The organism is Actinoplanes sp. CA-252034 (assembly GCF_050956125.1).
Lineage (GTDB): Bacteria > Actinomycetota > Actinomycetes > Mycobacteriales > Micromonosporaceae > Actinoplanes.
The window spans coordinates 7,862,926-7,920,440 of sequence record NZ_CP191846.1; the positions used below are offsets into that span (position 1 = coordinate 7,862,926).

Below are 57,515 nucleotides of genomic sequence, written 5' to 3' on the forward strand. Positions count from 1 at the left end.
GTAGAGGCCGATCATCCAGATCAGGCCGTAGACGCCGGCGAAGAGCAGGACGTTCGCGACCGGCTCCCAGGGGATCATCAGCTCCAGGATCGGGATCTCGATCGCGGAGACGACGATGAACGCGATGAGGATCATCTTGACCGCGCCGATGTACCCGAATCGCCGGGTGCCCGGCTCGACCGGGATCGGCCGCCGCAGGATCCAGCGGAACAGCGCCGCCCAGAGCCGCAGCTCGTAGACGACCACGAAACGCGCGAGACCCCATACCTTCGTCACGGCCACCACGGTAGGTCACGATGCACTTGTATTGCAATAGCACTGCCGGCCGGTGCGGGGCACCGGCCGGCAGCTAACTGCGGGTTCGCTCAGAGAGCGGGGTACGCGTTCGCCATCAGCTGCGCGAACTGGGCGGAGAACCAGGCGCCCGAGATCGGGGCGTCGGGCAGCGCGCCGGAGAGGCTGTTGCCGTTACGGGCGTTACCGGTGTAGGCCGGGTCGCACATCTGGTCGAAGCCCTTGCCCTCGTTGTTCGGGATGAGCTTGCTGGAGCCGTCCGACTCACCCGGCGGCTTCACCCAGACGTAGGCGTCGATACCGGCGGCCGGGGCCGCGGTGGGACGCTCGCCCAGACCGGCGCCGGACTGGTTGCACCAGTTGCCGGCGTGGATCCGGCGGTCGATGCGCGAGTCGTTGACGAAGGTGTCGACGTTGGTGCTGCTGCTCGGTCCGGTGGGCCGGGCCGACCCGCCCCAGCCGTTGCGGGAGGTGTCGATCAGCATGCCGATGCCGGAGTCGAAGCCGATCGAGACCAGCTTGGCCCGGAAGGCCTGCGCGAAGGTCAGCTCGTCGACGTACTGGTTCCAGTCCACCCACTTCGACTGGCGCACCGAGGTGCCGCCGACCGTGGTGCCGATCGTGAAGTTGGTCTCCCGCAGGGCCGAGTAGTTGGCCGTGTTGGTGATGAAGCCGTGCACGTTCTTCACGTTGCCGGAGGCCTGGGCCGCCTGCAGCATGATGTCGGCGGTCGGGCCGAAGTTCGAGTCCCAGCCGATCCAGCCGTGGTGGGCGGCGTCCACGTAGTTGTACGTGTTGGCGAGCCCGCCGAGCTTGCTCAGGGCGTAACCGATGCCCTGCACATACCCGCCGTTGGCCTTCATCGTGTCGCAGGTCGCCGTGGCACCCGCGGCGCTACCGACGTTGGTGACCAGGTTCGGCAGCGAGTCGATCTCGACGATGTTGATGATCCGCAGGTTCCGGTACTTCGCGTCGGCCTGGATCGCGGCGATCGGGTCGATGTAGTCGGTCTTGTACTTCGGCAGGTCGTTCGGGCCGAGCTCACCGTTGGAGGCGAGCGCCGCGCAGTCCCGGCCGGGCAGGTTGTAGATGACGAACTGGATGTAGCCGGCACCCTGCGCCAGAGCCGCGTCCAGGTGGGCACGCACGCCCATCGCCCCGTTCGAGCTGCTGTCCGTGCTGCCGTTGATCGCGGCGATCCGGTCGATCCACACCGCGGTCGGGTTGTTCGACACCCGGCTGCCGCCGGACACCGACTCGGCCTTGGCCTTCCACTCGGGGTTCACATAGCCCTTGGCCCCGGCGTACGGGTTGTCGACCTTGACACCGGGCGTCACCGAGGTCGACGGCGAGGGGGATGTCGACGTGGACGGCGAGGTGGAGGTGGACGGGGACGTCGAGTTCGACGGCGACGGCGAGGTGGTTCCGCCGTTGCAGACCACGCCGTTGAGCGAGAACGACGCCGGGGCGGTGTTCGTACCCGAGTAGTTGGCGTTGAAGCCGAAGTTCGCCGTGCCGTTGGTGGCCAGCGCCGCCGACCAGCTCGGGTTGGCGGCCGTGACGGCCGTCCCGGACTGGGTGATGTTGGCGCTCCAGCCCTGGGTGATCTGCTGGTTGCCGGCCCAGTTCCAGGTGAGGCGCCAGCCCCCGGAGATGGCGTCACCAAGGTTGGTGACGGTGACGTTGCCGGTGAAGCCGGTGCTCCACGAGTTGGCCGAGTAGGTGACGCTACAACCGGCAGCGGCACTGGCGCTGGTCGCGACAGTGATGGCGCCGCCAGCGGCGACGACGCCCACGGCAGCGGCTGCTGCCAGGGCCCGTGCGCGGGTGGGGATGGGTCTCATGAGGGCTCCTCGAGACGGGGACGACGTGGGAGCACGCCGGGGAACGGTCGGCAACACATCGGTGGGGATCGTTGGCCGATATGGACAGCATTCCATGGGAGCGCTCCCAGCGCAATCATTCCGAAACAGCAGGGCAATCGGGAGTTCACGGCGCAACATCCTGGCCGGTCACGGCCATGGTGGGTGGTGACGATCAGCCCGACACCCCCGGCCGGACGGCGATTTCACCGCCACTCCCGCACCGTGTACAACCACGCCTTCCGGCTCACCGGCTCGTGGTCGGTCGCCGAGGACGTGACGTCGGCGACGTTCCCGACCGGCCGCGCACTCCCCCGCACCGAACGCGAAGCCGTCGCCCTCTGCCTGTGGTCCGGAGTCTTTTACGCTGAGGCGGCCGCGTTTCTCGGCGTCACCGAATCCTCCGTCCGCAGCCGGGCCGGCCGGGCCCGCGCACGGCTGAACCCACCAGCTCACCGCACCCGACGAACCGAAGAGCCCGGCCTGCCGCACCAGGGAAACCGTGAAGCGGCACGAGCGCTGCCCGGGGTGGGCGGCGCGACAGCGCTCGGCCACAGCCGGTTCAGCCTCCAGTCACGGCCGATCCAGCCTCCAGTCACGGCCGCATCAGCCTCCGGCCACGGCCGGATCAGCCTCCGGTCGCGGCCGATTCAGCCTCCGGTCGCGGCCGGATCAGCCTCCGGCCACGGCCGATTCAGCCTCCGGGCGGCTGGTTCGATCTGAACGGGAGCTTCTAGCGGTCGGGCTCGAGGCGGGCGAGCAGGTCGACGAGGGTGGAATCAAGGGCGGACGGGAGCAGGAGGGCCGCCTGCACAAAACGGGCGTTGTGGGCGTACAAATGGGGAATTGCGACACACCGCAACCCGGCGGCCACCGCGGCCGAAACGCCGTGCGGGGTGTCCTCGAAGGCCACCGCCGCCTCGGGCGGCAGGCCGAGGCGGTCCAGGGCCAGCCGGTAGACCGCCGGGTCCGGTTTGGGCGCGGCGACCTCATCGCCGCAGGCCAGGACCTCGAAGCGGTCCAGATCGCCGGTCCGCGCGAGATGCCCGGCCACCCATTCGCGCGCCGAGCTGCTCGCGACCGCGAGCCGCAACCCGAGGCCTTCAGCCTCCGCCAGCCAGTCGTCCAGGCCGGCGATCAGGCCCATCGTGCGATGTCTTTCCTCACGGTACGCCGTACGCCGCGCCTGGCTGGCGGCTCGATCGAAACCCGGCCCGACCGCAGCCGCGAGCAGCGCATACTGCTCGTCGGTGGTGTCGCCTCCGTGATCGGCGAAGAACACCGCCTCGTTCAGTTCGTGCCCGTGGCGGCGCCATTCGGCTCGCCAACTCTCCAGCAGAGTGGTCTCGGTGTCCATCAGCAGACCGTCGAAGTCGAAGATCAAGGCCTTGATCGTCATTCGAGGATTATGAACGGCACCCGAGCGCACCCGATTTGCGACCGCTCAGTGGCCGTTCGCGGCTCAAGCCGGACCCCGTGGTGCCGACCCTAGGGCCATGAGCGTGGGCAGCGAGATGCACACAGCCGGTCCCGGGTTGGAAGGGGTCGGCGAGGACATGACGCCGGACCGGCAGGGGCTGATTCTGGCCGAGCTGGTGGCGTTCATGACGAAGGACACCCCGTCGGTGCAGCATGTGCTGGACCTGACGGCGCCGCACCTGACGGAGATCGCCGGGCTGACCGCGGCCACCGTCTTCGAGCTCGACTCGGAGACCGGCATGATGACCGTCAGCGCGAGGGTGGGCGAGCCCGGCCGGCGTGACCAGCTGGTCGCCGGCAAGGTCTTCCGCGCCCCGGCGGGTGGCAAGCCGGTCGTCAACGGTGAGCAGATGGCGGTCCGCCTGCGCATCGGCGGGCAGACCGTCGGTGTCCTCCTGCTGACCGGCACCCGTCTCGACGAGCTCCAACTGGACACCATCTCGACGATGGCTCTGCACTTCGCGACCACCCTGCAGGGCCTGGCCGCCGAGAAGCAGCGGCAGTTCGTGGCGCACAGCAGCGCCACCATCCGGGAGCTGTTCGAGCAGGGCATGTCGGCCGGCAACGTGGAGACCGCCGCCGAGCTGCTGGCCCGCTCGTGCGCCACGGCGTTCCGCACCGAGCACGCCGCGATGCACCTGATCGACAGCGAAGGGCGGATCCGGTACGTGCACGGCGTCGGCTTCTCCGACGAGATCCACCGGTCGCTCACCGACAACCTGCTCGGCAAGGCGGCCGCGGAGTCACCGGTCTGGCGCAACAGCGCCGAGAAGGGCGAGCCGATGCTCGTCGCCGACGCCAGCACCGCGAAGGTACGGGTCGGCGGGCTCACCCAGACGATCGGGCTGCAGTCGTTCATCGCGATGCCGCTGCTCTCCGCGCAGGGACCGGTCGGCATGGTGATGTGCGGCGACTCCAGCGGCCCCCGCGACTGGACCGCCCAGGACCGGATCCTGGCCCAGCAGCTGGCCGTCGAGGGCACGCTGATCATGGACAGCGCCCGGATGCGGCAGGCCGCCGAGGTCCACATGAACGAGCTCACCAAGCAGGCGTTCCACGACTCGCTGACCGGCTTGCCCAACCGCAAGATGCTCCTCGACCGGGCCCACGCGGCCGTCGACATTGCCGCCGCCACCGGCACCCGGATGGCGCTGCTGCTGCTCGACCTCAACGGGTTCAAGCAGGTCAACGACACTGTCGGACACCACGCCGGCGACGTCCTGCTGCAGCTGGTCGCCAAGCGTCTCCAAGGGGTCGTCCGGCGGCCCGACCTGGTCGCGCGTCTCGGCGGCGACGAGTTCTCGGTGCTGCTCACCGGCGACCCGGACGAGAAGGCGGCGATCAGCGTCGGCGACCGGATCTGCGAACGGCTCCGGGAGCCGTTCGACATCGAAGGCGAGCCGGTACGGATCGGCGCCAGCATCGGGGTCGCCCTCTTCCCCGACCACGGCACCGAGTTCGCCGTCCTCATGCGTGAGGCCGACGCCTACATGTACCAGGCCAAACGCGGTGGCGGCGGGGTTCGTCTGGCCGGCAGCTGAGCCGGGACCGTCCTCGGGCGGTCCCGCGGCGCGCGGACGCGCCCCAACCCATCAGAAGCGGCGAAAGGTCCTTCTCGGACTGGTAGTTTTCGGGCTGAAACTCTCGAAACCACTCAACGGGGAGGACACGGTGGGCAGTACCCGCTTGCTCACGATCGGCACCGCGCTGGTCGCCACACTGGCCGGCTCGGCGCCGGCCGCGGCGGCGCCACCGCCACCGCCGAAGACGGAGATCAACACCGGCATGCAGTTCGCGGCCGGACCGGACGAGACGACGCCGGGTGGCAACGTCGTCCTCAGCGGCTGGGCCGGGATCGAGGGCCGGACCACCGGCAACGCCGGCCGGGTGGAGTTCCACTTCCGGAAGAAGGGATCCGACGAACAGGTCTACGTCGGTGCGACCGACGCCGGCAGCTCGGGCAAGTTCCGTTTCACGACGAAGGCCACCGTCAGCGGCGAGTACAACGCCCACTACCGGCACCGGAAGATGGCCATCACCGCCGACGGCACCGACTCGCTGAACGTCTACGTCGACCGCCCGGTGGACCGCTTCCTCTACTCGTGGAGGGCCGACGCGCTGTCCTGCCTGCCGGCGTGCGTCGCTCAGGGCCCGGACCAGTTCGTCACCGCCGGCCCGATCAAGGTCGAGCTGACCCGCGAGTGCCTGCGCCCCGGGTCGGGCGGCCGGATCGGATTCACCGCCGATCCGGCGAACACCTACACGGCGGGCGCCCCCGGCTGGCGTGACTTCCCCGACGGCGAGGGCCCGACCCGGTTCGAGCTGAACCCCGGACTCACCCGCGGCCACTTCCACCTGGAGTGGACCAGCGGGCCGGCGGCCGACGACAAGGAGCTCACCTCCTGCAACCTCGCGTTCAGCGCCACCCAGCAGCACATCGAACGTCAATACGTCTGACCGTCGAGGGCGGTGGCCCGCCCCGCCTGATCCCGGGCGGCCACCGCTCGCTCCGCCCGCCCCCGCCCTGCCGCACCCGGCCCCGACCTGCCCCGCCCGGCCTCCCGCCTGCCGCGCCCGGCCTTCCGCCTACCGGGCCCCGGCTCCCCGACGGCCGTCGTCTTCCGCTCAGACGAAGGCTCCGTGGCCGGTGATGGCCCGGCCCACGATCAGGGTGTTGATCTCGCGGGTGCCCTCGTAGGAGTACAGGGCCTCGGCATCCGCCACGAAGCGGCCGATGTCGTAGTCCAGGACGATGCCGTTGCCGGCCAGAAGCTCCCGGGCCCAGCCGACCACCTCACGCATCCGGGTGGTGCAGTAGGCCTTGGCCAGAGCCGAGTGCTCGTCCTTGTAGACGCCGGCGTCCTGCAGCTGGGCCAGCCGCACGCACATCCCCAGGGACGCGGTCACGTTGCCGGCCATCCGCACCAGCAGGTCCTGGACGAGCTGGAACTTCGCGATCGGACGGCCGAACTGCTCGCGCTCCCCGGCGTAGCGCAGCGCGATCTCGTAGGCGGCGATCATCACGCCGACCGCCTGCCAGGCCACACCCGCCCGCGTCGCCCGCAGCACCCGCGCGGTGTCCTTGAACGAGTGGCCCAACTGCAGCCGGTCGGACTCCGGCACCCGGACCCGGTCAGCTCGATATCCGCGTTCTGCACGATCCGCAGGGCGATCTTGTTCTCGATCCTGGTGGCGGTGAACCCGGGCGCGTCTTTCTCCACCACGAAGCCCTTGACCTGATCGTCCGCCTCGTCGCGCGCCCACACCACGATCAGGTCGGCGAAGGTGGCGTTGCCGATCCAGCGCTTGCGCCCGTCGAGCACCCAGGTGTCGCCCTCGCGCCGTGCGGTGGTGCGCAACCCGGCCGCCACGTCGGAGCCGCCGGTCGGCTCGGTCAACGCGAACGCCCCGATCCGGTCGAACGACGCCATCGCCGGCAGCCAGCGCTCCTTCTGCTCCGGGGAGCCGCACTCCTGGATGCTGCCCATGGCGAGGCCCGCGTGCACCCCGTAGAAGGTGGCCATCGAAGCGTCGGCACGACCCATCTCCAGCGCCAGCCAGCCGTCCATCAACGACGAGCGCTCCACACCGGCCAGACCCAGCCCGGCGAACTGCTTGATCAGGTGGGACGGGAACTCGGCCCGCGCCCAGTATTCATTGGCGATCGGCGCGACCTCGGCGGAGAGGAAGTCACGAACCCGGTGGACGGTCGCGGCCTCCTCATCCGTTAGGAGGTCCTGAAAGGCGTAAAGATCTCCGACGAGCATATTTGCGTACCTACCCCCATCGGGGCCCACCTAGACTTCGGACCCATGCTCACCATGCAGGACGCGCTGACCCGGTTGACCGCGTATTGGACAGATCAGGGCTGCCTGGTGGTCCAGCCGATGAACACCGAGGTCGGCGCCGGAACACTCAACCCGGCGACTCTCCTGCGGGTGCTCGGGCCGGAGCCGTGGCGTGTCGTCTACACCGAGCCGTCGGTCCGGCCGGACGACTCCCGTTACGGCGAGAACCCGAACCGGCTGCAGACCCACACCCAGCTCCAGGTGATCCTCAAGCCCGACCCCGGCAACCCGCAGGAGCTCTACCTCGGCAGCCTGGCCGCCATCGGCATCGATGTGGCCGCCCACGACGTCCGGTTCGTCGAGGACAACTGGGCCGCCCCGGCCGTCGGCGCGTGGGGTCTGGGCTGGGAGGTCTGGCTGGACGGGCTGGAGATCACCCAGTTCACCTACTTCCAGCAGGTGGGCGGCGTCAACCTCGATCCGGTCAGCGTGGAGATCACCTACGGCATCGAGCGGATCATCATGGCGCTGCAGGAGAAGACCCACTTCAAGGAGATCGAGTACGCACCGGGGGTCAGTTACGGCGAGGTCTTCGGCCAGTCCGAGTACGAGATGTCGCGCTACTACCTCGACGACGCCGACATCGACGCCAACCGCCGCCTGCTCGAGATCTACGCCACCGAGGCCCAGCGCCTGATCGACATCGGACTTCCGGTGCCGGCTCACTCGTACGTCCTGAAGTGCTCGCAGGCCTTCAACGTCCTCGATTCGCGTGGCGCGGTCTCCACCGCCGAGCGGGCCGCCGAGTTCGCCCGGATGCGGCGGCTCGCCGGTGACGTGGCCCGGCTCTGGATCGACCGTCGCAGCGAACTGGGCCTCCCCCTCGGCACCGTCGACCCGCTCGCGCCGGCCCGCCCGGCCGCCACGGTCCAGACCGGCGACGGCGAACGCACCCTGGTCTTCGAGATCGGCGCCGAGGAACTGCCCCCGGCCGAGGCACGCTCCGCCCGCGACCAGGTCGCGCGGCTGCTCACCGACGGGCTCGCGGCCACCCGGCTCGGCCACGGCGACGTGCGTGTCTTCGGCACACCGCGCCGGATCATCGCCGTCGTCCCGGCGGTCGCGGCCCGCGAGGAGGACCACGTCCGCACGGTCAAGGGCCCCAAGACTCAGCAGGCCTACGGACCGGACGGCGCACCGACCAGAGCCCTCGAGGGTTTCGCCCGCGGGCAGGGCGTCGCTCTCGCCGATGTCGAGACGGAGGAGGTCGGTGGCGTACCCCATGTGGTCGTCAAGAAGCACGAAGCCGGACGCGCCGCGCCTGCCGTGCTCGCCGACGTGCTCGCGCAGGTCGTCACCGGTCTGCGCGCGGCCAAGAACATGCGGTGGAACGACCCGAAGCTCGCCTTCAGCCGGCCGGTCCGCTGGCTGACCGCCCTCTGGGGCGACGACGTGGTGCCGGTGGCCGTCTCCACCCTCGCCGCCGGCCGCCGGACCCGGCTGCTGCGCACCGCCGAGCCGCCGGTCGCCGAGATCGCGTCGGCCGAGACCTTCCTGGAGACCCTCGGGGTGAACGGGATCGTCGCCGACTTCGAGGACCGCCGTGAGCTGATCGTCATCGGCGCCCAGGACCTCGTCTACCCGGACGGGAAGATCGACGTGGCGGGCGAGGCCGCGCTCATCGACCAGATCACCGACCTGGTCGAACAGCCGCTGCCGCTGCTCGGCACCTTCGACGAGAGCTACCTGTCGCTCCCGGACGCGGTGCTCACCACGGTGATGCGCAAGCATCAGCGTTACCTGCCGGTGCGCGACGAGGACGGCGCGCTGCTCCCCCTCTTCGTCACCGTGGCCAACGGGCCGGTCGACGTGGAGTTGGTGCGGGCCGGCAACGAGGGAGTGCTGCGGGCCCGTTACGAGGACGCGGCGTTCTTCTACCGCGCGGACCGCGAGAAGTCGCTCGCGGAGATGAAAGCCCACCTGGACCGCCTCACCTTCACCGACAGACTCGGCTCGATGGCTGACCGGGCTCGGAGGATCGAGGCCCTTGCACTCTCTATCGCCGAGCGCCTCGAATTTGGTTCACCTGTTCTAAAGAGGGCGGCTGAGCTGGTCAAATTCGACCTCGGGTCGCAGCTGGTCACGGAGATGACCAGCCTGGCCGGGGTGATGGCACGCGACTACGCGCTGCACGCCGGCGAGGACCGGCCGGTGGCGCAGGCCGTCTACGAGGCCGAACTGCCCCGCAACACCGGCGACGCCCTGCCCGCCTCGGTGCCCGGCGCCGTGCTGTCCCTGGCCGACCGGCTCGACCTGGTCGCCGGTCTCGCCGCGACGGTCGGGCTGCCGACCGGGTCGAGCGACCCCTTCGCGGTACGGCGGGCGGTGCTCGGCCTGCTCGCGGTGCACCGCGCCACCCCCGCGCTGGCGGGGTTCGACCTCTTCGACGGACTGTCGCTGGCGGAGCAGCCGGTGCCGGTGCCCGAACAGGTTCTCGCCGACAGCCGGGAGTTCCTGGCCCGGCGGCTGGAGCAACTGCTCGTCGAGGAGGGACAGCCGGTCGACCGGGTACGCGCGGTCCTGCCGCACGCGGGTCGGCCGGCACTCGTCGACGTCCTGCTGGCGCAGCTGGGCACGGCGGTGACCGACCCCGGGTTCCGGGCGGTCGCGGCGGCCATCCAGCGGGCGCGCCGGATCGTACCCGCGGGCACGGTGGCCGGTTACGACCCGGCGGTTCTCAAGGAGCCCGCCGAAGTGGCCCTGCACGAGGCCGTGACCTCGGTCTCCGGGTTCTCCGACGTGACCGGGTTCGTGACCGCCGTACGGCCACTGGTCGATCCGGTCGGACGGTTCTTCGACGAGGTGTTCGTGATGGACGAGGACCCGGTGCTGCGGGCGGCCCGGCTGGGTCTGCTCGCGACGGTCCGCGACCTCGGCACCGGGCTGCTCGACTGGGACCACCTGCGGATGTGATTTCCTGTCGTACCCCGCTCCTAGGGTGACCTCATGGCACTCACCTGGGACGGGCTCGACGAGCCGTTTCGCCGGACCGACAGCGCCGCGCTGACGACGCTCCTGCTCGACGCGACCGAGCAGGAGCGGCTGGCGTTCGCCGGTGAGGTGGAGCGGCGTGTCCGCAGTGGATCCGGCGAGTGGTGGGCCCGCTCGTTCGATCCGGCCGGCCTGTTCGCGCTCCTGGTGATCGCCTGCGTGCCCACCGCCGCCCGGGCGGCCACCCTCCTCCAGCGCCGGGGCATGCGCGGCTGGCGTGACATCGCGGCCGGCCACTTCCTCCGGATCGCGCGGGCCCGGCAGGTGCCCTGGATCGGCGACCTCGGCGTCCGGCTGGCCCGCGGGCTGCGCCGCGATGCCTGGGGCGACGACTGGCGGTTCGTCGAGGCGCTGCTGCTCGAGGGTGATGCCGAGCCACCGGTCACCGAGGGCGTGGTCCATGGCTGGGTGGCGGCGGTCCGGGAGCACTCGTGGAGCGTGCCGCTCACCGACGCCCTCCGCGGCAGCCCCTGGCTCGACCTGCTGCTGCCGTCGGTGTTCGAGATCGACGGGCTCGGCAGCGAGTTGCCGTCGGCCGACTTCGACGACCGGGAGACGTCGTTTCCCGCGGCGATCGCGCGTCTCGTCGCCGAGGGCCGGCTGGAGCGCCGGGCGATCGTCGACGCGACCGTCGACCGGCTGGCCCGGGGTGACCGGCCGGGTGCTCTGCGGCCGTTCACGCAGCTGCACGAGGCCCTCGCGCCCACTCCCGCCGAGCTGTCCCGGCACGCCACGAGCTACGCCCGGCTGGCCGGTGACGCGCCGTCACCGGTCGCCCGGACGGCCCTGGCCGCGTTGCGTGACCTCGGCGAGCACGGCCTGCTGGAGATCCCGACGGTGCTCGAGGCCGGTGCCGGCGTCCTCGCCCGCAAGGAGAAGGTCCTGGTGAAAACGGCGCTGACCTGGCTGGACGAGACGGCTCGCCGCTCACCGGACCATGCGGGCGAGATCCTGGCCACGGTCGCGGCCGCGTTCGATCATCAGTCGCTGGACATCCAGGAGCGGGCGGTCACCGTGGCGGCCCGTCACCTGGCACACGCACCGGCCGACGTGGGGGCCCGGGTGGCCGCCGCCGCTGCCGCCGTGACCACCGTCCCCGGCGCCATGACCGCCAACGGAAGCAGCGCGGCAGCCGCCACGACGCCCATCGTGAGGCCGCGGATCGCCGGCGGGCCGGACGTCCCGGCGCCACCGGAGCCGTCGCTGCGGCCGGGACATCCTTCGTCGCCGGGGCCGACAGCGCTACCGGATCAGCTCGGCCCGCTGGAGCTGTCGGATCTACCGGGTCAGCACGACCCACTGACGCCGCCGGACCTACCGGGTCAGCTTGACCGGCTGGGGGTGGAGGGGGCGGGGCCGGAGGAGGCGGGCCGGCTGGGGCAGTGGCTGCCGCCGCTGCGGTCGGCTCCGGCGGCGCTGCCCGGGGCGATCGGAAGCGCCGCCGAGCTGGCGGAGGAGGTGACCGCGCTGATCCAGGATCCGGCGGCGGTGCGGTGGGAACGGATCCTGGCGGCGCTGATCACGCTGCCGCCGGAGGGTTTCGCGGAGGCGCTGGCACCGGTCCTCGACCGGCATCCGGGTGTCTTCGGCGACCGGTGGGGGCGTTTCCCCTTCCTGGGCGAGGTGATCGCCGCCCGGCTCGGCCGGGAGCGCGGCCACGTCATGCGGGAACGACTGCGCAACGCCGTCCGGTGGAACCTCGCCGACATCGGCGGTGGAACGGCCCGGTCGATGGTCGGCACCCCGTCCGGCATCCTCAGTCTCCGGGTCGCGGAGGCGGCGGTGCAGGTCGTGCAGGCGCCGGTTCCGGTGCTGCTCGCCACCCCGACCGACGTCACCGGCGGCATCGACGCCGGTGCTCTGGTCGGCCGGCTCGCCCGCTACGAGGAGGCGGGGGTGGACCCCTGGCCGCTCGACCTGCAGCAGGCGATGATCCGGGTGAGCCGCGACATCGACGCGGAGGTGCTCGCGCGGGCCGAGACGATGAAACTCCCGTCGGGCGAGCTCGTGGCCGGCTGGCTCCGGGCCGGCGGGATGCCTGATCCGGTCAGCGCCCGCTTCGAGCAGCACAGCCGCGACTCCGCAGGCCAGGTCGTCGCCCGCCGGGTCGTCGCCTCCCTGGAGTCCGGCCGGGCCGGCGGCGACCGGATCATCCTCGAGGACGCGCTGGTCGGCCTCACGCCGCGGTCCCGCCCGGAGTACCACGTGACCACCAACTTCCAGCCGGACGTCCTCGCGATGGTGCTGCCGCATCACCGTGAGGCCGTGGCGGCGTGGGCGCTGCCCGACCTGGCCGCGCTGGCCGATCAGGACGGTCGCGACGCCGGCCTGCTGCCCCTGCTCGCCGACATGAGCGGGCCGATCGGGCCGGCGACCGTGCTCGCGCTGGCGTACGGTCTGGCCGCCCGTTACGAGGCCGACCGGATCGCGGCCGTCGACGCCTTCCTGGGTTTCGCCGCGGGCAGTGAGCCGTTCGCCGCGGCGCTCGGCGCCGAGCTGGGCGATCTGGCCGCGGACGGCACCGTCAAACTGGCCCGGGTGGTGCCGGCTCTGCGTGACGCTCGGCAGGCGGGCGCGTCCGCAACCGTCTGGCAGGTGCTCCTGGCAGCGCTGCCACCGCTGCTGCCGGCCGTCCCCCGCGGGCTGCCCGACCTGCTCGAGCTCGGCACCCGCGCCGCCTCCGCCGTCGACGCCCGCGACACCGTTCCCGGCCTGGCCGACGTGGCCGCCCGAGGGGGCGGGACACGCCTGGTCCGCGAGGCGAAACGCCTCCTGGCCACGCTCACCCACTGAGGACGACCGGGGTACCGGCCAGTGGCACACCACCCGGACGACGGTCGACGGGCCACGCACCCACCGGCAACCCGACCGGCCGACCACACCCGCGCCCGCCACCCACCCACGACCATCCGCGCCGCCGGCCGCACACGCACACGCACCCCGACCGGCTGGCCAGCCACCCACGACCATCCGCGCCCGCCGACCGCCCACCCACGCACCGGCAACCCGACGTGTCGTCGCGGGCAACCGGTGGAGCGGGCAGAGGTGGCGCACCGGAGTGGGCTGCGGAGCGGGGCCGGGGAGTGACCATTGATCCCTCGTTCGCGGAAACGCCACGGGAACGTCGCCTGGGGGTCGGTTCGGTCGCGTCGACTCTGTGCGGACGTCCGGTGATGATCGCCGGATCCGAGCACTCTGGAGGAAGACGTGGCAGATCGCCGTCAGGTGCTGCGCTTCGGCGCTGTCGCCGCCGCTGCTCCGGCGCTGGCCGGGGCCGCTTCCGCACCCGCCTGGGCCGGTGGGCACGGGCACGGCGGGGCCCGGACGAAGCCGCTGGTGGTGGGCCACCGGGGCGCCTCCGGCTACCGGCCCGAGCACACCCTCGCGTCGTACGAGCTGGCCGCGCGACTGGGCGCCGACTACCTGGAGCCGGACCTGGTGATCACCAAGGACGGCGTCCTGGTGTGCCGGCACGAGCCGGAGATCGGAGGCACCACCGATGTCGCGTCCCGGCCGGAGTTCGCCGCCCGCAAGCGCACTGTCGTCCTCGACGGGGTCAGCGTCACCGGCTGGTGGACGCAGGACTTCACCCTCGCCGAGCTGAAGACGCTGCGCGCCACCGAGCGGATCCCGGCGATCCGACAGCAGAACACGGTGTACGACGGCTACTTCGAGGTGCCGACCTTCCAGGAGATGCTCGACCTGCGTAAGCGGCTCTCCAAGGAACTGGGCCGCGATCTGGGCGTCTTCCCGGAGACGAAGCACCCGACCTTCTTCCGGAGCATCGGGCTCGAACTGGAGAAGCCGCTGGTCCGGACGCTGCGCCGCAACGGTCTGGACAAGCGGGGCGCCAAGGTGTTCATCCAGTCGTTCGAGGCGGCGAACCTGCGCGACCTCGCCGACGACCACCGGGTCGAGGTGCCGCTGGTCTTCCTGAGCAGCGCGGCCGGGACACCGTTCAACGACCCGCGGACGTACGCCGACTACCTGTCCCCCACCGGTCTCAAGGAGCTGTCGGGCTTCGTCGACGGTATCGGCCCGGAGAAGGGGCAGATCATCCCGCGCAAGCCGGACGGGACGCTCGGTGCTCCGACGAGCCTGGTCGCCGATGCCCACGCCGCGGGGATCAAGGTGATTCCCTACACCTTCCGCGCGGAGAACTCGTTCCTGCCCACCGAACTGCGGGTCGGCGCGGACGCCACCGCCTACGGTAGGTCGATCGACGAGCAGGTGACGTTCCTGCGCACCGGCATCGACGGCCTGTTCACCGACAACCCTGACATCGGCGTGCTCGCCCGCTCGCTGGTCTGATCAGCGCCGGCCCGGCCGCTCGTGGGGAGCGCAGCACGGGCGAAGCGGGACGACGCACCACGAGCGAAGCGGAACAACGCGGCACAAGCGAAGCGAGGCGACGCAGCACGAGTGAAGCGGGGCGACGCGACGCGGGGTCATGCAGAGCGGCGCGGGGCGGCGCGGGGCGGGGCGGCGCGGGGCGAAGCAGCGCGAGGGCGACTGTGGGTGCGGGGCGGCGTAGGGCGGTGACCGTCGGCTTCCGCCCGAAAGGCGCGCTGGTGGGCGGGCCCACCGGCGCGCGTCGCGTCGTAGCCGCGGTACCCCGCGGCTGCGGTCGAGGGAGGCGCGGACCGTACAGAATGGGAGGGACCGGCAGCCTGAACGGCGCCGGCCCCTCCCGCGAACGCGAATCCGAACGCGGACCCTATTTCTCGATGAGCGTCGGGTACACGTGGGTGAAGTCGAGCTTGTATCCGAACCCGCTGGCCACGATGAAGGTGAGGCCGAGCAGCACGCCGACGACGACCACCGCGAACAGGGTGTAGCCGAGGATCGTGCCGAGCGGCCGGACCGGGCCGGGGGTGTCGCTCACGGTGGTGGCTCCGGCGCCCCAGGCGAGGGAGCGGATGCCGAGGGCGAACACGATGGGCAGGCCGGCGCCGAGGGCGAGCCCGGCGAGAAGGACCTGCCAGGCGCCGTCCAGGGCGAATCCGAGGTTGTGCACGGTTGGCCCTTTCAGTTCGCCGCGACGGCGGGGACGGGGGTGGCGACGACGGGGACGGTTTCGCCGTCCCAGTCGTCGTTGACGTTCTCGTGGTCGACCTTGCCGGTGCGGGAGCGCAGGTACATGCCCCCGGAGGCGAGGGCCAGCAGGGTGAAGACGACAAGGGCGCCGGACATGCCGCCGACGGCGTCGCCGATCCAGTACATGACCGCGCCGACGAGGCCGGCAGCGGGCAGGGTGATCAGCCAGGCGAGGATCATGCGGCCGGCGACGGCCCAGCGGACGGTGGCGCCGGGGCGGCCGAGGCCGGAGCCGATGACCGAGCCGGTGGCGACGTGCGTGGTGGAGAGCGCGAAGCCGAGGTGGCTGGAGGCGAGGATGACGGCGGCGGCGCCGGACTGCGCGGCGGTGCCCTGCGGCGGGTTGATGTCGGTGATGCCCTTGCCGAGGGTCCGGATGATGCGCCATCCGCCGAGGTAGGTGCCGAGCGCGATGGCGACCGCGGCGGAGACCTTCACCCAGAGCGGGATGTTCTCCAGGTCGCTCCAGTGACCGCTGGCGATCAGGGCGAGCGTGATGACGCCCATCGTCTTCTGCGCGTCGTTGGTGCCGTGCGCGAGGGAGACGAGGGAGGCGCTGCCGATCTGGCCCCAGCGGAAGCCCTGCTCGGTGAAGCGGGCCGCGACCCCGGTGGTGATCTTGAAGATGATCCAGGTGCCGGCCGCGGCGACGACACCCGCGATGACCGGCGAGATCACGGCGGGCAGCAGCACCTTGCCGACGACGCCGTCGAGCTTCGAGCCGTCGCCGTTCCAGTTGACGCCGGCCACACCCAGGCCGGCGAGGGTGGCGCCGATCAGGCCGCCGAAGAGGGCATGGGAGGAACTGGACGGCAGGCCGAGGAGCCAGGTCGCCAGGTTCCAGACGATGCCACCGACGAGGCCGGCCAGGATGATCAGCAACAGGGTGCCGCCACCGTCGGCGAGGAGTCCCGCCTTGGGGGCGCCGCTCTTGTCCTGAATCTTGACCACGGCGTTGGTGACGGTCAGCGCGACCTCGACCGAGAGGAACGCGCCGACGAGGTTCAGCACACCGGAGAGGGCGACGGCGGTCTTGGGCCGTAGCGCCTTGGTCGCGATGGAGGTCGCCATCGCGTTGGCGGTGTCATGGAACCCGTTGGTGAAATCGAAGGCCAGGGCCGTGATGACCACCAGCGCCAAGATCACGGATGTTTCTGTCACGCCGTGATCGTGACCGAGTTACGGGCGCGCTGCCATAGGCAGAACGAGACATGTACAAGGTTCCGCTGTCGTTAACCTGATGTTTCCCCAAACTGCACGGAAAGCAACCGGCCTGCTACCGATCGCTTCCACAGATGGACCAAAGGTGAACAATAGCTTAGCGCCAAACGCTGATAAGTCCGACTTATCGGACCTGATATTCGGCGTCTGCCGTCATGATCGCGTCCCGCAGGATCGCCAGTCCCTCACGGGCCTCGTCCTCGGTCAGCGTCAGCGCCGGCCCCATCCGCAGCACGTTGCCGTGCAGGCCACCCTTGCCGACCAGCAGGCCACCCGCCCGGCACAGGTCGAAGACGCGGAGGGTGGCAGCCGGGTCCGGCTCGGTGGTGCCGGGGCGGACGAACTCGACGCCGATCATCAGGCCGCGGCCCCGCACCTCGCCGATGATGGCGCACGACAGCGCCCGCAACCCGTCCAGCAGGACGGCGCCCACCCGCCGCGCGTTGCCCTGCAGGTCGTGGTCGAGCACGTAGTCGAGGACCGCGTTGCCGGCCGCCGCGCTGACCGGGTTGCCGCCGAAGGTGGAGAAGCTGATCGCCGGCACCGCGTTCATCACCATGGCGCTGCCGACCACCCCACCGAGGGCGAAACCGTTGCCGATCCCCTTGGCGAACGTGATCAGGTCCGGAACGACATCGTGCGCCTGGTAGCCCCAGAAGTGGTCGCCGGTGCGCCCCCAGCCGGTCTGCACCTCGTCGGCGATGAGCAGGATCCCGTGCTCGCCGAGGACCTTCTGGTACGCCCCGAGCAGCCCGTCCGGTCCGGCCACGAACCCGCCCACACCCTGGACCGGCTCGGCGATCAGCGCGGCCACGTCCCCGGCGGTGACCGTGGCGAGCACCTCCCGCAGGTCGTCGACGGCCGCCTCGATCAGGTCGGCGTCGCCGAGCCGGGCCATCCGCCCGCGCAGCCGGTCGGCCGACGCGAGCCAGTTGACCGTGAACGGGCTCAGCGAGCTCGACGACCAGGTCCGGTGCCCGGTGATCGCCATGGTGCCGAAGGTCCGCCCGTGGTAGCTGTTCTTGATCGCCAGGATCTGGTTGGACCGCCGGACGTTGGTGGCCATGAGCAGGGCGGACTCGTTGGCCTCGGTGCCCGAGTTGGTGAAGAACACGCGTGCGTCCGGGATGCCGGAGAGCCGGGCGATCTTCTCGGCCAGCTCGACCTGCTGCCGGATCAGGTAGAGGGTGGACGTGTGGGCGACACCGGTGCCGATCTGCCGGCGGACCGCGTCGCTGATCTCGGCCACGTCGTAACCGATCATCGTGGTCAGCACGCCGCCGAAGAAGTCGAGGTAGGTGCGACCGTCGGCGGTGGTGACCCGGCGCCCGCTGCCGGAGACGATCTCCAGCGCGTCGTCGCCGTAGTAGACCGGCATCCAGTGGGGCATGACGGCACGATGCCGGCCTAAAAGCTCGCTCATGGGGTCCTCCTTCGGGTGTTCGGAACGGTGGCGACCGCCAGCACGTCGGCCAGCACGTCGTAGCCGCCGGCGACCAGGCCGGCGGTGATGCGCAGATGGTCCACATCCAGCGGGGTGACGCAGAACGGAGCGCCGGGCGCGGCCGCGACACCGTGGGCGGCCAGCGCGACCATGGCGTTCTGCTGGTCGGGGACGGCCATCCAGAGGTTGATCCCGTCCGCCGCGGTGGCCGTCACCCCGCGGGCGCGCAGGGCGGAGAGCAGGGCGGCACGGCGCGCGGCGTAGGCGTCCCGGGCGGCCGCGACGCGCGCCACGGCCCGCGGGTCGGTCAGCAGATCGAGGAGTACGCCCTGAAGCAGCCGACTGGACCAGCCGGGCCCGAGCAGCCGCCGGTCGGCGAGCGCGTCCAGCACGTGCGCCGGCCCGCCGACCGCCGCGAGCCGCAGGTCCGGCCCGTGGCTCTTGGAGAACCCGGCCACGTGCACGGTGCGCTCGGGCAGGTAGCGGCCGATGCTGACGGGCGGCGCGGTGGCGATGCCGCCGGCGTGGTCGTCCTCGACCACTAGCAGATGCGGCGCGTCGAGGAGGACGTTCGCCAGTAGCGCCGCGCGCGACTCGTCCATGCTGGTACCCGTGGGGTTGTGGGCACGCGGCTGGAGGAAGAGAGCGACCGCCCGGTAGTCACGGAGCGCCTGTCGCAGGGCGTCCGGGACGATGCCGGCCGAGTCCATCGGCACCCCGACGACGGTGGCGCCGAGGGCCTGGAGCAGGTCGAGCAACGGCGGGAAGGCCGGGTTCTCCACGAGCACGTGGTCGCCATAGCGCAGGACGGCGCCGGCCACCCGGTCGAGGGCGTCCATCGCGCCGTCGACCACGGTCAGCTTCTCCGGCGGGTACGGCCACCGCTCCCGCAGCAGCGCTTCGAGCTCCGGCAGCACCGGGGCGTCGAGGTAGCTGCCGGCCCATCGCCCGTCCCCGATCCGCCGTAGCGCCGCGGTCAGGTCGGGCAGCAGCAGCGGGTCGGGCACACCGGTGGACAGGTCCTGCGGCAGGTCCACCCGCGCGCCGCTGAGCTGCGCGTACCGCAGCCGGGCCCGGGGTGGCAGCGGCCCGGAGACGTAGGTGCCGGACCGCCCGCGGGTCTGGATCGCCCCGGCCAGGATCAGGTTGCGCCACGCCTCGCTGACCGTCGTCGGGCTCACCCCGAGCGAGCCCGCGACCACCCGGACGGTGGGCAGGCGTGCGCCGGCGGGCAGGTGGCCGGACGTGATCAACCGGCTCACGGCCGCAGCGATGCCGCGGGCGCTTCTGTCCTGAACCGCCCCGGTGATCAGGGTCAGCAAATTATCGTCTCCGAAACATTCCGTAACGTACGGGCAATTGTTCGCCTCAATCTGTGTCGTTAGTGTCCTACGGCATCCGGCGTCGACAAGCAAGGCCTGGCGCCGAACCTATAACTAGGAGTAAACACACGATCACAGGCGCTTCCCGGCGCACTGCGCGTGCGTAAAAGATCAAAAAGAGAGGGGCCGCTATGACGACCGGAGTCGTCCGCGCCGCCCTCGTCCAGACCACCTGGACGGGCGACAAGGAATCGATGATCAAGGCACACGAGGACTACGCTCGTGAGGCCGCCGCCCAGGGGGCGAAGGTGATCTGCTTCCAGGAGCTGTTCTACGGCCCGTACTTCTGCCAGGTGCAGGACGCCGCCTACTACGAGTATGCCGAGAGCATCCCCGGCCCGACGACCGAGCGCTTCCAGGCTCTCGCGGCCGAGCTGGGAATGGTCATGGTCCTGCCGATGTACGAGCAGGAGCAGCCCGGAGTCCTCTACAACACAGCGGCGGTGGTCGATGCCGATGGTAGATATCTCGGCAAATACCGGAAGAACCACATCCCGCAGGTGAAGGGTTTCTGGGAGAAGTTCTACTTCCGTCCGGGAAACCTGGGTTATCCGGTTTTCGACACCGCGGTCGGCAAAGTGGGCGTTTACATCTGCTACGACCGGCATTTCCCGGAGGGCTGGCGCGCGCTCGGCCTGAACGGGGCGCAGATCGTGTTCAACCCGTCGGCCACGAGCCGCGGGCTCTCCTCCTACCTGTGGCAGCTGGAGCAGCCGGCCAGCGCGGTCGCCAACGAGTACTTCATCGGCGCGATCAACAGGGTGGGCGTCGAGGACCTCGGTGACAACGACTTCTACGGGCAGACGTACTTCGTCGACCCGGAGGGGAAGTTCGTCGGCGAGGTGGCCGACACCCACAACCCCGAGCTAATCATCCGCGACCTGGACCTGGGTCTGCTCGCCACGGTCCGCGACCGGTGGCAGTTCTACCGGGACCGCCGCCCGGACAGCTACGACGGGCTGGTGGCGCCGTGACTCTGCTCATCCGCGGCGGAACCGTCGTCGGCCCCACCGGCGCGACGAAAGCGGACGTGCTGATCGACGGCGAGACCATCGTCGCGCTCTTCGCGCCCGGCGCCGCGCCTCACATCGAGAATGTCATCGACGCGACCGGAAAGTACGTGATCCCGGGCGCCGTCGACGCCCACACCCACATGGAGCTGCCGTTCGGCGGCACCCACGCCAGCGACACCTTCGACACCGGCACCCGGGCGGCGGCGATCGGCGGCACCACGACGATCATCGACTTCGCGGTGCAGCGGACCGGTGAGGTGATCCAGGACGGCCTGGCCGCCTGGCACGGCAAGGCCGACGGGAACTGCCACATCGACTACGCCTTCCACATGATCATGGGCGGGGTCGACGACGAGTCCCTCAAGGCGATGGACCACCTGGTCGCCAACGAGGGCATCAGCAGTTTCAAGCTGTTCATGGCGTATCCGGGCGTCTTCTACTCCGACGACGGCCAGATCCTGCGCGCGATGCAGAAGGCGCGCGACAACGGCGCCATGATCATGATGCATGCGGAGAACGGCCCGGCCATCGACGTGCTGGTCAAGCAGGCCTTGGAACGCGGCGAGACGGATCCGATCCACCACGGCCTGACCCGGCCGCAAGAACTGGAGGCGGAGGCCACCAGCCGGGCCATCTGGCTCGCGTCGGTCGCCGCCGACTGCCCGCTCTACATCGTCCACCTGTCCGCGTCGAAGGCCCTCGAGCAGGTGGCCCGGGCCCGGGACGCGGGGAAGAACGTGTTCGCCGAGACCTGCCCGCAGTACCTCTATCTCACCCTGGAGGACCAGCTCGGCGCGCCCGGTTTCGAGGGCGCCAAGTGGGTCTGCTCGACGCCGCTGCGGAGCAAGCACGAGTCGCACCGCGCCGACCTGTGGCAGGGCCTGCGAACCAACGACCTGTCGGTGGTGTCGACCGACCACTGCCCGTTCTGCTTCAAGGACCAGAAGGAGCTGGGCCTCGGCGACTTCTCGAAGATCCCGAACGGCATCGGCAGCGTCGAGCACCGGGTGGACCTGCTCTACCAGGGTGTCGTCGACGGCAAGCTGTCGCTGGCCCGCTGGGTGGAGACGATCGCGACCACCCCGGCCCGGATGTTCGGCCTCTACCCGCGTAAGGGGGTCATCGCGCCCGGCTCGGACGCCGACATCGTGCTCTACGACCCGAACGGGCGCACCCGGATCAGCGCCGAGACGCACCACATGAACATGGATCACTCCGCGTGGGAGGGCTGGGAGATCGACGGGAAGGTCGACACCGTCCTGTCCCGCGGCGAGGTGATCGCGTCCGGCGGCGAGTACACCGGGCGGGCCGGCCGCGGCCGCTATCTCAAGCGCGGCCTCAGCGACTACCTGATCTAGAAAGGGGTGGGCCACTTGGACATCGGTGTTGTATTACAGAACGACCCGCCCGCGCTGGAGGTCGTCGAGTGGGCGAAGAAGGCCGAGGCGGCCGGCTTCAGTCACTTCTGGACGTTCGACTCGCACGTGCTCTGGCAGGAGCCGTTCGTCGTCTACTCGGCGATCCTGGCCGCGACCGAGCGGATCGTCGTCGGGCCGATGGTCACCAACCCGGGCACCCGGGACTGGACGGTCCTCGCCTCGACCTTCGCGACCCTCAACGAGATGTACGGCAACCGGACCGTCTGCGGCATCGGGCGCGGCGACTCCGCCCTGCGGGTGCTCGGCCTCACGCCGCAGACCCTGGGCCAGTTGCGCGAGAGCGTGCTGGCGATCAAGGGCCTCGGCAACGGCGAGAGGGTGACCGTCCGCGGTCAGGAGCTGCAACTGGCCTGGGCCGCGGACAGCCGCCTGGAGGTGTGGGTGGCCGCCTACGGCCCGAAGGCGCTGGCCGTCACCGGCGAGGTGGGCGACGGGTACATCCTGCAACTCGCCGACCCGGACATCGCCGAGTGGATGATCAAGGCGGTGCGGGCGGCCGCGGTCAAGGCCGGACGGGACCCGGACGCCATCAAGTTCTGCGTGGCGGCTCCGGCCTACGTCGGTGACGACCTGGCGCATCAGCGGGAGCAGACCCGCTGGTTCGGCGGCATGGTCGGCAACCACATCGCCGACATCGTGGGCCGTTACGGCGGCGACGGCGGCGCGGTGCCGCAGGCCCTCACCGATTACATCAAGGCACGGCAGGGGTACGACTACAGCGAGCACGGTCGAGCCGGCAACAGCCACACGACCTTCGTGCCGGACGAGATCGTGGACCGGTTCTGTGTCCTCGGCCCCGTGGAGAGCCACGTCGCGAAGCTGAAGGACCTCCGGGCGCTGGGCGTCGACCAGTTCTCGGTCTACCTGCAGCACGATGGCAAGGAATCGACTCTCGCCGCCTACGGCGAGCACGTCATCCCGGCGTTCTCGTGAGGCGCGTCCTCTCGGTGATCGCCGGACTGATCGCGGCCGCCCTGCTGTGGGAGGGGTACAAGGCAGTCGGCGAACCCGAGGGGACGGTGCTGTTCGGCGTACGGGTGCTCCCGCGCGCCGACGACCTCTCCATGCCACACCTGTGGACGATCCTCACCCGGCTGGCCGACCCGGAGATGACCGGCGGCCGGCCGGTGTGGATCGTGGTGCTCGACGCTTGCCTGTTCACGCTCGGCATCACGGCGGCCGGGTTCCTGGCCGGGACGGTGATCGGGCTCGTCCTCGCGGCGGCCATGCAACGGTTCCGGATCGTCGAGCGCGGGCTCCTGCCGTACGTCATCCTCTCCCAGACCGTGCCGCTGGTGGCGCTCGCGCCGCTGATCGCCGGCTGGGGCGGCGCGCTGATGCCGCCCTGGGCGACGGTGGCGGTGATCGCCGCCTATCTGGCCTTCTTCCCGGTCGCCGTGGGCATGCTGCGCGGGCTCCAGTCGCCGTCGGCGGCCGGCGCCGAGCTGATGCGCAGCTACGCGGCCGGCTGGTGGCGCACGCTGGTCAAACTCCGCTTCCCGGCGGCGCTGCCCTATCTTTTCCCGGCGCTGCGCCTGGCCGGGGCGGCGGCCGTGGTCGGCGCGGTGGTCGGCGAGATCTCCACCGGCACCCGCGGCGGCATCGGACGCCTGATCATCGAGTACTCCCGGGAGGCCACCAGCGATCCCGCCAAGGTCTACACGGCGATGCTCGGCGCGGCCCTGCTGGGCCTGCTCGTCGCCGGCGCCGTCTCCCTTCTCGAACTGCCGCTGATGCGGCACCGGCGCCACGTGGAGGTGGTCACCCTATGAGCGAGCTCGCGAGCCCCGACGTCGTGCCGGCGCCGGACCGTGACGACACGGCCGCGGTGGTCGTCGACGACGTCACGAAGGTCTTCAATCCGGGCCGCTCGGACGAGGTCACGGCCCTGTCCGACGTGAACCTGACGGTGGGCCGCGGCGAGTTCGTCTCGCTGATCGGGCCGTCCGGCTGCGGCAAGAGCACCCTGCTGCGCCTGATCGCCGACCTGATCGCGCCGACCACCGGCACGGTCACCGTCGCCGGGCGGCCGGCCGCGCAGGCCCGCCGCGAGCAGGAGTACGGCATCGCCTTCCAGCAGGCCGGCCTCTTCGAGTGGCGGACCGTGCGCCGCAACGTCGAGCTTCCCCTCGAACTGCGCGGCATGTCCAAGGCCGACCGCCGGGCGAGGGCCGAGCAGATGCTGGAACTGGTCGGGCTCTCCGAGTTCGCCGGCCACTACCCCGGCCAGCTCTCCGGTGGCATGCAGCAGCGGGTCGCGATCGCCCGGGCCCTGGCCGTCCAGCCGCCGCTGCTGCTGATGGACGAGCCGTTCGGCGCGCTCGACGAGATGACCCGCGAGCGCCTCCAGTCGGAGCTGCTCGGCATCTGCGCCACGACCGGGACCAGCACGGTCTTCGTCACCCACTCGATCTCCGAGGCGGTGTTCCTCTCCGACCGGGTGGTCGTCATGTCAGCCCGCCCGGGCCGGATCACCGCGTCGATCGAGGTGAAGCTCGCGTCCCGGGACGAGGCGGGGCGGCAGTCGCCGGTCTACTTCGAGAAGATCACCGAGGTCCGACGGGCGCTGCGCTCATGAGCGAGCCTGTGAGCGAGTCACCGGGCGACGTCCGTCACTCATGCCGATGCCGGAGCGAAGCGGAGGTGGCGGCATGAGACGTGTACTGCCGCCGGTGGTCTTCGGGGTCCTCGCCCTGGTCCTGTGGGAGGTCTTCGTGACTCTCGGGCGGGTCGCCCCGTTCATCCTCCCCGCCCCGTCCGCGATCGGCGCGCAGATCGCCGAACAGCGGCAGAACATCTGGGACGCCGCCCTGGCCAGCGGCGCCAACGCGCTCGCCGGGCTGATCGGCGGCACGATCCTGGCCGTGCTGGCGGCGCTGGCGGCGAGCCGGTCGAGGTTGCTGGGCGAGGTGTCGATCCCGTTCGCGGCAGTGGTCAACGCGCTGCCGATCATCGCGCTCGCCCCGATCCTCAACAACATGTTCGAGTCGACCAGCAGCATCCCCCGCCGACTGGTCACCGGCATCGTGGTGTTCTTCCCGGTCTTCCTCAACCTGCTGCGCGGGCTGCGCGAGGTGAGCCCGGTGCATCAGGAGCTGATGCGCACGTACGCCGCCTCGGGCTGGACCTTCGCCCGGAAGGTGCGGCTGCCCGGCGCGCTCCCCCACCTGTTCACCGGCCTGCGGCAGGCGTCGTCGCTGGCCGTGATCGCCGCGGTCGTCGCCGAGTACTTCGGTGGGCTGCAGGACGGGCTCGGCGCGCGGATCACCTCCGCCGCGGCGTTCACCGCCTATCCCCGCGCCTGGGCGTTCGTGGCCGGCGCCTGCCTCCTAGGACTCGCCTTCTACCTGGTCACGCTCCTGCTGGAGCGTCTGGCCATGCCCTGGAAACAACGTTTGATCAGCTAGTCAGGAGCACGCCTTGAAGCTCTCCCGGATATTCCTCGCCTCCGTTCTCGCACTCACCGCCTGCGGCACCGCCGACACCCCCGCCACCCCGGCCCCCGGCGCGAGCGGCTCCCTCACCCCGATCAAGTTGCAGCTGCAGTGGTTCTACCAGGCCCAGTTCGCCGGCTACATCGCCGCCGTGGACCAGGGCTTCTACAAGGAGCAGGGCCTCGACGTGGAGCTGCTCGAAGGCGGTGTCGACATCGTCCCGCAGGTCGTCCTGGCCACCGGCAAGGCCGACTACGCGATCGCCTGGGTGCCGAAGGCGCTCGCCTCCCGCGAGGAGGGCGTGGGCATCACCGACGTCGGGCAGATCTTCGCCCGTTCCGGCACCTACCAGGTCGCCTGGAAGGACAGCGGCATCACCAAGGCCGCCGACCTCAAGGGCAAGAAGGTCGGCAACTGGGGCTTCGGCAACGAGTTCGAGCTGTTCGCCGGCATGACCAAGGCCGGGATCGACCCGGGCAAGGACGTCACCCTGGTGCAGCAGCAGTTCGACATGCAGGCGCTGCTGAAGAAGGAGATCGACGCCGCCCAGGCGATGAGCTACAACGAGTACGCCCAGCTGCTGGAGGCGAAGAACCCGGCGACCGGTCAGCTCTACACCGCCGACGACTTCGCGATCATCGACTGGAAGGCCGAGGGCTCGTCGATGCTGCAGGACGCGGTGTGGGCGAACACCGAGAAGCTGAACGACCCGAACTACCAGGCGCAGACCGTGAAGTTCCTGACCGCCACGATCAAGGGCTGGGCGTACTGCCGGGACAACGCGGAGAAGTGCCGTGACCTGGTCGTCGCCAAGGGCTCCAAGCTCGGGAAGAGCCACCAGCTGTGGCAGATGAACGAGGTCAACAAGCTGGTCTGGCCGGCGGCCGGCGCCGGGATCGGCGTGATCGACGAGGCGGCCTGGAAGCAGACCGTCGAGATCTCGCAGACCACGAGGAACCAGACCGGTGACACGGTGCTGAAGGCCGCCCCGGCGGGCCTGGCCTACACGAACGACTACATCAATCAGGCGATCGAGCAGGCCAAGGCCGCGGGTGTGGACGTGACGGGCTCGGCGTTCCAGCCCGCCACGGTGACCCTCACCGAGGGTGGTGCATGAGCTAGACCGGAATGAGACGGGCCGCGAGGGCGACAGCTGTCAGGTCGCCCTTGCGGAGCTTCTCGGCGGCGTCGGTCTCGCCCAGGCCCTCCAGCCGGACGGCTGACGCGTCGATCAGCGCGTCCTCACCGGCCAGCAGGCGGCGGGCGATCCTCGACTGGGCCGGGCTCAGCTCCGCATACGCGCATTTGTCCAGCGCCTGGACGGTCTCCTGGTCGAGGTGGCCGTCCATCGCCCGCTCGGTGACGATCTTGATGAGCCAGCTCGGCCACCAGCTGTACTTGCCGACGACCAGCCCGGACTGCATCGCCGCGGCCGGCTGATGCCCGGCCGCGAGCATCTTGACCGCCAGGTCGGCGTCGAACCGCTCCATCCGCATCGCGCCGACGAAGATCCGCAGGATCTGCTGCGTCTTGACGAACTCCTCGGCCGCGTTCGCGGCCTCACCGAGCCGGCCCTCGAGCAGATGACACAGCGCGTAGGCCTCGGTGAGCGAGAACCCGTCACCGGAGCGCTCCTCCAGCCGCGTCACCGTCTCGACGAGCCGCGCGGTGCTCTTGCGGGCGCGGTCCGCCAGCTCCTCGGCCTGCGGCTTGTTGAGGTGCCGCACCACGACGTCGGTGGCGATCTCCGCCTCCCGCCGCAGCAGCGGTGAGCCGATCTTCGGGGTGATCAGGTCCCCCATCCCCTCGGTCAGGTACGCGGTGTCGAACCGCTCGGAGGCCTCTTGGAACTGCGCCCACCAGGACGCCGGGTGTCTCCGCAATTGTTGTGTCACGCACCTAGAGTGACCTACCGATTACCCTCCGGCAAATGATTCGGCCGAGAGGAATGCGTGATCAGACTCATCGGGTTGAGCAGGCCACCCTTGACGACGGTCCGGCTCAACGGTCGGGTCAGCTCCGCCAGGCGCCGGCAGCCGTCCTCGCCGATCGCCCGGTAGGCCACCTCGGCCACCTGGTCGGTGCGGTCCTCGACGTGGGCCCGCAGCGCCACCCCGGCCTCGGTCAGCTTCCCGTCGGCGTCCATCAGGCCGCTACGGCGCAGATCGTCCTCGGCCTCCGCCCACTGCTCGGCGCTCCAACCCCGGGTGGTCCGCAGCAGGCCCGCCGGTGACGCGCCACTCGCCTCGTACATCACGATCGCGTCCAGCCCGCTGATCCCGTTGGCCAGCAGCGCCGCCACGTGCCCGTCCCCACGGAACTCGCGCAGCAGCGTCTGCGCGTGGAAGAGCACCAGGTGCGGCCGGTCCGGCCAGGGCAGCGCGGCGTGCGCGGCGAACAGCGGCCGGCCGTGCGGCAGGGTGACCGCCTTCTCCGCCGCCCGGCGGGCCAGGGCGGCCGCCTCGGCGACTTCCGGCCCGTTCACCACCTCCACACCCAGGCCGCGGGTCAGCGCGGCGTCAGCGGCGTCCAGGCGGGCCGCAAGGAGCTGCTCCGGCGACGCCTTCGACCAGACCGCCGGCAGGGCGCGGGCCACCCGGGCCGGGTTGAAGTTGTAGAAGGTGGCAGCCACGATCCCCGGCCCCACCGGGCCGAACGCGGCGCCCCGCGACCCGAAGTAGCCGTCCATCGGGCGGATCCCGAACGCCGCGTAGCGCTCCGGCGCCTCCGGGACGAAGTAGATCATCGCGTGCAGCGGCTCGGTCACCCGCCAGGCCAGACGGTACGGACTCTCGGTCACAGCTCCCACGGCAGCTCCTCGGCGTGGACGGCGTCTCCGGAGGGGACGGCCCCGGAATGGCGCGGCGCGGGTGGCGCTGCCGACACGGTATGCCAGCGGCCCGCCCGGCGGGACGCCTCACGGACCACCAGGTGCACCGGCAGCGGTGGCGGCGGGAACGGGCCGGTCCCCCACCGCACCCAGATCGCGACCCGGCCCGCGGCGGCCTCGGCCAGCAGCTTGTCGACCGTCCGCTGACGGTCGGTCCGGTCGATCTCGATCGCCAGCGGCGGGCTGCCCGGGCGGGCGCAGGCCACGTCGATGACCGAGTTGCCGCGCAACGGCGGTGGCAGCGGGAAGACGCTGGGCGCACGACGGTAGACCCGCCAGCCCTGCCACTGCGCCCACCGCTCGACCGAGTCGGCGATCCGCGTGGCGGCGTCACCCTCCGGCAGGTCGGCGAACGTCAGCTCGTCCAGCCACTCGGTGAGCGACCGGGCGGTCTCTGTTCCGTCGTCGGCCGCGCTCATCGCCGTACCTTATCGGGGGTTTTTCAGGCGGCCGCCCGCACCCGCCGGGCCGCGAAGATCTCGGTCAGCTGCTCGGGCGGCATCGGCCGCCCGAGGTGGTAGCCCTGACCGACGTGATAGCCGAGCCGGAGCAGGCGGTCGGCCTGCTCCTGGCTCTCGATGCCCTCGGCCACGGTGTCCAGGCCGAGCGCGTCGGCGAGCTGCGCCACCGCCCGGGCCACCGCCTGCCGGGCCTGCGCCGCCGGGGTGTCCGGCTCGTCCAGCTCGATGCCGTCGACGAACGACTTGTCCAGCTTGACGATCGCGGCCGGGAACGCGCGCAACAGACTCAGCGACGACTCACCGGTGCCGAAGTCGTCCAGCGCCAGCCGCACCCCCATGTCGTGCAGCTCGTGCAGCACCTCGGAGACGTGCTGGCCGCGCAGCACCGCCGACTCGGTCAGCTCCAGCACGAGAATGTTCGCGGGCAGGCCGTGGTCGGCGAGCGCGGCCGCCACGTCGGCCACGAAGTCGGGATCGTGCAACTGCCGCACCGACACGTTCGGGGCGGCCTTGTCCAGCACCTCCGGGCCGAACTCGGCGATCCACGCGGCCGCCTGCCGGCACGTCTCGCGCAGCACCCAGCGGCCCAGCGGCACGATGAGGCCGGTCCGCTCGGCGGCCGGGATGAAGTCGGCCGGCGACACCAGGCCGCGTTCCGGGTGGTCCCAGCGGACCAGCGCCTCCACCCCGACGATCCGGCCGTCGTCGAGCGCGACGATCGGCTGGTAGACGAGCCGGAACTCGCCCGCGTCCAGGGCCCGGCGCAGGTCGCCGCCGAGCCGGGCGTGCGCCGACTTCGGGCGCTCCATGCCCCAGGCGTACCGGACCCAGTTGGCGCGGCCCCGCTCCTTCGCGGCGTAGAGCGCGGCATCGGCCTGGCGCAGCACGTCGCTGGCCGAGGTGTCGGGCGGGGCCGTCGCCAGCCCGGCGCTGAACCTCACCAGCAGCCGCTGCTCACTGATCGGCACGACGGTCGCGGCGGCGATCCGCTCGGCCACCTCCTCGCCCCGCACGCCGCCCGGCACCAGCACCGCGAACTCGTCACCGGCCAGCCGGGCCACCTCGGCGCCGGGACCGGCCGCAGCCCGCAGCACCTGCGCGAACGCGACCAGCAGCGCGTCACCCGCGTCGTGGCCGAGCGAGTCGTTGACCGTCTTGAACTCGTCCAGGTCGGCCAGCAGCACCGTCGCCGGGCCGGCCTCCAGAGCCCGGTCCAGGGCATACCGGAACAGGGCACGGTTGGCCAGACCGGTCAGCTGGTCGTGGGTCGCCTCGTGCCGCAGCAGCGCCTCCGACTTCTGCTTCTCCCGCAGCAGCCCGGCGTTCTCCCGGTAGACCACGTACTGCCGCAGCGCCACCAGCGCGGTGACCACCACCGCGGCCAGCACCACGGCCCGGCCCTCCCAGACGCCCGGCGCCCAGTGCCACGGGCGGATCAGCACGTCCGCGACCGGTACGTCGACGGCCAGCACCGCCAGGTACGGCAGCCACACGTTGCTCCCGCCGCTCTCCCGCGGGTCGTCGACGGCGGCCAGCTGGCGGCGCGCGCCGAGCGCGATCAGCAGGCCGCTGGCCGGCATGCACACCGCCTGGCCGGGCAGGATCCCGTGGTAGCCGCCGAGCACCGCCAGCAAAGCCACCCCGGCCGCGATCAGGCCCGTGGAGGCGACCAGCCGCATCGCCCGGCGGTCCACCGGGCCACCCGCTATGTACGACACCTTGGTGATAGACCCGGCCGCGAACAGGCACGCCAGCAGCAGCACCACGAGCGCCGACGGAGTCCACGGCTCGGGCGCCCAGAACATCGGTGAGATGCCGAAGTGCCACAGCACGGTGGCACACCCGAGGAACGCGATGGTCCGGTCCAGCCACTGCTTCCCACGCTCGTACCAGGTCGTCACTCCGAGCGGGACCTGGGCCACACCCCACATCGCGACCAGCACCCCGGCACCGATCAGGGCGGCGCCGAGCGGGGGCATCGCGGGCAGCTCGGGCGCCTGCCGGAACGCGTCGAACGCCAGCACCGAGAACCCGGCCGCGAACAGGAAGCAGCAGATCTCCAGCAGCAGCCAGAACCGGCGGCCCGACGGAGCCAGCGACGCCGAGCGGAGCAGCGTGTGCACGGCCAGCCCGCCCACGCTCATCGACAGCGGCATGAACAGGTAGCCGATCGCCACGGTGCCGGGCGCCATGGCCGTCCACAGCAGGAACCAGAGCGTGCCGAGCAGACAGAGCAGGGCGGCCGACACGACGTGACGCCTCATGACGTCCACGCCCGGCTACGCTGCTTCTCCTCGTACATCAGCAGGTCGGCGGTGTTGAGCAGATGGTCGCCGCCGCCCGCCGGGCCGGTCGCCGCACCGATGCTCGCGCCCACCGTCACCTCCCGGCCGTCGATCACGGCCGGAGTCGCGAACCGGGCCCGCATCCGCTCCACCATCCGGTCCGCCGCGGGCCGGTCGTCGCCGGTCAGCACCGCGAACTCGTCGCCGCCCAGCCGGGCCGGCACGTCGTCCGGGCCGGCGCAGTCGCGCAGCAGGTCCGCCACATGTCTCAGCACCGCGTCGCCGGTCGCGTGCCCGTACGTGTCGTTGATGCCCTTGAAGCCGTTGAGGTCGATCAGCAGCACGGTGGCGTCGGCCGGGCACGCCTCCATCGCCGCGGTGAACCCGCGCCGGTTCGCCAGCCCGGTCAGATCGTCGTGGCCGGCCTGATAGCGCAGGCGCTCGTGCAGCTCCCGTGACTCGGTGACGTCCCGCGAGTTGCACACCACGCCGTCGATGCCGGGCTCCCCCGTCAGGTTCACCGCCACCACCTCCAGCCAGCGCCACGATCCGTCGGCGTGCCGGTAACGGCCCTGGAAGGTCATCTCGACCCCCGGCTTCGCGTACAGCTCGTCGAGCCCGGCCGCCAGCCGCGCCCGGTCGTCGCGGTGCAGGATGTCCAGCGAGCACCGGCCGAGGGCCTCCTCGACCGGAAATCCGAGGATCCGCTCGACGGCCGGGCTCACGTAGAGGAACCCGCCGGCCGGATCGGCGATCGAGATGATCTCCGAGGAGTGCTCCAGCAGGGACGTGAGGCGCTGCTCCCGGTGCCGGATCTCGCCGACCAGCGAGTCGTTCTCGTCCAGCGCCAGCACCTGCCGGGCGATCACCAGGCCCACGTTGACCAGCAGACCGGCCAGCGCGCCCCACGCCGACACGCCCAGTCCCCGGTCGGCCAGCACGAACACCAGCGCGACCGCGCAGACCAGGGTGCCGGCGTACGGGAGGACGCTGTACCGCCGTCGCCGGTCGAACCACTCCCGCCCGTCCAGGCCGTCCACGCCGTCCAGCAGTTGCAGCCGCGGACCGGCCAGCACCAGGAAACACGGGAAGATCGTCAGGGCCATCTGCGCGCCGCTGCCGGGCACACTGCCACTGGGCAGCAGCACGCTCGCCGCCGCCAGGCCGATCGAGGCGGTGATCATCGGGACGGCGGCGGCCCGGCTCATCGGCGACACCCCGGTCAGACCGGAGCGGATCCCGGCGAAGACGGCGCACAGCACCACACCGCAGCCGAACAGGGCCAGGAAGAGCGCCGCGGGGCCGGCCTCGGCCATCCCGGGCCGGGTCATCAGGCACCAGGCCACCACGGCCGAGGCGGACATCAGGATCGCGGCGTCCAGCAGCAGACGGGTCCGCTCGCGGCGCGACCGGCTCGCCACCCGTTGTGGCAGCAGCAGGCCGACCAGCATCACCAGGACGCCCAGCATCATCGTCGCCGACTGCGCCGGATGGAACGCGAGGCGCTGGATGCCCGGATCGGTGACGACCGTGACCAGTTGCACCAGGTCGCCGGCGAGGAACAGCAGCCCGGCCGCCCCGGTGGCGCCCCAGAAACGGCGCGCGTGCGACGGCAGGCCCGGGACCCGGCACACCCGGAGGGCCAGCCAGGTGAGCGCGAGATCCAGGACCGGGCCGACGATCGCGCCGGCGATCAGCTGGGCGCGGGGCGTCCCCACGTCCAGTAGGAAGGCCCCGACCACGACCACGGCCGACACGGCGACCGTGATCAGTACCGGATCACGCCACGAACCGGCGCGTACCGCTGGTGGCATGCCACTCTCCGTCCTGCTCCGGTCCCTCCCCGCCAGCAATCGGCCGATGGGCTCCGGGTCTTAGTCTTTGAACGCCGACGACCGGCACGCCCCGGCTTGTCATGGCGGGTGGGGCGTACCGGTCGCCGGGGGTCTGTCAGTCGTCCTCGGACTCGGACGGCTCGGGGGACCCGGTGGGCTCGCCGGAGTGGGACGGCTCGGCGGACTGGGACGGCTCGGCGGACTGGGACGGCTCGGCGGAGTCGGACGGCTCCGGAGTCGGCGTCGCGGTGGGGGACGTCGAGGCGGTGGGGGTCGGCACCGGGGCCGGCTTCACCTTTCCGGACGCCTGGATCCTGGCCACGGTGTAGGCGGTGTCGACCCGCGTGCCGGTGACCGACACCTTCAGGCCGGCGGCGAGGCCGTCCAGCTTGACCTTCCTGCCGTTCAGCACGATCCGCGCGCCGGAGGCGACCTTCATCGTCACGGTCCTGCCGCGTACGTCTCTGGTCCCGCCGCGGGCGGCGACCGTGAGCGTCCCGGCGGCCGTGTCGACGGCGGTGACCGTTCCGCTGGCCTGGAACGGCGCCTTCCTCACGGGCTTCGCCGGCTTTCCGGGAGCCGGCTTTCCGGGAGCCGGCTTCTTGGCGGCCTGCACGTCCGCGGCGGTCGTCGACGGGCCCTGGGCATAGGCGGCCACGCCGGTCACAGCGGTCGGAACGACGACCGCCACGGCCAGAGCGACGGCTGCGGCACTACGGCGCATACGCATTCGGGAGGACTCCTCAACTCGGGGGTGATGTCATCGTTCGCCCGCCCGGGTTCAGTCCGGTGCGCCTCCGGTTGCGGATCGGTTGCCACGGGATTTCTCACCGAGGGTGAGATGCGCCGCGCCCCGCGAATCCGGGAGTTGACATGCTGTGCCGGACTGGGCGAATGTCCTGGGATGCACGAAGTTTGGCCGGACTCGGGAGTGCTGCTCGCCTCGCGGTACCGCCTCGTCACCCTCCTCGAGACCGGTGGCATGGCGCAGGTCTGGCGAGCCACCGACGAGCTGCTGGACCGGCCGGTGGCGGTCAAGTTGCCGGCCGGAGACACCCGTGCCGCGCACATGGCCTGGCGGGAGGCGCGGCTCGCGGCCCGGCTCTCGCACCCGGGCATCGCCGCTGTCCACGACTACCGTGAGGCGGTCCGCCCGGACGGCTCGGTCGCCCCCTTCGTGGTGATGGAGCTGCTCAGCGGCGAGACGGTCGCGGCCCGGCTGTGCGACGCCGACGGCCCGGTGCCGTGGGGCGAGGCGGTGTCGATCGGGGCGGCCGTGGCCGAGGCGCTGGCCGCCGCCCACGCCGCCGGGGTGGTCCACCGCGACATCAAGCCCGGCAACGTGATGCTGTGTCCCGGCGGGGTCAAGCTCCTCGACTTCGGGATCAGCGCCGCCGCCGGCGAGCCCGACGACGACGACACCGGGGTCAGCTTCGGCACACCCGCCTACGCCGCGCCCGAGCGGCTCGACGGCAAGCCCGCCGAGCCGGCCACCGATCTGTACGGGCTGGGCGTGCTGCTGTTCGAGATGGTGACCGGCGATCCGCCGTACGACGTCAACACCTGGGAGGAGCTCGCCGCCGCGCAGGCGCACGGGCCCACCCCGCTGCCGGAGACCCTGCCGGCCCGGCTGCGCGAGCTGATCCTGCGCTGCCTCGACGACAATCCGAGCCGCCGCCCCACCGCCGCCCAGGCCCGCCGCGTGCTCACCCGGCTCGTCCCGTCGGCCCCGGCCCGTCTCACCATCCCGCTGCCCAAGCCACCGCCGACCGGACACGCCAAGGTGCTGCCCGCCCCGCCGCGGGTCACGTCCCCCGGCGCCCGGCGGGTGGCGTTCGCCGCCGCGCTGGCCGGGGTCGCCGCCATCGTCGTGGCGGTCCTCTACGCCGCCACCACTCCCGACGATGCGGTCGAGCTCGCCCAGCCGCCGGCCTCGTCACCCACGACGGCCCGCACCGAGTCGGCGGGTCCCACCGAGAAGGCCGAGCCCAGCATCTCGGTCGCGCCGCCGCCGTCCCCACCCGAGCCGAACAGGGTCACCCCCACCGACCCGGTGCTGACCGTCGAGGCCGCCCTGACCCGCGTCCAGGCCACGGTCGAGAAGGGCGAGCAGTCCGGGGGGATCCGCCCCGACGTGGCCCTCGACTTCCAGAATCTGCTGCGCCTCATCGACCCGGCCGCCGACGACGTCACCGACCAGGTCGACGAGTTGCTCGACAAGGTCCGCCAGCGCGTCAACGAGCGCGGCGTCACCCCGGAGCAGGCCACGCTGCTGCGCGAGCGCCTCAACGACCTCCGGACCGCCTCGACCTCCTGACCACTCCCCGGCGGACGGCGGGGTGACGGTGGGCGGCGGCTTCCGCCCGGCGGGCGCGCTGGCGGGCGGGACCCACCGCCTGCGCCGCGGTGTGGCCACGGGCGCCGGCGTACGGCGTACCCCTTGAAAGGGTTAAGCGGAACCGCGCAGGATCAGGCGGGTGGGCAGCACCGTCTCGAAGTCGGAGGGCTCGTCGCCGTCGATCTTGGCGAGCAGGAGGCGGACCATCTCCTGGCCCATCTGCTCGATCGGCTGGTAGACGCTGGTCAGCGGGGGGTCGGTGTGCCGGGCGACGACCGAGTCGTCGAAGCCCACGACGGCGACGTCCTGGGGGACGCGGCGGCCGGCGCGGCGCAGCACACGCAACGCGCCCGCGGCCATCATGTCGGAGGCGGCGAAGACCGCGTCGATCTGCGGGTACTGCTGGAGCAGCCACTCCATCGCGGCGGCGCCGGAGAGCTCGCCGAAGTCGCCGCGGGCGGCCGGGCCCTCGCCGACGACGTCGCGGTAGCCGTCGTAGCGGGCGATGCCGACGGCCATGTCGAGCGGGCCGGTGATCGTGGCGATGCAGCGGCGGCCCTGGTCACGGAGGTAGGCGGCGGCGGCGCGGGCACCGGCGCGGTTGTCGGCGTCGACGAAGCTGACCGGCTCCGGGTGATAGGGCCGCCCGGCCCGGACGGTGGGGACGCCACGCTCCTCCAGGATGGCCGGGAGCGGGTCGTCGCCGTGCAGCGAGAGCAGCAGCGCGCCGTCGACGTGCTGGCGGGTGAGGTAGCCCTCGAGCTGGCGGCGCTCCTCGGGGGCCTGCGCGATCATCAGGACCATCTGCAGGTTGCGCGCCACCAGCACCGACGAGATGGACTGCACGATGCGGCCGAAGAAGGGCTCGGCGAAGAACCGCTCACCGGACTCGAAGATCACCAGGGCTATCGAATCGGTTCGCTGAGTCACGAGCGCGCGCGCCGCCCGGTTGGGGACGTAGCCCAGGGCGTCGATGGCCTCCTGGACGGCTTCCCGCGCTTTGGGACTGACCTGGGCCGATCCGTTCACCACTCGGGACACGGTGCCACGGCCGACGCCGGCCCTGGCCGCGACCTCTTCGAGAGTCGGCCGCCCGGTAGCGCGGCTCCGATCTTGATTCATCGCTGAACCGTCCTTTCCGCGACCGACCCACGGTACACGTGCGGCCTGCGGCTTTCCAGGGTGGTGGCGGCGCTGCGGCAGAGTTGTCCGGGTGAGACCTCACCGCATCACGGTCCTGGTGCTGCCGGGCGCCGCACCTCTGGACGTCGGGATCAGCGCGCAGATCTTCGCGCCGAGACACGGCCTGCCGTACGACTTGCGGCACTGTTCGCTGGTGGCCGGCCCGGTCAAGGGGCGCGACGGGCTAGGTTTCGTGGTCGAGCACGGCCCGGAGGCCCTCGACGACGCGGACACCGTGATCGTGCCCGGCTACAACACTCCGCTGCAGCCGCTGGACCAGCGTGTCCTCGACGGGTTACGGGACGCGGCGTTCCGTGGCGCGCGGATGGTGTCGATCTGCACGGGCGCGTTCGCACTGGCCGCGGCCGGGATCCTGGACGACCGGCGGGCGACGACGCACTGGTCGATGGCGCCGGTGCTGGCCCGGGAGTATCCGAAGGTCACCGTCGATCCGGGAGTGCTGTTCGTCGACGAGGGGACGGTGCTGACCTCGGCGGGGGTGGCGGCCGGGATCGACCTGTGCCTGCACCTGATCCGGCGCGACCACGGGGTGCAGGCGTCCAACGACGTGGCCCGGCGGATCGTGGCCGCCCCGTACCGCAGTGGTGGCCAGTCGCAGTTCGTGCCCCGTACCGTGCCGGAGCCGTTGGGTGAGGTGTTCGCCGCGACCCGCGAGTGGGCCCTGCGCCGGCTGGGCGAGCCGATCGGGGTCGCCGACCTGGCCCGGCACGCGGGTGTGTCGACCCGCACGTTCGCCCGCCGGTTCGTCGAGGACACCGGGTACACGCCGATGCACTGGATCCTGCGGGCCCGGATCGACCTGGCGCGTTCGCTGCTGGAGGCCAGCGCCCTGAGCGTGGAGCAGGTCGCCGGCCGGGTGGGTCTGGGCACCGGCGCGAACCTGCGGCTGCACTTCCAGCGGATCCTGGACATGACGCCGACCGAGTACCGCCGTGCGTTTGGCGGAAAGCTTGCGGGATCCGGCGCTGCACCGCCTGCTTCCCGGCCGGCGAACGGCGAAGAATCATCGACATGAGAGCTGCTATCAACGGCTTTGGCCGTATCGGTCGAAATGTCCTCCGTGCTGCCGCGGGCCGGGACGGCGATCTCGAGATCGTCGCGATCAACGACCTGACCGACGCCCGGACTCTCGCGCACCTGCTCCGCTACGACAGCACCCTGGGCCGCTTCCCCGGCACCATCGAGGTGGCGGACGGTCATCTGATCGTCAACGGTCACAAGATCGCCGTGACGGCCGAGGCCGACCCGGCCCGGCTGCCCTGGCAGGACGTCGACGTCGCCATCGAGTCCACCGGCCGGTTCACCGCCGGCGCCGGCGTGCACGTCACCCGGAAGGTCCTGGTCACGGCCCCGGCGAAGGGCGCCGACGTGACCATCGCCTACGGCCTGAACCACGACGCGTACGACCCGGACCGCCACCGCGTCGTCTCCAACGCCTCCTGCACCACGAATGCCCTCGCCCCCGTCGCGTCCGTGCTCGACGACCTGGCCGGCATCGAGGCCGGCTCGATGACCACGGTGCACGCCTACACGCAGGAGCAGAACCTGCAGGACGGCCCGCACCGCGACCTGCGCCGGGCACGTGCCGCCGGCGTCAACATCGCCCCGACGACCACGGGCGCGGCCACCGCGATCGGCGCCGTCCTGCCCCGGCTGAACGGGAAGCTGTCCGGCTACTCAGTGCGGGTCCCCGTCCCGGTCGGCTCGCTCGTCGAACTGAACGCCCTGGTCAGCCGGGACGTGACGGTCGCGGAGATCAACGCGGCGTTCGAGGCGGCGGCGTCCGGCCCGCTGCGCGGCGTGCTCGAGTTCTCGGCCGACCCGCTGGTGTCGTCGGACATCACCGGCAACCCGGCGTCCTCGATCTTCGACTCGCTGCTGACCGCCACGAACGGCCGGCTGGTCAAGGTCGTGGCCTGGTACGACAACGAATGGGGCTTCGCGAACCGGGTCGTCGACACATTGACGCTCCTGGCCCGTTAACCTGTGCGGATGGCGGTCACCCTGGCGGATGTTGCCCGGCTCGCCGGGGTCTCCCCGGCGACCGTCTCCCGCGTCATCAACGACAGTGCGAAAAAGGTCAACGAGGACCTGCGGGAGCGGGTCCTCGCGGCGGTGCGCCAGCTGCACTACGTGCCGAACGCGCACGCGCAGAACGTGGCGCGCCCCCGGAAGTCCGCGGTCGGCGTGATCGTCCACGACGTCTCCGACCCGTATTTCGCCGAGATCACCCGCGGCCTGCAGCGGCAGGCCGGCGCCCACGACCGGCTCCTGGTGATCTGCAACAGCTACCGGGAGCCGGAGCGTGAGCTGGCGTATGTCGGCCTGCTGCGCGCCCAGCAGGTGCACGCGCTGATCCTGGCCGGGTCCGGCTACCACGACGACGAGTTCACCGAGCGGCTCAACGGCGAGCTGGGGGCGTACCAGCAGGCCGGCGGGCGAGTCGCCGTGATCGGCCGGCACCGCCTGGTCGGCACCGCGGTCCTGCCCGGCAACGAGGCCGGCGCCCACGAGCTGGGCCTGCGCATCCTCGAGCTGGGTCACCGCGAGATCGGCGTGATCGCCGGCCCGCGCTACCTGACCACGACGACCGACCGGCTCACCGGTTTCCGCCGCGCGTTCGCCGACACCGGCGTCGACCTCCCCACGTCGAGGCTCATCTACTCCGACTTCACCCGCGACGGCGGCGCCGCCGCGGCCGGCACCCTGATGGACGCGCAGCCCGGCCTGACCGCCCTGATCACCCTGAACGACTCGATGGCCGTCGGCGCGATGGCCACCCTCCGCGAGCGCGGCATCCGGGTCCCCGACGACGTCTCGGTCACCGGTTTCGACGACATGCCGATCGCCCGCGACGTCACCCCCGCCTTGACGACGGTCCGGTTGCCGCTCGTCGAGATGGGCGAGCGGGCCATGGCCCTGGCCCTCGACGACGACCACATCCCCCACGCCGAGCCCGCCGACGCCACCCTGGCGTGGCGCGCCTCATGCGTACCCCCGCCGCGCTGACGCCTCGCGACACCGACCCGGCCACCGCACCCGACGGCCGTCGCCGCTCCCCCACGCCGACCCGGCTTCCGCTACCCGACGGGCCTCGCGATGGTCCGCTTTTTCATTTGATACGGCCACCCATGCTCCGGTTCACGCAAGAGGCATCCCCGCCGCGCTCAGGATTCGGGTTCGGTCCACCGCTTGAGCACAGTGACCGGTCCCGGCCCGCTCGGCCACAGTTGAATCAGCACGCGCTCGGTCGTGCCGGGATCGTCGTCCGAGTCGACACCCGCGCGCCAGGCGGCCTCCAGGTTCGACAGGGAGACCCTGATCCGTGTCCACCCGCCCGGAACGTCGAACCCCGCAGCATCCTCCACACCGTCCGTGCACCCGAGCACGAGGACCCGTCCACTCCCGACCTCGAACGCGCCCTCGACCACATGATCGAACCCGCCGGGATCGACATCCGGCGCCGTCTCCAGGACGTCCACGGTCACCTCCACGAACACGTCGACCGCCGTCCCCACGCCGGCCACCCCGTCAGCGACGGCCAACCGGTCGGCGGCCGCGCCCTCTGTCCACGCCTCCCCGAGATCGCCTCCGTGAACCGGATCAGTGACATGGATCTGGTGATAGTCGGCGAAGAGCCGCAGTACACGGGCCATCCGAAGATGATCCGTCACGCGTCGACGTGGTTGCGCTCGCCATCCGGATCGAACACCGCGATCACCTCGGCCGGACCGCCCCGAGCCCCGAACGCGTGCGGAGTCATCGTCGAGAAGGACGCCGCCTCCCCCTCGTGAACGAGCACCTCCCGCTCCCCGAGCAGCAACTCGATCGTCCCCGACAGCACCGTGAACCAGTCCCGCCCCGGATGCACCCGCTGATCCTCGGCCCGCCGCGAAGCCGGCCGGCTGACCCGGATCCGCGCGACGGTCAGCCCGGTACGACCGTCCTCCCCGCTGAGGACCCAGGTGGTCATCCCGCGCTCAGGATGATGATGAGGCTTGATGACGACAGCGTCCCCCGCGGTCTCGACGAGCTGGTCGAGGCTGGCCCCCAGCGCCCGGGCGATGGCCGTGAGCTGGTCGAGCCCGATCCGCCGATGCCCCGTCTCGATCCGGCTCAACGTCGACGGACTGAGAAAGCACCGCCCCGCCAGCTCGTCGAGCGACCAGCCCCTGGCGATCCGCAGCCCCCTGATCCGGGCCCGCACGATCGCATCCACCTCAGCATCTTGCGTCATACGCAAGATTGTATGCGCTAGCCGCAATCACGACCTACAGTCGTTCCCATGGCAAACGCTCACCACACCGCCGGCCCGCACCTCCACACGAACCACGGCGACCCCACCCCCGACGCCGTCACCCCCGGCGACCCCACCGCCCCGGCCATCACAGCCACGGTGACCCGACCGCCGACGCCACCAACCTCGGCGGCGATAAGCCGGCGCACGGAAAGGGCAACGGCCACGGCCAAGAGCACGGCCACAGCGACGGGCACGGCCACGGCGAGGGGCACGGGCACGGCGAAGAGCACGGCCCCGCCCACGGGCACGGCCACGGCCACGGCCACGGTGACGGGCACGGGCACGGGCACGATGACGGCCTTCAGGAGATGCTGGATCTGGACGCCGAGGTGACCGCCGGCCAACTGGCCGAGCTGACCGCCCGCATCGCCGAGCTGGCCGGCGACCATCCGGTCCGCGACGTCCTGGACATCGGCGCCGGCACTGGAACCGGCACGTTCGCTCTGCTCCGCCGCTTCCCTGAGGCGACGGTGACCGCGATCGACACGTCCGACGAGATGCTGCGGCACCTGCACGAGAGCGCCACCCGCCACGACGTGGCCGACCGGGTCCGCCCGCTCCGCGCCGACCTGGACGAGGCATGGCCCGCCATCGGTCACGCCGATCTGGTGTGGGCTTCGTCGTCGATGCACCACATGGCCGACCCGGACCGGGTGCTCCGCGACATCCACGCCACGCTCCGCCCGGGCGGCCTCCTGGCCATGATCGAGATGGAGCAGATGCCGCGGTTCCTCCCCGACGACCTGGGTTTCGGCCGTCCCGGCATGGAGGCCCGGTGCCACGTCCTGCTCGACGAGGCCAGAGCCGAGCACCTGCCGCACATCGGCTCGGACTGGCCGTCCCGCCTGATCGCCGCCGGCTTCACCATCCGCGAGTCCCGCGACGTGACCGTCGGCCTGCGCTCACCACTGCCGGAGACCGCGATCCGCTACGCCTACGCGACGCTGGGCCGTATCCGCTCCCGCATGGCCGACCAACTCTCCGCGGACGATCGTTCCACGCTGGACACCCTGCTGGACAAGGACGACCCGAACGCCCTGCACACCCGCTCCGACCTGCGGGTCCTCAGCACCCGCTCAGTCTGGATCGCCACTCCCCGGTAGAACCCGCCCCGGCGACCCCCGGTAGAACCCGCCCCGCGACCCGGTAGAACCCGCCCCCGCGCCCCCGGGTAGAACCCCCGCCCCCGCGACCCGGGCCGACCCCGCGACCCGGGCCGACCCCGGCGCCGCTCCGAACGAACCGGGACGGCAACTGGAAGCAGCGCGAGACGCCGGCCCCAGGACGGCATCAGCGCTGCCCCGGAGGTTGCCGGGACAGCGCTGACAGGATCCTGTCTCATCGCGACCGGTGACCGGGAAGCCCGGCCCGCGGTCGTCTCGAGACGGCAGGGTCAGGCGGTGGCGGTCTCGGCGGCCCGCTCCTCGATGATGGACTTGATCCGGTCGGCCTGGACACGGCTCTTGATCCCGGTCACGGCCTGCACCTTGTACCGGCTGAGCCGCCCGGTGCTGCGCAGATGCTCGAAGAGCTCGGCGCCGTGCATCTCGAGCAGGTCCTCGTCGCTGGCCGGGCGCACGCTCTGCGGGCGGGGCAGCAGCTCGGCCCAGGGCTGGGCGCTGCCGGGGGCGGTCATGCCGCTGAGCGCGAGCACATAGTCGCCGATGAACCGCCGGATGGTGGCCTCGTCGAGCCGGGGCGCGCTGGGCGCAAGCAGGTCGGCGAGCTCTTCGGGGTCGAGGGGCGTGCCTTCGCCGAGTTCCTCCTCGAGGGCGGTACGCAGGTCGAGCAGGGCCTTGTGCCAGGCGTCCGAGTCGACGGGGGCCACCGCCGGGGAGGGCAGGAAGTCCCGCCACGGGTAGGCCGACTCGACGTGCTCGCCGTCCAGCTCGCTGATGTACTCGTTGATGAACGTGCGGACCACGCCCTCGCCGAGCTCCTGGACTCGCGGGGCGAGTTTGCGGGCGAGCTCGGTCCGCCGCATGTAGTTCATCTCCGGCAGGTCCTCGGCGCCGATCTCCTCGGCGACCATCTTGCTGAGCCGGTCGACGGCGAGCCGCCACCAGGGCGATCCGGCGATGCTGACCGCCGGGCGGGCCCCGGTCGGGGTGGCCGCCCAGGCCGGGGCGGCGGCCGGGGCGGGGATGATCGCGGGCGCGGCGACCATACCCGGCGCGGAGCCGGCGGGGGGCGCGGTGGTGACGACCGGCGCCGGCGGGAAGGGACCGGGCCCCGCCGCACCGTCGCGGGTCACCCCGCGCTGGGCGGGAATGGGGAGCACGCCTCCACCGGCCGCGATCGTCCGTTCGACGAGGGTCGCTCGCCCGGTGCCGGTGGGCCCGGACGGAGCGTTGATGCCATTCGTGACGGGCGGCCCGTCGACCAGTGCCGACTGGTTCGCGGCCGACCGGTCGTCCACCCCGGCGGACACCGGACCGACCGGACCGGGCTCCGCCGTCCCGGCGGAGGCGATGGCGGGCTCGATCTCGGGAGCGGTGGCCGGCGACGCCGGCTGGACGAACTGAACCGGCTCCACGAACTGAACGGCCTGACCGGACGACGGCGAGCCGCCCGAGACCACCGACCCGGACGAAGCCACCGAACCGGACGAAGCCACCGACCCAGACGAAGCCACCGACCCAGACGAAGCCACTGAACCGGACGAGACCACCGAGCCGGAGGAGGCAACCGACCCGGACGAAGGCACCCCGGACGAAGGCGAGACCACCGAGCCGGACGACGACATAGCAGCCGAGCCGTCAGAGGACGGGGACAGGGACGGGGACAGGGACGGGGACAGGGACGGGGACGGAGACGGGGATGGAGACGCCGTCGAGGGCGATGCCACGACGGTGCCGAGGGACCGGGCCGACTCCGGCGACGATGGGAGTCCGGCCAGGACAGCGGCGGCCGGTGTCTCCGCGGGCGCCGGGTTCCGGACCGGGACGGCGATCCGCACCGCGCCCGGCACCAGCAGGTCCATCACCCGCTGAATGCGGGCGAGCTGCTCGATCACCTCGTCGACGACGGGCTCGCCGGCGGTGCGCGCGTCCTTGAGGAGCCGGTTGCGCCACCACGGCTTCGGGAACCGCCCGGCACTGACCCGGTGGTAGTTGACGACCATCCGCCGCACCTGGCGATCGGCCGCCATGCGTACCAGATCGGGGTCGTCGTCCGGAATGAGCCATCCCCAGCGCTCCGCGAGGCGGCGCGGGCTGTAGGCGAAGCGCCCTCGCCGCACCCGCTGCCCGGCGGCGGTCAGTGCCGCCCACCACATCAGGAAGATCATGCAGGGTACGGCCAGCCGCAGCAGTTTCTCGGTGAAGGTGACCGCGTTGCTGGCCACGATGACACCGGAGAGTCCCGCGATGAGGGCCGCGATCCACAGCATCGGCCCGGGGTGACCGGGCGTGACGATCGTCCCGTCGGGCGCGTAGGTGGACGTGCGACGGTACTGCTCGGCGGCGAGCGACGTGGCGGTGAGGAAGCAGATCTCGAACACCGCGAACACCAGCACCGCGAAGATCGGCGGCAGCCTGAGCTGGTCGATCGCGATGACCCACATGCCCTCGGCGTTGAGTAGCAGCGCCAGGTTCATGCTGAAGGCCAGCGCGATCGGCCGCAGCGGCTTCTTCGATCGTTTCGCCCAGATGCCGAAGCTGATCAGGAGCACGACGCCGAGGAGGCCGCCGGCCAGCAGGACCAGGGCGGCATAGTCCTGCCAGAAGCCGGCGACCAGGTCGTTGAACTGCTTCACGAGGTGACGCCTTTCGATGCCGGGAGGAACTCGTCGAGCGCCGCGGCGATCAGCGCGGAGCGGTTGCCGGTAGTGTGCCGTGCCGCCAGTTCGTCGATCACGGCGAGGTTGACCGGGTGGGGCCGGATGGACACCTGCACCCGGTCCTCACGATGCCGGCGGCGACCGGAGCGCTGGGTGATGAAGATGCCGTCGGACTCCGCGACGGGCTCACCGTCGCCGCCGACCACCTCGGCGAGCCGGGTGTGGGTGGCGTTGAGGGCGTCGAAGACCAGCTGGGTGTGGGAGCGGCCGGTGTCGGCGGCCAGCTCACGCAGCCGGGAGCGCACGCCGACGGGCAGGTAGACGACCACGCTGCCGCCGGCCCGGACGGCTCCACCATCGCCGTCGGTGATCGTGCGTGTGCTCCCTGGCACGGCTGGCCCTCCCCTGTGTCGATTGGTGTCGGCCGGCTTTCTACCACGTCCGCGTTACGGACTCGACCTGCCACGCGCGGGGAATGACCGCGATCCACATCAACGCGGCCCGAGGCTATCCGATCGTGCTATCCGCCAGCGATCGTGATGGTCCGCGGGTGTCGGCCGTCTCTCCGGCAGGGCCCGGCTGGCGAAGATCCATTCGTCCTTCTACGGTCGGAATCGATGGGAATCGAGCGCGGGGGAAGGGTCCGAAGGTGATGGTCTGGACGTGGGCGGCTGTCGCCGCCGCGGCTGTCGTGTTCATCCTGACGTGCATGGCGGCGGTGGCGGCCTGGCAGCGGCCGGCCCGGGCGCCCGCGGTGCCGGGTGAGGTGCAGGAGCTGCTGGCCGATGTGGACGCGGTGCGCGCCGCCGCCGACCGGGCCGCGGACGACGCCGAGGAGGCACGGCGCCGGGCCGAGCTGGCCGCCGGGGCACGTGATCAGGCGGAGGACAGGTTCCTGGAGGCCCAGTGGGAGGCCCGGGTGGCCACCGTCGACGAGACACATCTGCTGGTGCAGCGGGCGGCGCTCGCGGCGTACCGGCGTGGTGAGCTGTCGGTGGAGCAGCTGAACGGGATCTGGCATTCGGCCGGGCCACCGGCGGCGCTGCTCGACGACGGCCGGGTGCTGGCTGCCCGCCGGGCCTATGAGGCGGCTGTCGCGGAGACCGTCCAGGTCCGTGAGCAGGCGCGTGTGGCGTCGGTCGCCGCCGAGGTCCTGGTCGAGGAGGTGTGGAACGCCGAGTTCGACGCGGTGGAGGCGTGGGAGGCGCAGGAGGCGGCCCGCCCCACCCTGGACAAGCTCTTCGTCGACACCGCCCCCTCCACCGGCCACTCCGGCGAGCCGGTGGCCCTCGACCCCGAGCGACCACCACGTTCCTGATGCACTCCCCCGTAGAGCAGCGGAGGGGTCAGAGGAACCACCGGACGACGGTGACCACTCCGATCACCGACAAGACCAGCATGGTCAGGAAGATGATCCCGGCGACGGCGTCGCTGGGCGACAACGGGGGCTCGACCGCCCGGGTCGGCCCGGGCGCGGAGTGCGGGGACGCGGCCGGCGAGGAGGCGCGGTCGACCAGGTCCGCGAAGCGGGCTTCGGCGAGGGGCCCGAGACCGCGCGGTGTCTCGCCGCGCAGGGTCAGGGCACGCAACTGGTCGGAGGCGGAGCGGTAGTAGGCCTTGGCGAACGCCGTGAGCTCGGCCGGGGTGACGTCCTCGGTGAGGTAACCCCAGCGCCCGGCTTCGGCGGCGTTTCCGGTGCGGCGGTGGACGGCCGCGAGCCGGGCGCGCAGGTCCAGGTCGTAGAGGTCGGCGGAGATGAGGCTGTTGAGCCGCTGGGCGGCGAGGTGGGTGTGGCCGCGTTCGAGGTCGGCGTCCACTTTGGCCAGGACTTCGAGCTTCGCCATGCCGCCGATTCTGGTGGATGCGCACCACCGGGCAAAAGCGGGACGAGACGGAACCGGTGCGCGAAAAGGCCCGGCCATGCGGCCGGGCCCCTTCGTCGATCAGGCGTGGGTCACTTGTTCAGGTTGCAGGCGGCCAGGCCCTCGGCGTTCAGGTTCGGCTTGGCGGCGTTGCGGCCGATCGCCGTCTCCATCCGGTTGATGGTGGCGAAGCGCTTGTCCTCCAGCGGGCCGAGGATCGCGTTGTTGATGAAGTTCACGCCGCCCTGGAAGGCGGTGCTCTTGATCCGCGCGTTGGCCTCGTTGATCTGGGTCTGCAGCAGAGCCTGGTTCCGGTCGATCTCGGCCTGCGCCTGCGCCGGGACCGCCACGTTGATCACGACGTTCGGGCAGTCCACCTGCGCGGTGCCGTCGTTGATCCCGACGTTGCCGGTGTTCCGGCTGGCCGCGGCCTGGTTGTTGCCCGCGTTGCCGTTGTTGCCCGCGTTGCCGTTGCCGGCCGGGGCCTGCGTGGTCGGGGCGGCGGTCGGCTCGGCCGCGGCGCCACCGCCACCGGCGGCGTCGAGCGAGCAGGTCGACAGGCCTTCGGCGTTCAGGTTCGGCTTGGCGGCGTTGCGGCCGATCGCCGTCTCCATCCGGTTGATGGTGGCGAAGCGCTTGTCCTTCAGCGGGCCGAGGATCGCGTTCTGCACGAAGTTCGCGCCACCCTGGCCGACGGAGCTCTTGAGCCGGGCGTTGGCCTCGTTGATCTGGGTCTGCAGCAGAGCCAGGTTCCGGTCGATCTCGGCCTTGGCCTGCGCCGGGACCGCGACGTTGATGACGACGTCCGGGCAGACGATCGCGCCGACGTTGCCGACCGCGGCGGCGCCGGCCGACACCGCGGCGGCGGGTACGTCAGCCGGCTCGGGCGAGGCGTTGCCGCCGCCGTTGGCGTTCAGCGAGCAGCCCGACAGGCCCTCGGCGTTCAGGTTCGGCTTCGCGATGGTCCGGCCGATCGCCGTCTCCATCCGGTTGATCACGGCGAAGCGCTTGTCCTTCAGCGGGCCGAGGATCGCGTTCTGGATGAAGTTGGCGCCGCCCTGACCCTGGGTGTTGCGGATCCGGGTGTTCGCCTCCTGGATCTGCGTGTTCAGCAGCTGCAGGTTACGGGCGATCTCCGCCTGCGCCTGGGCCGGCACGGCGCCCAGCTTGTCGGCGACCGTGGGGCAGTTCACCGTGGGTACGGCGTTGTCCGCCGCCGCTGCCACACCCAGACCCACGCCGACCAGGGCCACCGCGACACCCGCCACACCGGCCACACGCCAGCGTCGGATGTTGGATCCCCCGGCGTTGCTCCGGTAGCTCTGGTACCGCTTCATCTGCGTGCCTTCCTCTTGGACCACCTTCTCGCCGGTCCATACGGGAACGCTCCCAGCGGCGGATCACCCTTGATCGAAATAAAGAGAAACTTAAGGTTCAGGGTCTTCCTCTTTAAAGGAACCTCACCATGCGAACGTCTCCTCGGCGCTCACGCTCGTGGCCCTGGCACGCAGGACGCCGTTCAACTTGCCGGTGAACGTGGTCTCCGCGGCGACCCACCGTTTGGTGTCTCTGGTGTAGAAGGAGAACTGGCCGCCGGGCGCGCTGTTGGAGTAATAGCGCTCCCAGCCGCCGACCTTGTCGGCCTGCGCGCGCAGCATCCCGTAGCGGGCGCCGGCGTAGTCGAGCTCGGCGGAGACGAAGTCGTTGTTCGCCTGTGCACGGATCTTGGTGACGCCGGTGCCGGCGTCCCGGCAGACGAGGAACCTCTCCCACTTGCCGGGCGTCACGGCTCGCGCCCGTAGCGCGCCGTAGTCGCCGCCGCTCCAGCCGATCTCCGCCGAGACGTAGCGACCGTTGGCGATGGACTTGATCGTGAGGTCATGCCAGCACGGCACGTCGGCCGCGCCGGTGGCGGCGGCGACGTCGCGGCGCATCTGCTCCAGCACGGGTGTTCCGGCGCCGGGCGGGGTGAGGATCGCGGTGGAACCGGACGCACCGGCCGGTTCGGCGAGACTGGCGAGGAGAAGGATTCCGACCGGGACCGCCGCCAGGCGGCGGGCAGCTGATTTCATGAGAACCACTCCGCAAATACGGAAATGTCGGGAATAGGCGTCAGCGTAGTCGAGGTGAACTCGCTGGTCCGGGCATTCCCGAATCCGTGCGGAGACCGATTCCCGGCCCGTCACCGACGGGCCGGGAATCAGCGGTTCAGCACCGGCCCGCGCCGGCGCCCTTGTCGACCAGCGCCGGAACCGCGGCGGTGGGGGTGACCGGACCGGCCCGCAGAGCCGGCGTCCAGCCGGCGTCGGTGCCCAGGTCCGGATCGTGGGTGGCGTTGTACCGACCGACCAGGTCGACGGCCTGGACCGGTCCGGTGCCGACCCGGGTCAGCGTGCCGATCTCGGTGATCGCCGTACCGCCCCAGTCGTAGACCACGTCGTCGAGGGCGATGTCCGCACTGCGCAGGAGGAAGTTGTTCTCGGCGTAGATCGCCGAATAGACCCCCACCCCCCACGAGTACGAATAGGTGTCCTCATCGGTCTGGTAGTAGTAGTTGTCGTACACGTCGACCTGACCGAAACGCACCCGCGGAACGCGCTGTCCGACATTCGCGAATTTGTTGTGGTGCAGGGTGACGCGCAGTTTCCCGACATCCGCGCCGACCGTGTTCGTCGACCCGATCAGCATCGTCTTGTCGTGTTCGGAGAAGACGTTCCAGGAGGCGGTGACGTAATCGGAGGCCCGGATGATGTCGAGCGCGCCGTCGTGCACCTGATAGGGCCGCCCGAGGTGGAGCGGCTGATTCGCGTCGTCGTTGTTCCCGTCGCTGAACGTGTTGTGATCCGCCCACACGTGCGTCGCCCCGGTCAGGGTCACCAGGTCATAGGCGGAATTCCAGTTCCCGAGCGATCCGTCGGTCGGATCCCAGGCCGGGAAACAGTCGGCCGCGTCCTCGAACCGCACGTTGCGCACGATCACGTTGTCCACGTTCTGGATGAGCAGGTTGCCGCCCACCAGCCGTGCGTTGGGCAGGCCGTAGACGGTGGTGTTCGCACCCACCTTCAACTGGATCCGGGCCGCCTGAGCGCGCTGTGAACGGACCCGCGCCTCCTCCAACGGCCCGGTCGGCCGGGTGGCACGACCCCACACCGCGGGATCGTAAGCGGCGAGATAACCGTCGAGCGAGTAGGCCGGATCCGCATAGTCGGCACACGTCAGCGGATTACCGGCGTCATCCTCGTTGGCCCGGATGGTGCCTTTGATCAGCACGATCCGGGGTGTCGGATCGGTGCCTCCGGCCAGCGCGGCAGCCAATTCGGCGCGATTGCTCACGACGAACACGTGCGCGTCGTCGGCCGCGGCGCCACCGGTGGTTCCGGTGGTGGCGGCGGCCCATCCGTCATTCGCGGGAAGGACCTCCCGTGCCCCGGCCGGCGTTTTCACGGGGGCCGCGGAGGCGGGGACAGTGGCGACACCGGCGGCGAGGACGAGGCCGATGGTCGCGGCGAGAGCGGTACGCACGGCCTAGCCGGCCGTTTCCCGGTCCGGCAGAGCATTCCTTGACATCAGAACCCTTTCTCTAGATGACGAGACCCTTTCTGGTACGGCAGAGGACGCCCACGACCGCAGGACGCCTCCTCCCGTGGCTCCCCCGCGACACCGGCGGGACACCGGGCCGTTCCGCGACCGCCGGGCTGGATCCGGTTGTTCCGCGCGGCGACTCCCGGGTGCGGTCCGCACCCGGGGGCCACCACGCGGGGCGGTCAGCGGGCGGGCACGCCGCCGATCGCGACCTGATGACCGGACCGCGCCCACGGCACGCCGGCCTCGGAGGGCAGCCGCCCCGTATCGGCCACCTCCCGGACCAGCGAGTCGATGCCCGCGACGACCGAGCCGCCCCCGTCCGGGTGCGGTGCCAGCCAGCGCGCGCCGATCTCCTCCGGCGCGGGCGAGGCCACGATCGCCTCGGCCACCGCCGTGAAGCCGGCGGTCCGCCCGAGCGGCGCCAGCAGCGGCACGGCCCGGTCCCGCCGGTGGTCGAGCAGGTTCTCCAGCAGCCCGACCCGGCCGGGGACGTGCCGGAGCTGCGGCGACCCGGGCAGCCGCAGGCGGTCGGTCGGGTATTCGAGGACGGCGTCGCCGACACGGATCTCGCCGGCGATGAAGACGGGCGAGGCGAGCGTCACCGCCGCGGTGATCCGCCGTCCGTCCGGGCCGGTCAGGCGCACGAACGTGGTGTCGTCGGTCTCGATCGCCCGGGTCCGGTACCGCTCCAGCTCCATGCTCACCGGCCGGAAGGAGTCGCCGGCGACGACGAGCGCCTGCATGAGCGCGTGCGCGAACGGGTTGACCAGCGCGCCGTCGAGCACCGGCCGCCCGTCGACCAGGCGCTTCCCGGCCCACGGCGCCCGCTGGTAGTAGGTGTCCGGCCGCCACCAGGCCCCGGTCACCCCGATGTCCCCGGACGGCCCGGCCGCGCACAACTCGGCCAGGGCCGCCGACCCCAGCGCCTGGAAGCCGATCTGCAGGATCCGCCCGTTGTCCGACGCCGCCTCGGCCAGCTTCCGGTGCTCGGCCAGCGACATCACCGGCGGCTTCTCCAGCAGCAGATCGGCCCCGGCCGCGAACACGTCCAGCGCGAGCGCCAGATGGGTGTGCGGCGGCGTGCAGATGACCACGACGTCGGGCCGCGTCTTCTCGAGGAGCTCGGTGTGGTCGCGGTAGAACGGCGCCCCGTCCAGCGGTGCATCCGGGTGCGGTTCCACCGGTCGCCGGTCACAGAGCCCGGCCACCTCGATCCGCCCCTCGTCGGCGAGCCGTTGCAGCACCCGGCGATGAGACAGCCCGTGCCCACCCGCCCCGATCAACGCGACCGTCGTCGTCATCGCGCGAGCCCTCCGATGGTCGCCTCGACGCCGTGCTTCTCCAGCTCGCCGTACCAGCGGATCAGCTCGCGGCGCAGGACGTCGTCGCCCGCCAGGTGGGGCGGGAAGACCTCGTCGAGGGCCAGCAGCGCGCCGACCACGCCGGGAGCGGTGTCCGGTGCCGCGGCGAGCGCCTCGCGGATCCGGTTCGCCAGCGGGTCGTCCAGATGCAGGGGGGCGCCGCTGTCGGCGTACCCCCTCGCGAAGCGCATCCATGCGGCCAGGACGAGGATCGCCCACCCGGGAGTCTCGCCGGTCCTTCGCCGGTCGGCGATGGTGCCGAGCAGCCGGTGCGGGAGTTTCTGGCTGCCGTCCATCGCCACCTGCAGGTTGCGGTGGCCCAGCTCGCGGTTGGCGAACCGGCCGAGGGCGGTCTCGCCGTAACCGGTGACGGTGACGCCCTCGGGCGGCGCGATGGTCGGCGCGACGTCCTCGGCGACGAACCGGCGCAGCACCGCGGGCAGCCCGGGGATCTCCAGGGAGTCGGCGATCAGCTCGCGGCCCGCCAGTGCCCCGAGATAGGCGCATGCCGAGTGGACCGCGTTGAGGGCCCGCAGTTTCAGCTTCTCCCAGCCGGTGACGTCGTCGGTCATGATGGCGCCGACGCCGTCCCAGTCCGGCCGCCCGCCGGGGAAGTCGTCCTGCATCACCCATTGCAGGAACGGCTCGGCGACGACCGGGGCCGCGTCGTCGGCGCCGAGCGCGGCCGCGGTCCGCCGGATGTGCTCGGCGCTGGTGGCCGGCACGATCCGGTCGACCATGGTCGCCGGGAACGCGATTCCGCCGGGCAGTTGCCCGCCGGCGACGTCGAGTCCCTGCTCGACGAGGCCGCGGATGCGCGGGCCGTTGCCCATCAGGTTGTCGCAGCACAGCACGGTGAGCGGTCCGCCACCGGCGGCCTGCCGCCGCAGCAGACCACGCACGAGCAGCGCCGGTACGCTCGCCGGCGGCGCGTGCCCGGTCAGCTCGGCGCGCAGCTCGTCGTCGAGCAGCAGCTTTCCGGCCGGGTCGAGCCGGTAGGCCTTCTCGGTCACGGTCATCGACACGATCCGCACGCCGGGGTCGGCGATCGCGGCGACCACTCCGTAGGGATCGCCGGCCGCGTGCCCGAACCCGGCGAGGATGCCGACCGCCCGGGCCCGGTCGGCCCCGTCGCCGACGGTGAGGACGCTGTAGAGCCCGTCCTGCTCGCGCAGTTTGTCGAGGATCGCCCGGGAGCGCGGGGCCACGCCGATGATCCCCCAGTCACCACCGGACGCGGCGACCGCGGCCTCGGTGTAGACGGCCTGGTGGGCCCGGTGGAACGCGCCGAGTCCGAGGTGGACGATGCCGGGCCGGACCGAGCCGGGGGTGACGGCCGGGCGGCTCGCGGCGGGCAGGGACGACAGGGCGCCGCGGTCGAGGCGGTAGGTCACGGTCATGCCTGCCGGTCCAGGCGGAAGACCCGCTTCGGCAGGTGGTACGCCAGGTCGGCGATGGTCTCGGCGGCCTCGTCGAGCGGCAGGGTGCCCTCGGACACCAGCTTGGCGAGGTATCCGGCGTCGACGCGGCGGGCCACGTCGTGCCGCGCCGGGATGGAGCAGAACGCCCGGGTGTCGTCGACGAACCCGGACGTGTTGTAGAACCCGGCCGTCTCGGTGACCGTCTCCCGGAACCGCCGTAGCGCGTTCGGGCTGTCCAGGAACCACCAGGGTGCGCCCAGGTAGAGCGACGGGTAGCCACCGGCGAGCGGGGCGAGCTCCCGGCTGAACGCGGTCTCGTCCAGGGTGTAGAGCACGACCCGCAGGCGGGGGTCGGTGCCGTACGCGTCGAGCAGTGGCCGCAGCGCGTGCACGTAGTCGGTGGCCGACGGGATGTCGCCGCCGGTGTCCCGGCCGTGCCGCTGGTAGAGGTCGCGGTTGTGGTTGCGCACCGAGCCGGGGTGCAGCTGCATGACCAGGCCGTCGTCGAGCGACATGCGGGCGAACTCGACGAGCATGTGCGCCCGGAACGCCTCGGCGTCGTCCTCGCTCGCGCTGCCGCCGAGGGCCTTGCGGTAGAGCACGGCGGCGTCCGCGTCGTCGAGGACCAGCGTCTTCGCGGTGAGGTGGCCGTGGTCGGAGCTGGTGGCCCCGGCCGCGATGAACGCCTCGCGCCGGCTGCGCAGCGCGGCCAGGAAACCGGAGTAGGTGCCGACGTCGAGGCCGGTGAGGGCGCCCAGGTCGGCGACCCGCTGGGCCCAGCCCGGCCAGTCCGGGTCGACCAGGTTGTCCGGGCGGAAGGTGGTGATCACCCGTCCGCCGGGGCCGCCCCAGCCGTCGGCGGCCAGCTTGGCGTGCGCCTGCAGCTCGTCCAGGGGGCTCTCGGTGGTGGCGAGGACCTCGATGTTGAACCGGGTGAACAGCGCACGCGGCCGGTACGCGGGCTCGGCCAGACGAGCGGACAGCTCGTCGTAGATCTCGTCGGCCGTGTCGGCGCCCAGCCGGGAGGAGATGCCGAAGACGTCGGCGAGGACCTTCTCGGTCCAGAGCCGTGACGGGGTGCCACGGAACAGCTTCCAGTTCTCCGCCAGCAGCCGCCAGATGGCGCGGCCGTCGGTCTCCACCGCGGAGCCGTCCACACTGGGCACACCGAGGCGGGCCGGCGGGATGCCCTGGCTGGCGAGCATCCGGGTGACGTAGTGGTCGGGGACGACGAACAGCCGGGCCGGGTCGGGGAACGGCTCGTCGTCGGCGAGCAGCACCGGGTCGACGTGCCCGTGCGGGCTGATCAGCGGCAGGTCCTTCGCGTGCTGGTACAGCTCGCGGGCGATCTGCCGCTGGGCCGGCTCGGCGGGGAGGAGATGGTTCTCGTCGGTCACCTGTTGTCCTTGAGATCTAGGAGGTCGTGCACGCGAATGGCCTGGCCCTGGACCAGGGACTCGTTGGCGGCAAGGCCGGTGAGCAGGGCGCGGGCGCCGTCGACGGCGCCCGCGGTGCGGCCGAGCGGATCGGCGGGGGCGTCCGGACGGATCAGGTCGGCGAGCATCCGCACGTCCGCTCCGCCGTGCCCGTGGCGGGCCAGCCCCTCCACGGTGATCTCCCGCGGCGGGGCCCAGAACGGCCGTACCAGCAGTCGTTTGAAGCCCTTCTCGGCGGTCGACTCGGCGCCCGGCTCGCCCTTGACTCCGGCGGCCGCACCCGGCGCGACGTGGTCGCTCTCCACCACCTCGAGCTCGAGACGGCCGCGGCTGCCGTTGAACATGACCCGGTAGCCCTCCCACGGGGCGTACGCGGTGAGGTGGTAGCTCATCGACGCGCCACCGGTGTAGCGGACCAGCACCGCCATGTCGTCCTCGATGGTCACGCCGGGCGCGAACACGTTGCGGTCCCGGTGGTAGCCGTCGTGGCCCTCGGCGTCGAGGTAGAGCTCCTTCATCGCCGGCTCGTCGGCCATCCGCAGCGCGAACGGGTCGCCGTCGGCGTCGGCCGCGCCGTGCGCCCGGTCGTAGTCGCGGGCGTAGCCGTGCCGTCGTCCCGCCTCGCCGTAGAAGAACAGGCGCCCGGCCGCGAAGACCTGATCTGGACCGTCGTCGAGCCACCAGTTGACCAGGTCGAAGTGGTGCCCCGCCTTGTGCACCAGCAGGCCGCCGGAGTTGGCCTTGTCGCGGTGCCAGCGGCGGAAGTAGTCGGCGCCGTGCCGGACGTCGAGCAGCCACTCGAAGTGGACCGAGCCGATCTCGCCGATCTCGCCGGAGGAGATGACCCGCTTCACCGCCTCGTGCAGCGGGTTGTAGCGGTAGTTGAAGGTGACCCGGACGTCGCGGCCGGTGCGCCGCTGCGCGTCCAGGATGCGACGGCAACCGGCGACGTCGACGGTCATCGGCTTCTCGGTGATGGCGTCGCAGCCGGCTTCGAGTGCGGCCACGACGTAGTGGTCGTGGAAGCGGTCCACGGTCGCGACCAGCACGACGTCGACGCGCTCGCGCTTGAGCATCTCGGTGAAGTCGGCCGCGTCGTAGACGGGCACGGGCTTAGCCAGCCGCTTGTTGTGGGCGGCCGGCCGGGCGGGATTGGTGTCGGCCATGGCCACCAGCTCGGCCACGTCCGCGTGGTCACCGGTGATCGCCCGGACGAACATTCCAGCCCGTGCGCCGGCGCCCACGAGGGCGTACCGGCGGGGTGGGGACGGGGACATTCCGGTCGCCTCCATTCGGCAAACGTTTGCAACAGATTAGGGACGGAAGCACGAGCGAAGTCAATGCGTAACACGCATTTGTCCATATTTGACCCAGCCTGAACACGATCTTGAAACGGGAGCGACATAGAAGGGCGTTGACACCACCGCAACCGTTTGCATTAATGGCTCTCACCGAGAGATCCGGGTCACATCGGATCGCCATCAAGGAGGGCACCGTGGCCGTGACGATCCGGGACGTCGCCAGAGCGTCCGGAGTGCACATCTCCACGGTGTCGCGCACGTTCTCCGCCCCGCACCTGGTCAACCCCGAGACGCGTTCCCGGGTCCTGGCCACCGCGGAGCAGCTCGGCTACCGCCCCAACCGGGCGGCCCGGGCGCTGATCACCGGACGTACCCACAACATCGGCCTGATCGTGGCCGATATCGCGAACCCGTTCTTCCCACCGCTGATCAAGGCGGCCGAGACCCACGCCCGGCGGCGTGACTACCACGTCTTCGTCGCCGACACCGATGAGGATCCGATCGTCGAGCTCGATCTGGTGCAGGCACTGGCCAAGCAGGTCGACGGGATCCTCCTGTGCAGTCCCCGGATGAGTGACGACCAGATAGAGCAGGTGCGCCGTGAGGTGCCACTGGTCGTGATCAACCGCCTGATCACCGGCTTGCCCGCGGTGGTCATGGACGTGGGACACGGCGCCCGGGAAGCCGTACGCCACCTGCTCGATCTGGGCCACCGGCACCTGGTCTACCTGGCCGGGCCACGGGGCTCATGGACCAACCGGGAGATCCGCCGGGCCGCCGGGACCACCACCCGGGCAGCCGGCGCGGATCTGACCGTCCTCGGCCCGAACCAGCCGGTCGAGGAGGCCGGCGCCGCGGCCGCCGAGGCGGTGCTCAAGACCGGCGCCACCGCGGTGCTCGCCTACAACGACCTGATGGCGATCGGCCTTCTCCAGTCGTTGCAGGACCGCGGCGTCGACGTTCCCGGGCAGGTGAGTGTCGTCGGCATCGACGACATCGCGTACAGCGGGCTGGTCCGCCCACGGTTGACAACCGTGGCGAACCCGACCGCGGCCGCCGGCCGTACCGCCGTCGACATGCTGCTCCAGCAGGGCGACGACGGGGCGACCGGACAGGTCACGCTCCGGACCGACCTGATCATCCGCAACTCCACCGGCCCGGGGCCGTACGCCCCGGCCGTCGCGCTCAACGCTGAGGTTGCCGCAACCGTCAAGGAGTGACGAGACCCCATGACCGCATACCACCCCCTTCCCCGACGCCGCGTGCTCAGCGGTGTCGTCGCCGCCATGCTGGCGCTTCCCCTCGCCCTCGGCGCGTGCAGCAGCGACGACAAGGCCGCCGACGACGGCAAGGTCGAGCTGAGCTTCTTCTGGTGGGGCGGTGAGGCCCGCGCCCAGCTCACCGAGCAGGCCCTCGCCCTCTACACGTCTAAGCACCCGGAGGTCACGTTCAAGAAGACGTGGCAGGCCAACCAGGGCTACTTCGACAAGCTGGCCACCCTGACGGCCGGCAACGACGCTCCGGACATCTTCCAGATCGACGACAACTACCTGGCCGAGTACGCGACCCGCAACGTCACGGCCGACCTGTCCGAGTACACCAAGTCCGGGAAGATCGACACGGCCAAGTTCCAGAAGGGCCTGATCGACTACGGCACCGTCGACGGCAAGCTGGCCGGCCTGGCCCCCGGCGAGAACACCCAGGGCCTGGTCTACAACAAGGCCAAGCTGGACGCCGCCGGGGTCGCGGTGCCCACCACGGGGCAGACCTGGGAGGAGCACATCGCCTGGGCCAAGGACGCCGCCACGAAGACCAAGGTGGCCGGCACCATGGACCCGAGCGCCGACTACAAGGCGTTCTGGCTGTGGCTGCGCCAGCAGGGCAAGGAGCTCTACAAGGGCAGCGAGCTCGGCTTCACCCAGGCTGACGTGCAGGCCTGGTTCGAGCTGTGG

General features: G+C 71.4%; 49 protein-coding genes (2 of these 49 only partly in view). 21 read left to right on the forward strand and 28 right to left on the reverse strand.

Translation table 11 applies throughout. The annotated features are described in order from the left end of the window. Both ACQPZW_RS35695 and ACQPZW_RS35700 read right to left on the reverse strand, forming a co-directional pair. A protein-coding gene (locus ACQPZW_RS35695; protein WP_433790405.1) for a PH domain-containing protein crosses the window boundary here: on the reverse strand, window positions 1-276 show its start. 345 nt of this gene lie to the left of the window's left edge; the window shows 276 of its 621 coding nt (coding positions 1-276); the start codon lies at window positions 274-276; its stop codon lies beyond the left edge, outside the window. Window positions 277-365: 89 nt separating this feature from the next. Continuing rightward, a complete protein-coding gene (locus tag ACQPZW_RS35700) occupies window positions 366-2,138 on the reverse strand; it encodes a glycoside hydrolase family 6 protein (protein ID WP_433790406.1) in 1,773 nt (590 codons plus the stop codon). Between the two features lie 294 nt (window positions 2,139-2,432). On the opposite strand from ACQPZW_RS35700, the gene ACQPZW_RS35705 reads away from it, so the two are divergent. Continuing rightward, window positions 2,433-2,879, forward strand: a complete 447-nt coding sequence (locus tag ACQPZW_RS35705) for a sigma factor-like helix-turn-helix DNA-binding protein (RefSeq protein ID WP_433797721.1) — start codon at window positions 2,433-2,435, stop codon at window positions 2,877-2,879. 10 nt (window positions 2,880-2,889) lie between these two features. Here ACQPZW_RS35705 and ACQPZW_RS35710 read toward each other — a convergent pair whose 3' ends face one another. After that, window positions 2,890-3,555: an HAD family hydrolase gene (locus ACQPZW_RS35710; RefSeq protein ID WP_433790407.1), complete on the reverse strand. Its 666-nt coding sequence runs from the start codon at window positions 3,553-3,555 to the stop codon at window positions 2,890-2,892. 97 nt (window positions 3,556-3,652) lie between these two features. On the opposite strand from ACQPZW_RS35710, the gene ACQPZW_RS35715 reads away from it, so the two are divergent. Then, entirely contained in the window at window positions 3,653-5,176 is a 1,524-nt protein-coding gene (locus ACQPZW_RS35715; RefSeq protein WP_433790408.1) for a diguanylate cyclase domain-containing protein, read from the forward strand. 130 nt (window positions 5,177-5,306) lie between these two features. After that, window positions 5,307-6,092: a hypothetical protein gene (locus ACQPZW_RS35720; RefSeq protein ID WP_433790409.1), complete on the forward strand. Its 786-nt coding sequence runs from the start codon at window positions 5,307-5,309 to the stop codon at window positions 6,090-6,092. A 168-nt stretch (window positions 6,093-6,260) separates the two neighbouring features. Here ACQPZW_RS35720 and ACQPZW_RS35725 read toward each other — a convergent pair whose 3' ends face one another. Next, window positions 6,261-6,704: an acyl-CoA dehydrogenase family protein gene (locus ACQPZW_RS35725; protein ID WP_433790410.1), complete on the reverse strand. Its 444-nt coding sequence runs from the start codon at window positions 6,702-6,704 to the stop codon at window positions 6,261-6,263. After that, window positions 6,656-7,402, reverse strand: coding sequence for an acyl-CoA dehydrogenase family protein (locus ACQPZW_RS35730; RefSeq protein WP_433790411.1), 747 nt, complete (start codon window positions 7,400-7,402; stop codon window positions 6,656-6,658). Before ACQPZW_RS35730 ends, ACQPZW_RS35725 begins: the two co-directional genes overlap by 49 nt. A gap of 45 nt (window positions 7,403-7,447) precedes the next feature. Between ACQPZW_RS35730 and ACQPZW_RS35735 the strand changes: the two genes are divergently transcribed. The 3 genes from ACQPZW_RS35735 to ACQPZW_RS35745 all read left to right on the forward strand — a co-directional run bounded on the left by ACQPZW_RS35735 (window position 7,448) and on the right by ACQPZW_RS35745 (window position 14,785). After that, window positions 7,448-10,396, forward strand: a complete 2,949-nt coding sequence (locus tag ACQPZW_RS35735; RefSeq protein WP_433790412.1) for a glycine--tRNA ligase — start codon at window positions 7,448-7,450, stop codon at window positions 10,394-10,396. Window positions 10,397-10,429: 33 nt separating this feature from the next. Beyond that, window positions 10,430-13,267: a DUF6493 family protein gene (locus ACQPZW_RS35740; protein ID WP_433790413.1), complete on the forward strand. Its 2,838-nt coding sequence runs from the start codon at window positions 10,430-10,432 to the stop codon at window positions 13,265-13,267. 414 nt (window positions 13,268-13,681) lie between these two features. Then, window positions 13,682-14,785 carry a glycerophosphodiester phosphodiesterase gene (locus ACQPZW_RS35745; RefSeq protein ID WP_433790414.1) on the forward strand — a complete coding sequence of 368 codons (1,104 nt, stop codon included), beginning with the start codon at window positions 13,682-13,684 and terminating at the stop codon, window positions 14,783-14,785. Between the two features lie 406 nt (window positions 14,786-15,191). Here the strand turns inward: ACQPZW_RS35745 and ACQPZW_RS35750 are convergent, their stop codons facing one another. The 4 genes from ACQPZW_RS35750 to ACQPZW_RS35765 form a co-directional block, all read right to left on the reverse strand. Further along, on the reverse strand, window positions 15,192-15,491 hold the full coding sequence (locus ACQPZW_RS35750; RefSeq protein ID WP_433790415.1) for a hypothetical protein: 300 nt from the start codon (window positions 15,489-15,491) through the stop codon (window positions 15,192-15,194). An 11-nt stretch (window positions 15,492-15,502) separates the two neighbouring features. After that, the gene (locus ACQPZW_RS35755; RefSeq protein WP_433790416.1) at window positions 15,503-16,732 is read right to left on the reverse strand and encodes an anion permease; all 1,230 of its coding nucleotides are present in this window, start codon (window positions 16,730-16,732) and stop codon (window positions 15,503-15,505) included. A 184-nt stretch (window positions 16,733-16,916) separates the two neighbouring features. After that, entirely contained in the window at window positions 16,917-18,215 is a 1,299-nt protein-coding gene (locus tag ACQPZW_RS35760) for an aspartate aminotransferase family protein (RefSeq protein WP_433790417.1), read from the reverse strand. Next, window positions 18,212-19,498: an aminotransferase class I/II-fold pyridoxal phosphate-dependent enzyme gene (locus tag ACQPZW_RS35765; RefSeq protein WP_433790418.1), complete on the reverse strand. Its 1,287-nt coding sequence runs from the start codon at window positions 19,496-19,498 to the stop codon at window positions 18,212-18,214. The genes ACQPZW_RS35760 and ACQPZW_RS35765 overlap by 4 nt, the downstream gene beginning before the upstream one ends. A 251-nt stretch (window positions 19,499-19,749) precedes the next feature. On the opposite strand from ACQPZW_RS35765, the gene ACQPZW_RS35770 reads away from it, so the two are divergent. The 7 genes from ACQPZW_RS35770 (at window position 19,750) to ACQPZW_RS35800 (ending at window position 26,621) form a co-directional block, all read left to right on the forward strand. After that, the gene (locus tag ACQPZW_RS35770; protein ID WP_433790419.1) at window positions 19,750-20,592 is read left to right on the forward strand and encodes a nitrilase-related carbon-nitrogen hydrolase; all 843 of its coding nucleotides are present in this window, start codon (window positions 19,750-19,752) and stop codon (window positions 20,590-20,592) included. Further along, complete coding sequence (hydA, locus tag ACQPZW_RS35775; protein ID WP_433790420.1) at window positions 20,589-21,989, forward strand: dihydropyrimidinase; 1,401 nt, start codon at window positions 20,589-20,591, stop codon at window positions 21,987-21,989. Before ACQPZW_RS35770 ends, hydA begins: the two co-directional genes overlap by 4 nt. Window positions 21,990-21,995: 6 nt before the next feature. Then, the gene (locus ACQPZW_RS35780; protein WP_433790421.1) at window positions 21,996-23,003 is read left to right on the forward strand and encodes a TIGR03842 family LLM class F420-dependent oxidoreductase; all 1,008 of its coding nucleotides are present in this window, start codon (window positions 21,996-21,998) and stop codon (window positions 23,001-23,003) included. Then, window positions 23,000-23,842, forward strand: a complete 843-nt coding sequence (locus tag ACQPZW_RS35785; protein ID WP_433790422.1) for an ABC transporter permease — start codon at window positions 23,000-23,002, stop codon at window positions 23,840-23,842. The genes ACQPZW_RS35780 and ACQPZW_RS35785 overlap by 4 nt, the downstream gene beginning before the upstream one ends. Further along, window positions 23,839-24,648, forward strand: coding sequence for an ABC transporter ATP-binding protein (locus ACQPZW_RS35790; protein WP_433790423.1), 810 nt, complete (start codon window positions 23,839-23,841; stop codon window positions 24,646-24,648). The genes ACQPZW_RS35785 and ACQPZW_RS35790 overlap by 4 nt, the downstream gene beginning before the upstream one ends. A gap of 73 nt (window positions 24,649-24,721) precedes the next feature. Then, window positions 24,722-25,477, forward strand: coding sequence for an ABC transporter permease (locus tag ACQPZW_RS35795; protein ID WP_433790424.1), 756 nt, complete (start codon window positions 24,722-24,724; stop codon window positions 25,475-25,477). 13 nt (window positions 25,478-25,490) lie between these two features. Continuing rightward, window positions 25,491-26,621, forward strand: a complete 1,131-nt coding sequence (locus ACQPZW_RS35800; RefSeq protein ID WP_433790425.1) for an ABC transporter substrate-binding protein — start codon at window positions 25,491-25,493, stop codon at window positions 26,619-26,621. Window position 26,622: 1 nt separating this feature from the next. On the opposite strand, the gene ACQPZW_RS35805 is transcribed toward ACQPZW_RS35800, so the two are convergent. From ACQPZW_RS35805 to ACQPZW_RS35830, 6 genes are all read right to left on the reverse strand, one after another. Next, entirely contained in the window at window positions 26,623-27,399 is a 777-nt protein-coding gene (locus ACQPZW_RS35805; RefSeq protein ID WP_433790426.1) for a hypothetical protein, read from the reverse strand. A gap of 14 nt (window positions 27,400-27,413) precedes the next feature. After that, window positions 27,414-28,313 carry an SCO6745 family protein gene (locus ACQPZW_RS35810; protein ID WP_433790427.1) on the reverse strand — a complete coding sequence of 300 codons (900 nt, stop codon included), beginning with the start codon at window positions 28,311-28,313 and terminating at the stop codon, window positions 27,414-27,416. Continuing rightward, window positions 28,301-28,813, reverse strand: a complete 513-nt coding sequence (locus ACQPZW_RS35815) for a hypothetical protein (protein ID WP_433790428.1) — start codon at window positions 28,811-28,813, stop codon at window positions 28,301-28,303. The genes ACQPZW_RS35810 and ACQPZW_RS35815 overlap by 13 nt, the downstream gene beginning before the upstream one ends. A 23-nt stretch (window positions 28,814-28,836) precedes the next feature. Further along, window positions 28,837-31,119, reverse strand: a complete 2,283-nt coding sequence (locus tag ACQPZW_RS35820; RefSeq protein ID WP_433790429.1) for a putative bifunctional diguanylate cyclase/phosphodiesterase — start codon at window positions 31,117-31,119, stop codon at window positions 28,837-28,839. Continuing rightward, the gene (locus ACQPZW_RS35825; RefSeq protein ID WP_433790430.1) at window positions 31,116-32,954 is read right to left on the reverse strand and encodes a diguanylate cyclase domain-containing protein; all 1,839 of its coding nucleotides are present in this window, start codon (window positions 32,952-32,954) and stop codon (window positions 31,116-31,118) included. Before ACQPZW_RS35825 ends, ACQPZW_RS35820 begins: the two co-directional genes overlap by 4 nt. Before the next feature lie 136 nt (window positions 32,955-33,090). After that, on the reverse strand, window positions 33,091-33,705 hold the full coding sequence (locus tag ACQPZW_RS35830) for a hypothetical protein (RefSeq protein ID WP_433790431.1): 615 nt from the start codon (window positions 33,703-33,705) through the stop codon (window positions 33,091-33,093). Window positions 33,706-33,879: 174 nt separating this feature from the next. Between ACQPZW_RS35830 and ACQPZW_RS35835 the strand changes: the two genes are divergently transcribed. Beyond that, on the forward strand, window positions 33,880-35,292 hold the full coding sequence (locus ACQPZW_RS35835; RefSeq protein WP_433790432.1) for a serine/threonine-protein kinase: 1,413 nt from the start codon (window positions 33,880-33,882) through the stop codon (window positions 35,290-35,292). Between the two features lie 132 nt (window positions 35,293-35,424). Here ACQPZW_RS35835 and ACQPZW_RS35840 read toward each other — a convergent pair whose 3' ends face one another. Beyond that, window positions 35,425-36,435: a LacI family DNA-binding transcriptional regulator gene (locus ACQPZW_RS35840; protein WP_433790433.1), complete on the reverse strand. Its 1,011-nt coding sequence runs from the start codon at window positions 36,433-36,435 to the stop codon at window positions 35,425-35,427. A gap of 91 nt (window positions 36,436-36,526) precedes the next feature. Between ACQPZW_RS35840 and ACQPZW_RS35845 the strand changes: the two genes are divergently transcribed. Genes ACQPZW_RS35845 through ACQPZW_RS35855 form a run of 3 tightly spaced genes read left to right on the forward strand, consistent with a single transcriptional unit; the run spans window position 36,527 to window position 39,525 of the window. Beyond that, the gene (locus ACQPZW_RS35845) at window positions 36,527-37,531 is read left to right on the forward strand and encodes a GlxA family transcriptional regulator (RefSeq protein WP_433790434.1); all 1,005 of its coding nucleotides are present in this window, start codon (window positions 36,527-36,529) and stop codon (window positions 37,529-37,531) included. Then, window positions 37,522-38,499: a type I glyceraldehyde-3-phosphate dehydrogenase gene (gene gap / locus ACQPZW_RS35850; protein WP_433797722.1), complete on the forward strand. Its 978-nt coding sequence runs from the start codon at window positions 37,522-37,524 to the stop codon at window positions 38,497-38,499. Before ACQPZW_RS35845 ends, gap begins: the two co-directional genes overlap by 10 nt. Before the next feature lie 9 nt (window positions 38,500-38,508). After that, window positions 38,509-39,525, forward strand: coding sequence for a LacI family DNA-binding transcriptional regulator (locus ACQPZW_RS35855; protein ID WP_433790435.1), 1,017 nt, complete (start codon window positions 38,509-38,511; stop codon window positions 39,523-39,525). Between the two features lie 158 nt (window positions 39,526-39,683). Here ACQPZW_RS35855 and ACQPZW_RS35860 read toward each other — a convergent pair whose 3' ends face one another. Both ACQPZW_RS35860 and ACQPZW_RS35865 read right to left on the reverse strand, forming a co-directional pair. Next, window positions 39,684-40,172, reverse strand: coding sequence for a hypothetical protein (locus ACQPZW_RS35860; RefSeq protein WP_433790436.1), 489 nt, complete (start codon window positions 40,170-40,172; stop codon window positions 39,684-39,686). Between the two features lie 14 nt (window positions 40,173-40,186). Then, window positions 40,187-40,753, reverse strand: a complete 567-nt coding sequence (locus ACQPZW_RS35865; RefSeq protein WP_433790437.1) for a helix-turn-helix domain-containing protein — start codon at window positions 40,751-40,753, stop codon at window positions 40,187-40,189. Between the two features lie 371 nt (window positions 40,754-41,124). Between ACQPZW_RS35865 and ACQPZW_RS35870 the strand changes: the two genes are divergently transcribed. After that, window positions 41,125-41,919, forward strand: coding sequence for a class I SAM-dependent methyltransferase (locus tag ACQPZW_RS35870; protein WP_433790438.1), 795 nt, complete (start codon window positions 41,125-41,127; stop codon window positions 41,917-41,919). A 290-nt stretch (window positions 41,920-42,209) separates the two neighbouring features. On the opposite strand, the gene ACQPZW_RS35875 is transcribed toward ACQPZW_RS35870, so the two are convergent. Both ACQPZW_RS35875 and ACQPZW_RS35880 read right to left on the reverse strand, forming a co-directional pair. Beyond that, the gene (locus ACQPZW_RS35875; RefSeq protein ID WP_433790439.1) at window positions 42,210-44,573 is read right to left on the reverse strand and encodes an MFS transporter; all 2,364 of its coding nucleotides are present in this window, start codon (window positions 44,571-44,573) and stop codon (window positions 42,210-42,212) included. Next, window positions 44,570-44,989, reverse strand: coding sequence for a hypothetical protein (locus ACQPZW_RS35880; RefSeq protein ID WP_433790440.1), 420 nt, complete (start codon window positions 44,987-44,989; stop codon window positions 44,570-44,572). Before ACQPZW_RS35880 ends, ACQPZW_RS35875 begins: the two co-directional genes overlap by 4 nt. Before the next feature lie 257 nt (window positions 44,990-45,246). Between ACQPZW_RS35880 and ACQPZW_RS35885 the strand changes: the two genes are divergently transcribed. Then, complete coding sequence (locus tag ACQPZW_RS35885; protein ID WP_433790441.1) at window positions 45,247-45,915, forward strand: hypothetical protein; 669 nt, start codon at window positions 45,247-45,249, stop codon at window positions 45,913-45,915. Between the two features lie 28 nt (window positions 45,916-45,943). Here ACQPZW_RS35885 and ACQPZW_RS35890 read toward each other — a convergent pair whose 3' ends face one another. The 8 genes from ACQPZW_RS35890 to ACQPZW_RS35925 form a co-directional block, all read right to left on the reverse strand. After that, on the reverse strand, window positions 45,944-46,441 hold the full coding sequence (locus ACQPZW_RS35890) for a DUF6584 family protein (RefSeq protein WP_433790442.1): 498 nt from the start codon (window positions 46,439-46,441) through the stop codon (window positions 45,944-45,946). 110 nt (window positions 46,442-46,551) lie between these two features. Beyond that, window positions 46,552-47,796, reverse strand: a complete 1,245-nt coding sequence (locus ACQPZW_RS35895) for a hypothetical protein (RefSeq protein WP_433790443.1) — start codon at window positions 47,794-47,796, stop codon at window positions 46,552-46,554. A gap of 123 nt (window positions 47,797-47,919) precedes the next feature. Further along, window positions 47,920-48,531, reverse strand: a complete 612-nt coding sequence (locus tag ACQPZW_RS35900) for a fascin domain-containing protein (RefSeq protein WP_433790444.1) — start codon at window positions 48,529-48,531, stop codon at window positions 47,920-47,922. A gap of 136 nt (window positions 48,532-48,667) precedes the next feature. Continuing rightward, a complete protein-coding gene (locus ACQPZW_RS35905; RefSeq protein WP_433790445.1) occupies window positions 48,668-49,981 on the reverse strand; it encodes a pectate lyase family protein in 1,314 nt (437 codons plus the stop codon). Window positions 49,982-50,223: 242 nt separating this feature from the next. Next, window positions 50,224-51,345 (reverse strand): Gfo/Idh/MocA family protein, encoded by a 1,122-nt coding sequence (locus tag ACQPZW_RS35910; protein WP_433790446.1) that lies wholly within the window; start codon window positions 51,343-51,345, stop codon window positions 50,224-50,226. Beyond that, window positions 51,342-52,805, reverse strand: a complete 1,464-nt coding sequence (locus ACQPZW_RS35915; RefSeq protein ID WP_433790447.1) for a mannitol dehydrogenase family protein — start codon at window positions 52,803-52,805, stop codon at window positions 51,342-51,344. The genes ACQPZW_RS35910 and ACQPZW_RS35915 overlap by 4 nt, the downstream gene beginning before the upstream one ends. Then, on the reverse strand, window positions 52,802-54,223 hold the full coding sequence (gene uxaC / locus ACQPZW_RS35920; RefSeq protein ID WP_433790448.1) for a glucuronate isomerase: 1,422 nt from the start codon (window positions 54,221-54,223) through the stop codon (window positions 52,802-52,804). Before uxaC ends, ACQPZW_RS35915 begins: the two co-directional genes overlap by 4 nt. Beyond that, on the reverse strand, window positions 54,220-55,539 hold the full coding sequence (locus tag ACQPZW_RS35925) for a Gfo/Idh/MocA family protein (RefSeq protein ID WP_433797723.1): 1,320 nt from the start codon (window positions 55,537-55,539) through the stop codon (window positions 54,220-54,222). The genes uxaC and ACQPZW_RS35925 overlap by 4 nt, the downstream gene beginning before the upstream one ends. Window positions 55,540-55,757: 218 nt before the next feature. On the opposite strand from ACQPZW_RS35925, the gene ACQPZW_RS35930 reads away from it, so the two are divergent. Beyond that, a complete protein-coding gene (locus tag ACQPZW_RS35930) occupies window positions 55,758-56,783 on the forward strand; it encodes a LacI family DNA-binding transcriptional regulator (protein WP_433790449.1) in 1,026 nt (341 codons plus the stop codon). A gap of 9 nt (window positions 56,784-56,792) precedes the next feature. Beyond that, window positions 56,793-57,515, forward strand: partial view of an ABC transporter substrate-binding protein gene (locus ACQPZW_RS35935; RefSeq protein WP_433790450.1) — the 5' portion only. Its footprint extends 576 nt past the window's final position; only the first 723 of its 1,299 coding nucleotides appear in the window; its start codon is at window positions 56,793-56,795; its stop codon lies beyond the right edge, outside the window.

What these genes read in the sequence shown, in the direction of transcription:
- ACQPZW_RS35700 (WP_433790406.1), bottom strand. Translation starts at nt 2,138, where the DNA reads ATGAGACCCATCCCCACCCGCGCACGGGCCCTGGCAGCAGCCGCTGCC.
- ACQPZW_RS35710 (WP_433790407.1), bottom strand. Translation starts at nt 3,555, where the DNA reads ATGACGATCAAGGCCTTGATCTTCGACTTCGACGGTCTGCTGATGGAC.
- ACQPZW_RS35715 (WP_433790408.1), top strand. Translation starts at nt 3,653, where the DNA reads ATGAGCGTGGGCAGCGAGATGCACACAGCCGGTCCCGGGTTGGAAGGG.
- ACQPZW_RS35730 (WP_433790411.1), bottom strand. Translation starts at nt 7,402, where the DNA reads ATGCTCGTCGGAGATCTTTACGCCTTTCAGGACCTCCTAACGGATGAG.
- ACQPZW_RS35735 (WP_433790412.1), top strand. Translation starts at nt 7,448, where the DNA reads ATGCTCACCATGCAGGACGCGCTGACCCGGTTGACCGCGTATTGGACA.
- ACQPZW_RS35740 (WP_433790413.1), top strand. Translation starts at nt 10,430, where the DNA reads ATGGCACTCACCTGGGACGGGCTCGACGAGCCGTTTCGCCGGACCGAC.
- ACQPZW_RS35760 (WP_433790417.1), bottom strand. Translation starts at nt 18,215, where the DNA reads ATGAGCGAGCTTTTAGGCCGGCATCGTGCCGTCATGCCCCACTGGATG.
- ACQPZW_RS35770 (WP_433790419.1), top strand. Translation starts at nt 19,750, where the DNA reads ATGACGACCGGAGTCGTCCGCGCCGCCCTCGTCCAGACCACCTGGACG.
- ACQPZW_RS35790 (WP_433790423.1), top strand. Translation starts at nt 23,839, where the DNA reads ATGAGCGAGCTCGCGAGCCCCGACGTCGTGCCGGCGCCGGACCGTGAC.
- ACQPZW_RS35795 (WP_433790424.1), top strand. Translation starts at nt 24,722, where the DNA reads ATGAGACGTGTACTGCCGCCGGTGGTCTTCGGGGTCCTCGCCCTGGTC.
- ACQPZW_RS35815 (WP_433790428.1), bottom strand. Translation starts at nt 28,813, where the DNA reads ATGAGCGCGGCCGACGACGGAACAGAGACCGCCCGGTCGCTCACCGAG.
- ACQPZW_RS35820 (WP_433790429.1), bottom strand. Translation starts at nt 31,119, where the DNA reads ATGAGGCGTCACGTCGTGTCGGCCGCCCTGCTCTGTCTGCTCGGCACG.
- ACQPZW_RS35825 (WP_433790430.1), bottom strand. Translation starts at nt 32,954, where the DNA reads ATGCCACCAGCGGTACGCGCCGGTTCGTGGCGTGATCCGGTACTGATC.
- ACQPZW_RS35830 (WP_433790431.1), bottom strand. Translation starts at nt 33,705, where the DNA reads ATGCGTATGCGCCGTAGTGCCGCAGCCGTCGCTCTGGCCGTGGCGGTC.
- ACQPZW_RS35835 (WP_433790432.1), top strand. Translation starts at nt 33,880, where the DNA reads ATGCACGAAGTTTGGCCGGACTCGGGAGTGCTGCTCGCCTCGCGGTAC.
- ACQPZW_RS35840 (WP_433790433.1), bottom strand. Translation starts at nt 36,435, where the DNA reads ATGAATCAAGATCGGAGCCGCGCTACCGGGCGGCCGACTCTCGAAGAG.
- ACQPZW_RS35855 (WP_433790435.1), top strand. Translation starts at nt 38,509, where the DNA reads ATGGCGGTCACCCTGGCGGATGTTGCCCGGCTCGCCGGGGTCTCCCCG.
- ACQPZW_RS35860 (WP_433790436.1), bottom strand. Translation starts at nt 40,172, where the DNA reads ATGGCCCGTGTACTGCGGCTCTTCGCCGACTATCACCAGATCCATGTC.
- ACQPZW_RS35865 (WP_433790437.1), bottom strand. Translation starts at nt 40,753, where the DNA reads ATGACGCAAGATGCTGAGGTGGATGCGATCGTGCGGGCCCGGATCAGG.
- ACQPZW_RS35870 (WP_433790438.1), top strand. Translation starts at nt 41,125, where the DNA reads ATGCTGGATCTGGACGCCGAGGTGACCGCCGGCCAACTGGCCGAGCTG.
- ACQPZW_RS35890 (WP_433790442.1), bottom strand. Translation starts at nt 46,441, where the DNA reads ATGGCGAAGCTCGAAGTCCTGGCCAAAGTGGACGCCGACCTCGAACGC.
- ACQPZW_RS35895 (WP_433790443.1), bottom strand. Translation starts at nt 47,796, where the DNA reads ATGAAGCGGTACCAGAGCTACCGGAGCAACGCCGGGGGATCCAACATC.
- ACQPZW_RS35900 (WP_433790444.1), bottom strand. Translation starts at nt 48,531, where the DNA reads ATGAAATCAGCTGCCCGCCGCCTGGCGGCGGTCCCGGTCGGAATCCTT.
- ACQPZW_RS35910 (WP_433790446.1), bottom strand. Translation starts at nt 51,345, where the DNA reads ATGACGACGACGGTCGCGTTGATCGGGGCGGGTGGGCACGGGCTGTCT.
- ACQPZW_RS35915 (WP_433790447.1), bottom strand. Translation starts at nt 52,805, where the DNA reads ATGACCGTGACCTACCGCCTCGACCGCGGCGCCCTGTCGTCCCTGCCC.
- ACQPZW_RS35925 (WP_433797723.1), bottom strand. Translation starts at nt 55,539, where the DNA reads ATGTCCCCGTCCCCACCCCGCCGGTACGCCCTCGTGGGCGCCGGCGCA.